The following is a 57,671-nucleotide window of genomic DNA, read 5'->3' as shown; positions in this document are numbered from 1 at the left end:
TTGTCCTCTGAACGTTCAGGCCAAGTCCTTTGAGAACATCAATTGTCCCTTCGAAGCTACTCACAACCGATTCGTCGGAGAGGGGGCCCGGTTCCAGGACGGGGGCGACAACCGTTTTGGCGCCTGCCGAGCCGGCGGAATCAGCGTGGCCGACTTGGTTCCCGGCAGCAAGATTGCGAAAAACGATTGAGATTTCCTCGGCTCTTGGTGCCAAGATGCCAACAGCGTCCAGGGAAGGAGCCAGAGGCATAACTTGGTCCGTGGACAGAATCCCGTTTGTTGGTTTGAAGCCGGACACCCCACACGCTGCGGCGGGGAGCCGAACCGATCCACCTGTGTCTGTTCCGAGCGAGAAGTGCACAAGTCTTTGTGCAACGGCTATGGCTGATCCGCTGGACGAACCACCCGAGACACGCGATGGATCCCATGGGTTTCGTCCGGCGCCAAGGTAGTCATTCCGTCCCATAGGACTCATGGCCAGTTCGGACATGTGGAGCCGCCCCATGTCTATGGCACCCATAGAATCCAGTGCGCTAATAATCGGCGAAGTGGTGGCCGCCAGCCGCCCCTCCCGTATCCCGCTACCACATTCCATCAATTTGTCTTGCCGGGCGAAACAGTCTTTTCTGGCATACAAAGCACCGGCGAGCATTGAAGAGTCGCCTCGTTCCAGTGGCGCAGAACACGCCGCGGCCGCCTCTAGCGCGGCGTCAGCCTCGACCTCAACGAACCCACTGTTATTTATCGTCCCTGCCCGGTCGATGACCTCGCGCACAATGTCCCAGGTTTCCCGGTTACCTTCTGCCCCATCGAAGACGAAATTCCTTCTGCTGTTCACCCTAGACTCCCGTTTTCTCTGGAGCGGGCAGGGGGTATAGATGGGTGAGGTCTCCTATGGCCAGATCTTGCTCTGGAATGTCCAAATCCAACAGGCTGCGACAGGCTTCAGGGACGCCGGTGACGATGGCTCCTGATTCGTCGGTGGACAGCGGTACGTCGTGGATCAGTGCTGTGTATCCGCTGAGGATAGCTGCGCTGTTCAGTGCTGCATCATTCATCTACTTGATTCTCATTCCGACCAGGTGCTCAACCAATTTCACAAGCTTGTATCAGTGCGGGGCCACGCCGATCAATCCGTTCCTGGTTACCAGCTCCGCTAGCTCTTCTTCGCTCATGCCGTCTGTTCCCTCCGGACGCTCTGGAAGGACCATGTAACGCATCTCCGAGCTGGCGTCCCATACGGTGATCTCTGTCGGCTCGGGGATTTCGAAGCCGAATTCGCGAAGCACCCCACGTGGATTTCTAACGGCTTCGGCCCGATACCACGGGTTTTTATACCAAGATGGGGACGGACCCAAGAGCCACAACGGGTAACAAGAGCACAACGTACAGACGATCATGTTGTGCTTTCCAGGCGAATTGGAAACCACCTTAAGGTGCTGCTCCTCAGTAACTTCCCCGTCCGACGGGTCGACAAGTTTCAGTTCGCGGATAGCATTCGGTGCATCGGCAACGAGCCGTTCGCGGAAAGCCGGGTCTATCCATGCCCTAGCAACAATCCGGGCGCCGTTGTTTGGATTAGCCTGCTTGAGATATGAAGCGAGGAAGTCATCGACTTCCCCTGGCGCCAGGAGGCCGTTTTCCTCCAGCAACGATTCAAACCAGCGAATTTTTGCCGCGTTAAATCCATTTCTGTCATCGTGGTGACCGCTTCTGTCATCGTGGTGACCGCTCATTTTTTATCCTCTTCCGAAAGAGATGACTCCCATATGTTGACTGTTATGGCGTGGGAACCGTCACCAAACAGGTCCTGAGCTTCAAACTGGACGCAGTAGACGGGTTCGGGTGTGCAGGGGATGCCTTGCGCGACGAGATCAGCGAGGTTGAACGAGCCATCGTAAGATTTGATAACCCCTGTCGCTCCTCTGACGTAAGCGGGTACTCGGGTGTGATGATAGGGGTCCTTGCGAGCCACCTGAACCCTGGTACCCGGACTGAACTTGTGCTCAGTCATCGAAGGTCTCGGGAATCTCAACGGAAATGTTGCTCTTCCGAAGCACAAGAGGCGGGATTGCGGCCAACCATCTCTCGTAGTACCCCAATTTGAGATACTCGGCGGGAGGAAGTGTTTCGATTGCATCGCGGAATTCATCGAGCGCGTAGACGCCCTTCTTAGCCATGAGCCTGTGCACTGCAAACATGTGGGCTTGCCAGTCGTATTCAAAAGGTGGGTCTTCTTTGGCAAGGTTCGCCTGCGGCTCAAACCCGTGCACGCTTCCTAAATCATGAATCCTAGGCACTTTTTCGCCCTCCTAATATTTGTGCTGCAACAACTAACCAGTCTCCTCTGGAGGGGACCTGGCGGATAGTCTGCGATGCCCCCCTGCGGATAGGTGACTTGGGTCAATTCTTTGCCGCAGACGTCCCGAGTTCAATGGTGTTTCGTCTAATCGTGCTCTTGGTGCGCCCCATTGATAAGAAGCGTCCTTCAAGGGTGTGCTGCTTGTGGATCAAAGCTGAGGCACCTATCCGTTTGGCAAATTCATGGACGAGCGGGCCCTGATATCGACGGTGTCCTGTCAACCGTTCCCTTGATCTATCCCTTGCTGATGTCGCTGCCCTTCGTCTCCGGAAGCATGAACCACAAAACTATTGAAGCAACGACGGAGACTGCTCCAAGGTAGTAAGCGGGTGCAACGGCATTTCCCGTTGCTGCCACAAGACTCGCTGCAACCAGCGGCCCCGGTCCCGCCAGGAGGGCTAGGGCAAAATTGTGGCCCAGGGCTGCCCCAGTCGAGCGAATCGACGCGGGGAATACTTCTACAAGCAGTACTACGTTCATGACGCCAGTCATGCAGACCAGCACCCCCAAAACGATGAGTCCCAGCAGCACCACAGGGAATGCGCCGGTGTTCAGTGCCATGAAGATGGGGATGCTCAGAAGAGAGAGCCCGATGGCCCCGGTTAGCACGACGGGTCGCCGGCCGATGCGGTCGCTTAGCGCGCCGATCAGTGGATTGGCGGCTACGTAAACGAAAAGGGCGATGCCGCAGGCCAGGAGTGCGTCGACTCGGGGCATGCCCACTACGCCCGACAGATGGTTGTTCGCGTAGGTGATGAAGTAGTAGAGGCTGACGCCGAATACTGCAGAAAACGTCAGAGCAAGAATGAACGACTTTGCCTTGACCTTCGCGGGAACGTGATGGATTTCGTTGTTCTCCCGCCTGCGAACCAGCTCCTCATAGACAGGGGTGTCGTCCAGCTTCTGACGTATAAACACCGCGACGACCGCCATCACGAGGGAGGCCACGAATGGCAGACGCCACCCCCAAGCCGCCACGTCTCCGGCCGGCATGACCGCGTTAATAACGGTTGCCAGTATGGTGCCCACGAGGAAGGCCAAACCTGCCGTCGCTGTAACCAAGCTGGCATGCAGGCCGCGTTTTTTAGCCGGAGCGCTCTCACCGAGGTAGGTGGCGGCCGCCGACCACTCACCGCCAACCATCATTCCCTGCATGCATCGCAGAATAACGATGATGATCGGCGCTGCAATCCCAATGGAGGCATAGGAAGGCGTCAAGCCAATGAGGGCTGTCGTTACTCCCATGCCCAGAACAGTAATAACAAGAATGGTTTTACGCCCATGCCTGTCGCCCAGGGGCCCAAGGATCAGAGCACCGAGGGGGCGTGAAATGAAGCCGACTGCAAAGACAGCGAATGATGACAACATCTCGGTGGCAGGGTCCCCCGTTGGGAAAAATTGGGCCCCGATTACGGCTACGAAGTACCCGTAGACTGCGAAGTCAAACCACTCCATGAAGTTGCCGATACCGACGGCCATCTGGCGCTTCCGAATGTCGGCCCGCAACAGCGGGTGAACCGACGGGGCGATAATTTCCGCCTCTACCTTTGTGCTGTCATGCATGACTGCCGCTCCTTTTGCCAAGCTGTTGAAATTTCTGAGTGGGGCTCGCCCGAGCCACAGAACACAGACCACCGTCTATGCCCATCCTGAACCCTTGGTGCATGAACAAAGCAGATCATGCATGATTCCAATCATGATGGATACTTCCTAGTGTGTCAACCATCACAAGGACCTTGGCGGGCGGAGGCTTCCGCCGGCCCGCAAAGGTCTGGCGGCGACGCGGGCGGGGGGCTGGTACTCGTCAGGGTCGCGCGCGCTCCAACACTCAAGGAGGCTGAGGCGGCTCCTGATCCACGACGCTCATGAACGTTCCTGCTGCACGTCTCGTCGGCCAGCGCCAGAGGCTTTCATGCATGACCATTGCTAATCAGGCATTATCTAGTAGAATTAGGTCAGCAAGGCGGCCGACAAGGCCGCGTCTCGAAACCGCGACCTAGTGCAATGGGGCCGGTGTCATCGGAGGTTGGACAAATGACTACAGACCTGCCCCTTGAGGGGATAACTATCGTGTCGTGCGAGCAGGCGGTGGCGGCACCGTTCGCCACGCGTCAGCTCGCGGATCTCGGTGCACGGGTGATCAAGGTTGAGCGCCCCGGAACCGGAGATTTTGCGCGCGGTTACGACGAGACGGTGAAGGGGCTTTCCAGCCATTTTGTGTGGATTAATCGGTCGAAGGAAAGTTTGACTTTGGACCTGAAGCAGCCGGAGGCCCTGGAGGTGATGCACCGGCTGCTGGCCGAGGCCGACGTTTTTATACAGAACTTCGCCCCCGGTGCAGCCGATAGGTTGGGACTTGGTGCCGAGGACCTGCGCGCGCGTTATCCGAGGCTTATTACGTGCTCGATCAGTGGCTACGGCACTAGCGGACCCTATCGGGATGCCAAGGCCTACGACCTGCTCATTCAGTCTGAGACCGGGCTGGTTTCAGTGACCGGCACGCCGGACCATCCTGCCAAGACTGGCATCCCGACAGCTGATATAGCGGCTGGTATGTATGCGTTCTCCGCTATCCTTTCGGCTTTGTACAACAGGGAACACTCAGGTGAAGCTACAAGTCTGGAAATCAGCCTTTTCGACTCACTTATAGAGTGGATGGGCTACCCCCTTTACTACACCGAATATGGGGGAACAGCGCCGGCGCGCGCGGGGACCAGTCACGCAGCTATCGCGCCTTATGGGACGTTCACAGCCGCAGATGGTGTTGACATCGTGCTTTCAATTCAGAGCCAACATGAATGGCTCTCGTTCTGCCGGGTCGTCTTGGGTAATGAAAGCATCGCCCGGGATCCGCGCTTCGATACCGGCAGTAAAAGAGTGAGTAACCGGGCAGAGCTCAACGAGCTAATCAATTCGGTGTTCTCCGTAAATGAGGGTGCCGAGATGCAAAAGCGTTTGACTGCGGGGAATATCGCTAATGCGCGGCAAAGGGACGTTGCGGATGTTCTTAACCATCCCCAGTTGGTGGCACGCAACCGATGGGAGAAAGTAGATACACCGGCGGGACCTGTTCGGGCAGTGCTTCCTGCGATCACAACCGTGGGCAAGACTCCGCGCATGGACCCGGTGCCGGACCTCGGGGAGCACTCCCGCAGCATACTTCAACAGCTCGGGTACAGCGTCGAGGCCATTGATGCGATGAACCGTGACGGCATTTTCTAAACGCAGCATACTCAGACAATGATGACGGATGTGAACGCGAAATGATGGAACCAACGGGCTTTAAGTATGTGGACCAGCTCCCATTGGGACCGCGCGAAACCAGAATGCGCCTTCTCACCAGTGAGGGGGTCCGGGTCAGGGGAACCGGTGAAAACGCCGTGCTGGAGGTCGACCCATCGGCGATGAAAACACTGGCGTACGAAGCCTTCCGCGATGTCTCCCACTTCCTGCGGCCCGAGCATCTCGCCCAGCTGCGACGGATTCTTGATGACCCTGAAGCGTCCCCTAACGACCGGTACGTTGCCCTGGATCTGCTGAAGAATGCCAACGTCGCTGCCGGGGGCGTGTTGCCAATGTGCCAGGACACCGGAACAGCGATAGTGTCCGCCAAACGAGGCCACCGCGTTATGACCGACGGTGACGATGCAAAGCACCTGTCTCGGGGGATATACGACGTTTTCCAGGACCTGAACCTGCGCTATTCCCAGATGTCGCCGGTATCCATGTGGGAAGAACGTAATACCCAAACCAACCTGCCGGCGCAGATTGACATCTCCTTGGGCAAAGGGCTGGAATACGAGTTTCTTTTCATGGCTAAGGGCGGGGGCAGCGCCAATAAGTCTTTCCTGTTCCAGGAAACCAAAGCAGTACTCGATGAAGCTAGAATGCTCGGATTCCTCAAGGACAAAATAGAGAGTCTCGGAACGGCAGCCTGCCCGCCTTATCACCTAGCCATTGTTATCGGTGGAACTTCGGCAGAATTTGCTCTTAAGACGGCAAAACTAGCCTCAGCCCATTATTTAGATACCCTGCCGAACCAAGGTGGCGGCTTGGGTGACGGATACCGCGACCTGGATTTCGAACAGAAGGTCTTCGACCTCACCACCAAAATCGGCTTCGGCGCTCAGTTTGGCGGCAAATATTTCTGCCATGACGTGCGCGTCATCCGTCTTCCCAGACATGGAGGCTCGCTGCCGATTGCCCTGGCAGTTTCGTGCTCCGCCGACCGGCAAGTGTTGGGCAGGATTACCCCCGACGGGGTATTCCTCGAAGAATTGGAACGGGACCCGGCACGATTCATTCCCAGCACGGGGCTGGAAAACATAACCGAATCGGGATCCTCTATAAGTATTGATCTGGATGCACCCATGGATCAGATCCGCCAGCAGTTAAGCCTGCATCAAGTGAGTACCCGCGTTTCGCTCACCGGCACCATGATCGTGGCCCGCGACATCGCACATGCCGAAATCCGCGCAAAGCTGGAGCGGGGCGAGGACCTCCCGCAGTACATGCGGGACCACCCAGTCTATTACGCCGGGCCGGCAAAAACCCCGGAAGGGTTGCCCTCCGGGTCATTTGGCCCCACTACAGCCGGTCGAATGGACGGATATGTCGAGCAATTCCAGGCACTCGGCGGATCCCTGGTCATGCTGGCCAAAGGCAACCGTTCTCCATCGGTAACGGCATCATGCCAGCGGCACGGCGGTTTCTACCTCGGATCAATAGGCGGACCGGCCGCTCTTCTGGCACAGGACTGCATCCGGTCAGTGGAAGTCATTGACTACCCGGAGCTGGGCATGGAAGCGGTGTACAAGATTCGAGTCGAGAACTTTCCTGCCTTTATCGTCATCGACGACAAAGGCAACGACTTCTTCAAAAAAGACGAAAAGACCCTCGTCACCTTGGGACCCACCCACCGGGCAGCTGAGTCATGAAAACCCGCGTGGACTGCTCCCACAGGAGTAGATCACGGGCAGTACTTCGGCAAGGACCGGCGGGATGAACTCCCGTCGGCCGGTTTTCGACCGAACCCGCGCGGCGAACTCGAAACCGCGCCAAGGAACTGAAACGGAGAGGCGCCACTTGCGCACCTGGCCCACCACGACCGTCATCGAATTTCCAGGAGACTTTGCACCATGGATGAAACCACATCATCGCCTTCCAAATCCCTCCTCTCCCGTACAGGATCAGACGACCGCAGCCGTGAGGGACTTCCTGAGAAGCTACCGACCGATGCCGCGGAAATCGTCACCCGGGCCGTTACAGCACTCTTCGTTCCGGGCGATCGTCCTGAACGGTTTGCAAAGGCTGCAGCGGCCGTTCCCGGGATGGTGATCATCGACTTGGAGGACGCGGTAGCCCCGGAGGCAAAGGCAGAGGCGCTCCGAGCAACGCTTGCGGCATTGTCTCCGGGAGGTGCCAGCGCCCTCCGTGCTTTAGTGCGGGTAAATGCTTCCGGAAGCCACTACTATGACGCCGAAACCGCTGCACTCTTGCAGGCCGCCCGTATTCCTGGCCATAGACTGCTTGGCCTGATGGTGCCCAAAGCGGAGGACCCGGACGCCCTTAGGAATCTTGCAAGCCGTCTGGCACAGACCGGATCACTCGCTCTCGTACCCCTTATTGAGTCAGCGGCGGGGATGGTCGCCGCTTTGGAAATTGCCCGAGTGCCTGGAGTGGCACGGTTAGCTTTCGGGGCGATCGACTACGCGCTGGACATTGATGCCGACAACGATGACCGGTTCCTGGACCACGCGAGGTCGCATCTGGTGGTTGCCTCGCGTGCCGCAGGCATCCCTGCTCCGTTGGATTCACCGTCTACGGACATCCAGGACATGTCACGCGTGGAAACGGCAGCCAAAGCGGCCAACAGCTTCGGGTTCGGCGGCAAGCTGTGCATCCATCCAGCGCAGCTGGATCCGGTAAGAAAAGCTTTTGCCCCCAGTCAGGCTGACATTGATTGGGCCGATTCCGTGATTGGTGCTCAGGGGTCGGCAGCGCAGGTCGACGGGCAGATGGTTGACGTGCCGGTCATTGAACGGGCAAAGCGGATCCTCGCGCGGGCGCGCATCTAGCGCCGGCTCGACCACATGAAATTCCCCGGGACATCGATCTCTTGTGCTCGGCTAATCGTTGTTGATATCGAACGGGTCTGGGACCTCTGTGCCCGTGAAGCGCCGAGTCAACTCGGCAAAGCTGCGGCGGATATGCGCCTCGAGGGCACTAGCGGCCTCATCTGCGTCTCCGGCCTTGACGGCATCGAGAATGGCACGGTGCTCAGTTTCAGAAGTTTCGGACGCCTCTGGGGAGTTGAGCAACAGATCCCAAGGAAAGGCCTGCCAGAGAGCGTCGATTTCATCGACCAGCGACGGAACACTGCAGCGCTCATAGAAAAAGAAGTGAAATTCCTTGTTGAGTTTCCGCACTTGATCCGACTGGCCCCGCCTGGTTGCTTCATTCAGGGCCTCAAGCAGTTGCTCGGCCTGCCGCAGGTCGTGCGGTGAAAGACGGATGGCCGCCCGGCGCATCGCATAGCTTTCAGTGAGCCGGCGGACGATGTAAGTGGCCTTGATTTTCTCAAAATCAATGCCAGCCACCCGCACGCCACGATGGGGCTCGGACACGACAAGGTTCTCCGACTCAAGAGCCCGCAGCGCCTCACGAACCGGAGTAATGCTGCTGTCGAAACGCCGGGCAAGCTCGTCCTGGGGAAGTCGGGTGCCACGGGGCAATTCACCGGAAAGTATAAGAGCCCGCAACTCTCTAATGATTTGTTCTCGTTTCGTGGGAGACGTCGCGGCCATCTTAGACGCAGCCTTCCTCATATATCTTGCAAACGAATACCTGAACGATCCCAACTATATATGAATGGAGGCAGCTAGTGGGGTGGAATACGGCCCCAAGAGAGTGAATCCCTGCACCACGGCACTACGCGATTTTTAGGATGATTCCACAACGTTGAAGCCAGGTGGGCGTCTGCCCAAGTGGGCGGCGGTAGCTTCATGGCCGTCTCACCCTGCGGGTTGAACTTCGCCCTGAACGGTACGGGCGCCAGGTCGAAGAGGGAGATCAGCTACGACCTGGACTAATCGTTGTCGATATTGAAGGGGTCCGGAGCCTCTTCACCGGTATAGCGCCGGGTCAGTTCGGCGAAGCTACGGCCGATGTGAGCCTGCATGGCGTTCGCCGCTGCATCCGCATCGCCGGCACGGACAGCATCCAGGATCGCGCGGTGTTCGGCGTCCGAGGTTTCGGAGCCGGCCGGGGACGCGAGCAGGAAATCCCAGGGAAAGGCCTGCCAGAGGGTGTCAATTTCCTGAGCCAGCGACGGGATGCCACACCGAGTGTAAAAGGAGAAGTGGAACTCTCGGTTGAGCCTGCGAATTTCGGCAGGCTCGCCATGCTGGACCGCCTCGTTTAGCGAGGCGAGCAAGTGCTCGGCCTGGCGCAGATCATGGGGGGATAGGCGAATTGCCGCCCTGCGCATTGCGTAGCCTTCGATCAGGCGACGCACGAGATAGATCGCTTTGACGCGTTCGAAATCAATGCCAGCCACCCGCACGCCTCGGTGCGGCTCAGAGACCACCAGGTTCTCCGATTCCAAAGCCCGAAGAGCCTCCCGGACGGGAGTGATGCTGCTGTGGAACCGGCGCGCGAGTTCATCTTGGGGCAGGCGGGCTCCACGGGCCAGCTCACCAGAGAGAATGAGAGAACGCAGGCCGCTAATGATCTGGTCGCGCTTGGTGGGTGAGATAACGGGCATTCGTATCGACCTCTCAAAGTCCTTTCCTACCGCGCTTATTTCTAAAGAGCGGAATAATATATGGAACTGCGCTGCTGGGTAGTAGCTTCGGACGAGCCCCGGATAAAGGCACCGCCTTTATCCGGCGCAGGTTCTGTGGCGCAGGACCTGCTCCCGCGCCACTAGTGACTTGCTAGAAAGTAGCGTCTACGGGAGCCTTACTAGTTTCCACCGGAACGATCAGTAGCATGGCAACCATTGCGGCCAGGGCTGCGACAACGAGTGTCACGGGGCCCCATAGCCCGAACATGCCAAAGAGAGCGGCGATTGCGACGGGCGTGGCGATCGAAACCGCTCGTCCGGCAACAGAAGAGATGCTCGTGCCCCGCAGCCGGACGGTCGTGGGAAAGAGTTCGGGAATGTATGCATAGAGGACGACTGCCGTCATCGTGTAGACGAAGCAGACCAGGAGGAAACCTAAGAGCGGAATGGCCCAATCACTTGAGGCTTGCGTATAAGCGAGGCCAGCCAAACTTGCCAGACCGGCGAAGATAAAGAGAGTAGTCCGGCGCTTAAGCCGGTCCGTGACGAAGTAACCCATTACGGCCCCAGCGGGGGCGCCCAAGGACATCAGGGTGCTGAATCCAAGCGACGAAGCGACACTGTGACCTTTCTCAACTAGGAACGTGGGGATCCATGACACGAACCCGTAAAGGCAGATATAGATCGCGATGGCGCAAACGCAGGCCAAGAGAACACGTCGGAGCAGCTTGCCGCTGAACAGATCACGGTACGTTTCAGCCGCCGGTAACTGCTGGTCTCCGTCTGCGACTGGAACCACGACGGGAGGGGAAAGTGGTCCATGCTTCGCCTCGACCTCGGCTTCCATGCGGCGCAAGATGACGTCCGCCTCAGCGTAGCGGCCGTTGGCAGCCAGCCAGCGGGGGGACTCCGGCAAAGAGCGTCGGAGAAGCCAAACGGCGATCCCTCCGACTCCGGCAATCAGGAACATGGCATGCCAACCAAAAGTGGGAATTACGATGAGCCCAACACCCGTTGCAACAAACAGTCCCGAGTTGATCATTAGTCCGAGCAGAGTCATCCATTTGCCACGGACATTGGGTGGCAGGAACTCGGAGAGCATTCCGCCAGCAATCACGAGTTCGGCTCCTAGCCCGACACCCATGACGAAGCGGCACGCGATCAGTATGTCCATCGTTGGAACAAACGCCGCAACCACCGAGGCGACAGCGAAGAGCAACAGATTCCAGGAGTAGGCCCTCTTCCGCCCGAACTTGTCGCCAGTCCATCCAGCGATTCCCGCGCCGATCATCATTCCTGTGAAAGTCATGGACATGAAGACGGCGATTTCGGGAACGGACGCGAAGCCCTCTGCGCGCATTGCCGCAGTTACTCCACCAGCAAGGTAAATATCGAACGCATCCAGGATTGCCCCTGCGCCGATGAAAAGGAGGATTCGGCGGTGGACGCCGGATACGGGGAGTCGGTCAAGGCGGGCGCCGACGTCGTTCGTTAGCAAGGTCTGGTTCACAATGTCTCTCCGTTGAGATGGGTCTGACTTCAAAAGATGCTGCCGAACTGACAGTTCGCCACGAGAAAAAGGTCGGCGAATGGGGGAACCATGTGGCAGCGAGCACTAGGACCTAATCACCGTACATGATACGAATGCCTGATGCGATAAAATCATGCATACTTATCTCAGTCTATGCATGTGCTTGGAGCAGCTGCACGCACTGGGTGGTAGAGCGGAAGTCCTGCGAAACCCTCACCGAGCGGCACCCTTTGGCTAATCGTGCATTGGTTCGCTGATCCCTTTCGTCACTACGCCGACATCGTGTGTGGCCGGGTATCGACCACGTCCTCAGGTGGAAAAGGGCCATGGAGCGGGATATGTCGCCTCATCCGTGAAGGCCCGGTGTGATCATCGCACGGGCATGTGCCGGGCATGACATGGGGAGAAAGCGCGGATCTTTACTGAGTTGGCTGAGCTCACAGGACGGATGCAGGACTATGCGCTGTGAGCATGCATAGGCGGCACGTGCTCGAGGCTGTGGGCGTTCGGCTTGTCTGCCACGTCCGGCTGTATGCTACGTACGTTTGGGGCGCCCACCCGACAGTGATGGACATACCCGAACCGGCCCGGCTTTACGAGGCAGTTCCAAAAGCTCGCCGAAGGCTAAACGGCGGCATGGCCTATCCGGCCATCCTCTGCGGCGGCGACGCGCGCGTCAAAGTGGGCGGCCAGCAGCTCACCTGAATGGACGATGTGCTGCTGCATTGCGGCCCGAGTGGCCTCCGGGTCATGCGCTTGGATGCCCTTGAGCAGTTCGGCGTGGTCGTCCATGGTGGCCCGTGGCCAGCCGGGGATGGAGGAGTAGAACTCCCGGGGGACGTACCGGGTGACCAATCCCAGGACCCACACGGTTTTCCGGGAATCGGCCATCAGGTTGATCTCGCGGTGGAAGGCGTGGTTCTTCTCTTCGAGCCGATCGTGGTCGTTCCGGGCGGCGGCTGCGATCAGCTCGTGGTGGAGCGCCTCAAGTTCGGCTACATCCTTTTCCGTGGCTTTCGCGGCTGCTCGGGCGGCAAGTTCGCCCGCTATGAGGGCCTGGACCTGGAATAGATCACGGATGTCCTGCCCGGTCAGCGGTGCTACCACGAAGCCGTGCCGTGGCACGAGTTCCAGGAAGCCTTCCACCCGCAAGGCCTGCAGCGCCTCACGTGCCGGGGTGGTGGAGATGCCCAGGTCTTCGCCGATGGTCTCCGGGCGGACCAAGGTTCCCGGCCGAAGTTCACCGGACATGATGAGGCCCCGGATGTGGGCGGTCGCCTTCTCACTCAATTGCGGGCGGGCGCTGCTGCGGGGGCTGCGGCTGGTCATGGTGTACGGACTCTTTCTCATCAATTCCCCCACTTAACATACGGCATCAGCCACGGAAGGCCTGGGGTCCAGACCGCCCTGGCTGATGCGCAGCCAAGGATCTTCAGTTGGTGTTGTGAAGCATTGGGGAACAGCCGCAGATATCCGATGTGGTCGTAGTGGCCGTGCGTAACGACGACATCTTGGACCGCGGATGGGTCTATGCCAAGTGGGGCGAGGCATCGGCGGGATGCAGCAGCAGGGTCCGGCCACGTTTGCGGCCTGCTTCCTCACCAAACCCCGTGTCCACGACAATGGTTCCCTCCGGGCCTTCCACGGCCCAGAAGTAGTAGTCCACTGTGGCTGGTCCATGATCTTCCCCGTACAGCCGGTAATTGAGGTAGACATCGCTGCGCTCCGTGGTCCGGGTGCCAACGCGAACTGCGACAACCCGGTAGCCAGTGTCGTCCTCAGGAGGCACCACTACCGCCCTCGTGAACCGCAACCGTCGGCTCAATTCCGTCAGCGCCAATCACTTCACGCCACGCATCGAAACCAGCCTGGAAAGCCACAACGCCGGCCTCCGGCAGGGAGATTTCGATGGCCTCCAAAATCTCCGTCGGCGTGACGCCGAGGTCCAGGGCGACGCGGATGTGGCTCTGGATGTGGCCCTTGGCTGCCCGCATCACGGTGAGGCTGACGATGAAGATAAGCTCCTTCGTCTTCCGGTCCAGTGTGCGCTGGTCCAAATAGGCAGCCGACACGACGTGGTTTGCCGCCTGTAGCATGGGGAAATCGTGCTTGGCCATGACCTTGTGGTAATCGAGGACGTAGCCGCGCTTGCGGGCCATTTCGTCGATGTAGTCCTGGGCCTCGGCGGTCTTTTCACTGAGTGAATCGGTGGTCATGCTGGGTCCTTTCAGTCCTGTTGCCGGTGAGCCGGCACGCAGCGGAGTTCCGTTAAGTTTTCGTAGTAGCGGGAAATTCGGTGTGGTCCGGGCGTGTGTTTTTCAGCAGTACCTGGCCTTCTCCGCCGCTTCTTGTGGGCAGTTCAATCGGTGAACCGGACGGTTGCATTGCCGAGATGGAATGTTGACGGTGAGGAGCAAGAACTTCTCCAGGCGACAATACACACGGGGACTTGCACGTCCTGAAGGACATCGATTTGAAGTCTGCCTAGGGGACGTGGTCGTCCCCTTAATGCCATCGGGTATGGTCGATTCAACGCTTTGCAGGCCTCACTCCTTTGTACTCGGCCGGCCCCGTGTGCGGCGTATAGGCTAGGTCGTTTGTGCTTGGTTCATGATCTCGTCGAGGACCGGCACGATAAATGTGCGGAACAGTGGGTAGTTCTCTGCCATGGGAAAGTGGCCTATACCGGGCATTCGTCCTCCCCGGGCGCCGGGAATCTTGGCGATGGCTTGCTCGGTCTCCTCTGGTGTGCAGGCATGGTCGTATTCACCGGTAAGGAGGTAGACAGGGCAACGTGCTGTATCGATAGTGGATGCGGTGTCCCGGAGGTCGAAGTCCTGGGCGTAAAAGTAGGTATCTCCTCTATAGATTCCGGGGCCGCCCTGGCTGTAGATCCACCAGACCTCCCGGCGGGACTCCTCCGGGCTGTGGGGCGACATCAGGCTATAGGTCCACGTCGGTACGACCTGCTGGGCGTTGAGGCCAGGCCGAAGGGGCCAGTCGTGGAACCGTCCTTCGACCTTCATGGCCCCGGACAATCCCAGAACTGCCCGCCACCGATCCGGGCTCCGGCGCGCCAATTCAATGACAAGTGAGCCGGCCATTGAACAGCCGACCACAATAGGTGTCTCCAGTTCAAGGGCCGCGCAGAAGTCTTCCACGAGGGATGCATAGGCGTCTGTGGTCAAGAGATACTCAGCCTTCCACCAGTCGGCCGGCGGAAGGGACTTGCCGTGCCATGGGAGATCAAAGGCGACAACCCGGAAGCGGGAAGTCAGGCTCTCATCTGCCATCATGTGACGGAACTGTCGGGAGTCGGCTCCGGCTGTGTGCAAAGCAAGAATCACCGGGCCGCTGCCGGCCTCTTCGTAATAGACCCTGTAGTTCACGTCCTTGGAAGTGAACCTGACATAGCGACCGGTGACCGGTTCAATGTACACATTAGACTGTGGCATTTGCTTTACCGATCTCGACGAGGCGCGTAATCACGCGTAGGTGGCGGAGGAGACCGTCGTAGCCGGTGACGACGGTCAGCCCTTCCTGTGACTTGAGGAGGGCCAAAAGGTCGTGGCGGCGCGGAGCGGCGTTCGCATCGGCGAGTTCAGCCCAAGCGGCAGGGCTTCCTTGGAGGTGGATGAAGTCCTCTTGTGAATCGGCGGCCGGGTCTCCGGAGGAGAGCAGCCCGGCTCTGTACACAAAGTTTGCCTTATCTCCCTCGGTGGATTCCAGCCGCAAGGTGAATCGGGACATGCGTCCGATATGGGAGTTTTCAGTGTCTGCGTTGACCGCAGAGACCCAGTGAGAGCCCCATGCGTCGGTAATGCTCAATTATTTGCGTCCTTTCGTGGCGATGACCCTGTAGGTCTTGGTCCGTCTAGTTGGCGTGTTAGTTTAAGTGGAGAGCGCGGTTAAGGGTTTCGGCGCCCATTTGGCCAGGATAGGCAGGGCTACAAAGACGAGGTACGAGTGCGGCAGCGATGATGGTGCCGGGTCCTGCGATGGGGTTAGATGTGGTTGCAGCCGAAAAGGGTGGGACGAAACTGCCAGTGGCTGGCCGCCTTCAACGTACGAACCTTCGCTCCCAGGGCACCTTTTAGCGGCGTCCTCGACCCCGGCCGGTCCCGCGCTCAGTTAGGGCTGCGGGCTTGGCATCCGGTGCCACGGCGTCTTCCACATCAATGATCACAACACCGGCACCCGCAGCGGCTACCTTGGCGACCCGTTCGGAGCGGTGGCCGGGAACGAACAATGCCGTGACTGCCCCGGCGACGGTTTCAAGGGCTGTGCTGGCCTGCGCAAGCCCCTGAGGTTCGGCCGTCACTGAAAGTCTGCGATTGAGGGGAGGGTGGTCTCGTCCGGTCGGGCGGATCCGCTGCCGGGGAGATGGCCTTGCCGGTACACCATGAAGGTGCGGCGATAGCTGACCACGATTTTGTTGTCCTGGTTGAAGCCCTCGGTGGCGACGGTGACCAGGCCGAGGTTGGGGCGGGACTTCGATGCCCTGGTGGAGAGGACCTTGGATCGGGAGTAGATGGTGTCGCCTTCATAAACGGGGCTCGGCATCCGGACTTCGTCCCAGCCCATGTTCGCGAACACGTTCATGGACAGGTCAATGGTGGACTGGCCGGTCACCAATGCGAGGGTAAAAGCAGAGTTGACCAACGGAAGGCCGAACTCCGTGGCCTTGGCAAAATTGCGGTCCACATGGGTCTTTGCCACATTTTGGGTCATGAGGGTGAAGGACTGGTTGTCAGACTCCGTGACCGTCTTGCCGAACGGGTGGTAGTAGATATCCCCTGGCGAGAAGTCTTCAAATAGGCGGCCAGACCAACCGGCCACAACTCGGCTTTCCCTGGCGGGCACCTGCATTGATTCTTCTGTCATCGCTGTTTCCTAATTGGCTGGGTTCCCGGACGGCGTTTTACGCCACGGAAACGTAATATATTGATGCTTGCTAGCCAGTTTGGCAGGGGAGAGGCAACAAATCAAGGTTTCGCGGACCACTCAGGCTGCGGCGGAATCCCTTGCTAAGTTCCAATATATTGCCGTATCGTCACTCCAGAGGTGACGGAATTTCATCTTCAAAGATCGAAGGAGCACAGATGCACACCCTGAGTACAGGACTGGAGCAGCTGCGCGAGCAGACCCGCATTCTATGTGCCCGCTTCCCGGACGAGTACTGGCGCGAGACAGACCGCAACCGCCGCTACCCTCAGGAGTTCGTGGATACGCTCACTGAGGCGGGCCTCCTGTCGGCTCTGATTCCCCCGGAGTACGGGGGGCTGGGCCTGGGGCTGACCGAAGCCAGCGTCATCATGGAGGAAATCAACAAGTCCGGCGGCCACTCCGCTGCGTGCCACGCGCAGATGTATACGATGGGCGCCCTGCTCCGCCACGGCAACGCCGCCCAGAAACAGGAGTACCTGCCGCAGATCGCCGCCGGATCACTGCGGCTGCAGGCTTTCTCCATCACCGAGGACAAGGCGGGCTCGGACACCACCAGCATCGAGACCGCAGCGGTGCGGGACGGCGACAACTTCTTGATCACCGGCCACAAGAGCTGGACGAGCCGCATAGACGAATCAGACCTTCTCCTTGTCTTGGCGCGCACCTCTGAGAAGCCCGACGGCAAGGGGACCGACAAGACCCAGGGTTTGACTCTGTTCCTGGTGGACCTGCGCGAGGTTCGTACGGAACAGCCGGACACCCTCCAGGTGGTCAAGGTCCGGACGATGTTCAACTACGCCACGAACCAAATCTTCTACAAGGGCATGCGCGTTCCGGCGTCGGCCGTGATCGGCGAGGTGGGCAAGGGCTTTCGGTACGTTATTGACGGCTGGAATGCCGAACGCATCCTGCTGGCCTCCGAAGCGATTGGTGATGGCTACTGGTTCACGCAGCGGAGCGTGGAGTACGCCAACAGCCGCGAAGTGTTTGGCCGGAAGATTGGCCGTAACCAGGGAGTGCAATTTCCCATTACCGACGCTTATATGAAGGTCCGGGCCGCGGACATGATGCGCTACGAGGCCGCAAGGCTTTTTGACGCCGGCGAACCCTGCGGCGCCGAAGCCAACATGGCAAAGCACCTCGCCTCCGAGGCTAGCTGGGCCGCCGCCAATGCCTGCCTCGACACCCACGGCGGCTACGGCTTCGTGGACGAGTACGACGTCGAACGTAAGTTCCGCGAAACCCGCATGTTCCAAGTGGCCCCGGTCAACAACAACATGATCAAGAGTTTCGTGGCCACCAAGGTCCTGGGGCTCCCGCGTTCCTACTAATCTGGTGGCCCGCGCAGTGCCAGACGCCGGGTATAGCCAGCACACTGGCAAGCCATACTGCACCTTGGGGAATGCCAGAAACCTGGCACCATCGAACCTGCCGATTCTGTTCCTGATCACTTCTGAACACTGAAGCCCATTGCTCAACTGGAGAATACATAATGAGTGAAATCACTTTCTCTCGGCTGCTGGCACGCCACGTTCTGGCCAAGCAAGACATGTCGCCAGAGCTGTCGACCTGGATGCGGCTGTTGCTGCTGGACTACTATGCTGTGACAGCCGGGGGCGTAACCCGGGAGTCAGCCGCCGCTGCCCGCGCCGCAGTTCGGATTTCGCCCGAACGCAGCGCCTCTTTCCCTGCGGCTCTGCACGGCGCCGATGGCTTCGTCACCCTCGAAGACGCCGCCCTGGTCAACGGAATCACGGCTCATGGTCTGGAGCTGGACGACACGTTCGAGGAGTCCTCCCTCCACCCGGCGGTAGTCCTCTTCCCCACTGCCCTGGCCGCAGCCGATGCGGAGGGATTCAGCGTCAACAAGGTACTCTCGGCCACTGCGGCCGGGTACGACGTAATGTGCTCGGTAGGAGTGTTGCTGGGAGCTGCTGAGGCCTACGGCCGCGGATTTCACCCCACCGGAGTAGCCGGGGCCCTTGGAGCGGCGGCCACGGCCGCGGCCTTGTTCAACTTAGACGAAGACCAGACAGTCCAGGCATTAGGGCTGGCGGCCAACATGGCCGCTGGCTCTCTGGAATTCCTCTCCGACGGGGCATGGACCAAACGATTGAACGCCGGACACGCCGCCGCGACGGGACTGCGCGCCGCAAAGCTGGCTTTCGCCGGATTTACCGCCCCGGAAACAGCAATGGAGGGCCGGGACGGATTTTTGCGCCAGTACGGCGAGGGGCTGGTCGAAGGCAGAACCCTGCGCCTAGAGTTCGGACAGGGCGCTTGGGAAACCTCCATCAAGTTCTACCCCTGCTGCCGCTACATGCACGGAAACATCGACTTACTCCGGGATATCCACGACGAAAACCCGGGCATTGCCCTAAAGGATATCGAGTCCATCAACGTAGCCGTCATCCAAGCCGGAGCCGCGCTGGTCTCGGAACCGGCGGAGCGGAAACTGTTGATCGGCACCCCGGTCGACGCGCAGTTCAATATGCCCTTCGGAGCCGCAGTGGCCTTGGCCACGGGACGGGCTACAGTGGAGCAATTCGACAACGCACCCGCCCTCGCAATCGAGCTGCGCGACTGGATGGAAAAAGTCACCTGCTACACCAGTGAACGGCTGGAGACCGCCTATCCCACCAGCTGGCAGGCCGAAGTCAATGTCCGCATGGTGGACGGAACCGTTATCAAAAAATCGGAAGACGCCTTCCGTGGCGCCCCTGAGGACCGACCCACCTGGGCGGATATCACCGCTAAGGCGGAGGGCCTGCTAGGTGCTCCAGCTGCAGCAGCGCTGGCAACTTCCGTCGGAAACCTCCAGGATTCGCTGCCTTTGAGTGGCCAGATCGCCGTGCCGCTCTCCATCGATTAGCCGCCCTACCCAGGCCCCCGACCACCCGCACGCCTTCGCGTGTCAGGCCTTGGCCTTGGCCCAGTGCGCGCAGATCATCGAAATTGCGAGCGAACCGGTTCATGCTGTGCACCACCATGGTGTCCCCCGCCCCGGCCGAACTGCAGCAGTTCCGTGAGCTGAGGTCTGGCGGTGTTCCGGCCGGAGGCCCTATCGGTAAAGACCAGGCCATGACTTGGCCTTCGAGCTGCCGTTTCTCATTCTGATCCAGCCTGCTCACGCGCACGTATCCGAGCGCTGTCCGGTCACCGGCGCCTCCAACCCTCGTCCTGTCAGATTGAGTTCTAGCTCGCCTAGTAGAAAGTTAAGGCTTGCCGCCCGCTGCTAGTCAGGTTGGGGTGTGCCTCACCTTGATAGGCCCTTAGCATCCTAAAGCTGCAGGGAAGGGAGTGGCGATGGTCATGGCTGGCTTCACGATTCCCGGCGAATAGTACGAATTTGCCATCCGTCCTCGCGGCGGTATGTTCGTTCACCTCTCCCATAGGAGAGCTTGAGCCGGATAATGCTTTGATCCGAAGTCAGGTCTTCGATTACTCTACGGGCAACCACTAGCCCGTGGTCGAGCACCTCAATCTCATCACCGGGTTTGAGCCCGCTCCAATCGAAGATTTCGAAAGACATTGGCGTCATGGAGCCTTCCATGATTCCTTCGGCAGGGGTGTGTTACCCAAGGAGGGTCTCAAGAAGTATTCGAAGATGACGGCAGTCGAGAGCCGGTGACTACCACGTTTTCCTAACAAAAGCAAAGCCAGATCGCGGGCAACAGCTTTCTGAGCCTCTGTACGACTTACGTGGCCATCGCCCTTAGAATTCCATCCATACCTCGCGGCCCGGGGAACCTCCTCACCGTTCCTAATGGACGACAGAGGGTCGTAAAAGACAACGTCCACGCTTTGCCGGCCCACGGTCAAGCCAGGAGGTAGAGGCACCCGATCAGGGTGGGTGTTTGATTCGACAAGGTGTGGGAAGACACTTGGATACATCACGCCCAGGACAACCACAACGCTTTCCGACTGGAAGTGCTGCGTCGATCCGATGCTGGGGAGGGGGGAGCGCTTGTCTTCGTCAGCGCACTGGCGTCCCTTGATAGGCGGCTTCACTGTACTCCTCTCCCTACTCGCTGGATGGAAACTCGTCGCCCTTCTATCTCGCCTCATGACGGTGGTTACGCATAAGGGTTCCGATTCGTCAGGGTGGGGTGCACTTGATTGGACCGGGAGGCGTGGGAGGATCACGACCGAGTCGCGCTGGCGGCCTGGCACCGGCATCACGCCGGTACGACGTGTCGCTGCTGAATGCAGCGACAGGCACAGACTCCCAGCGCGGTGGCGAGTATAGGCAGGGTGCATCCAAGCCCAGGAGGACGCACGCGGTGCAGTTGTTGGCGCGGAGAGGACCAAGGGCGGGCCCAACCAGGTAGCCATATGAGGAGAGGCACACAGATTAGCCTGTGTGCCTCTCCTCATGGTTCTGCCGACGATTAGTTGAGATCGAAGACTGCGACACGGTCGCTTCTGTAGCTGTTGACCCATAGTTCATCGCCGACGTCTATCGCACCCGTAGTCATGCCGAATTGACCATATTCGTTGCCTTCGATTAAGGTCTCGAACACCGATGTGGCCGGGTTGTATCTGTCCACTCTCACTCCGGTTTCGGGGCAGTTGACTCTGGTCGATGTGAAGCACTCCAACGCTTCCTCTACATTCGCGGTAGTGCCACCAATGAAAAAGGTCTGACCGTCTGCAGCCCACGTCAGGTTGTCTGGGGTGTAATTCAGACCAGTGGTTTTGACAGCTCCTGACACCAAGTCGATTGTCACTAACTGCTTGCCGGACCATGCGGCCATGTATGCCGTAGCACCGTCGGGGGAGACGATCACACCGTTTTGTCCAGATACATTGTCGAGTCCGGGCAGGATGGACCACTGCCCGTCGGTGTTCCATTCCAGCAATTGGCCTTGCGGAAGGCCGTCGGTAGCTTTCCGCAGGTTGTCAGGATCACGCGGGTCCCAGAGGCTGGTCACGAGCAGGCCCCCGGTTGGTAGCACCGCGACGTCATCGGGCCAGGCGCCTTCGGGTGGGATCAAGCATCCGGTCCATGTCAGTTTCGGAGTGTCGGCGGACATATCGACGTCGAAGATTTCCACGACATCGCGGCCGCCGTGGTTGACTGCGTACAGCGTCGATGTCCGCCCGTCGATGTCGATGCTGCCCATTCCGTGTGGGTTGAACACGGTCCAATCGGGCGCAGTGGAGCATGCGCCGTAGGCGGGGTCGGGGGCAATAGCAATCTCCTGCGGTTCTATGGAGCGGACCGACCGATCCGTATCGAACAGAAAAAAGCGCCCTGGGGTGCCGGTGGCCGCAAGGTCGCTTCCGATCAATTTACCGTCGGACAGACGTACGAAGTCCTCGACATTGTCTACCCCACAGATGAACTCCGCTCCATTGCTGGGGGCGCATTCACTGGCCTGCGAGCTCTCCGTACTCACGGGTGATGTGGTCTCCGCCGCAGGTGACGTTGCTCCCTCGGACGGTGCTGAGCACGACACCACGAGCAGGGAGATGAGTGCCCACGTCCCCCAGGTCGCGGAACGGCGTAGTGCTCGCGTTGAGCGTAATTCGGTGTTGTTAGCCACTGGCTCTCCAGTATCAGGGTTCGTGTCGGACAAAAGGGGAGGATGTTGCACACACTCTTGGTTGGGCGTACCGAGCCGGAGGAGCTTCCCAAAGTTTTGCGATGGGTCTCCGTCGTCAGCGGTAAAGTGGCCCTTCCTTTCGCGCGTAGCGGCACTTGGGTGGGCGACGTGATTCGGAAGGGCCGTCCCAAGCAGGCGCCCGCGGTTAGGGTCAAGCGGGTGGTCACCTGACGTACGGGGTTGCTCCAGGAGTGAGTTAGGTGAGTTTGACGACGGATTTGATCATGTCGGCTGGCTTGTTTCGTGCGGTTTCGAGGCAGCCTGCGATGGAGTCCCAGCCTTGGTAGCGGTGGGTGATCAGGGGGGAGACGTCGAGCCGTCCGGTTGCTAGGAGGGAGGCGAGTTTTTCGGTGCGGTAGCGGCCACCGACCATTGCCCCGCCGACGATGTGTTTATCGCCCATGCCGAAGCCCCAGCCGTCAGAGGGAACCTTGACGACGTCGGCACCGGCAAGTGCGATGACGCTTCCGAGTTTTCCGCCGGGTTTGAGGGCTCGGACGGCGGCGGCGAATGTGTCGCCGTCGCCTCCGCAGACGCAGACCCGGTCTACGCCGCGGCCGCCGGTGAGGTCCATGACCTGCTCGTCGATGGGTCCTTGTTTGTAGTCGATGAGGTCGGTTGCGCCGTACTGTTTTGCGACGTCAAGGGTGGCTGGACGGTTACCGACGGCGATGACACGGGAGGCACCGCGGAGGTAGGCGGCTGCGGTGGCCATCAGGCCCACGGGTCCTGAGCCTACGACGAGGACGGTGTCACCGAACTGGACGTCGGCGTACTCGACGGCCTGGAAGCCGGGCGGGATCATGTCGGAGAGCATGGTGGCTTCCTCGTAGGAGACCCCTTCGGGGACCCGGGCGAGGTTGCCGTCGGCATCGTTGCAGAGGAAGAACTCTGAGAGGACGCCGTCGGAGGTGTTGGAGTACTTCCAGCCGTTGAGCATGCCGCCGGAGTGTGAGGAGTGTCCGGCCTGCGCCTCGAGCGAGCTCCATTCCGGTGTTACTGCCGAAACCACGACGACGTCGCCAACGGAGAAGTCATTGACGAGGTTGCCGACCTCGACGACTTCGGCGACGGCTTCATGGCCGAGGATCATATCGGTGCGTTCGCCCAGAGCGCCCTTCCAGACAGTTTTGACGTCTGTGGTGCAGGGGGCGACGACAAGGGGTTTGAGTAGGGCGTCGCGTGGGCCCGGGGTCGGTTTTGGCTTGTCAATCCAGCCAACTTCTCCGATTCGGAGCATCGCGTAGCCGCGCATCGGTTCAGACATGGGTTTTCCGTTCTTGATAGCTCCGGCTGGAGTGCGCACGCGAGGGCTGGTGGGTGCTATTTGGTGCCGGAGGTGGCTTGAGGGAGGTGATTGCCGGTTGTTAAGAGATGACGGGAAATGCGGCGAGGGCCTGCTTGAGGTGGATCATGTCCCAGGGCAGGTGTTCACAGACGCCCAGGCCGACGACCTCGCAATGGCTTGCCACATCGTTCATGACACGGACGACTTGGGCGAGCGTCATCTTCCCGGCCGGGTACATCTCGAGCCAGTCGATTTCGGGATCGGGTTCTGCAAACAGCACGGAGCGGAACGACGCCGGGTCGAGCACATCGACGTCCAGGTGAATGGCGATCTGCTCGATACCTTCTTCTTCGATCCAGGCCAGGATCGCGGCACTGTCGACCGCCAGCGCCTCCGGACTTGCGACGCGAATACCGAGCCGTTTGATGACCTCGTTCTCCTGCTCGGTCAGCCCTACTTCGCGCAAGCCACCGTACATCACCCGGTTGGGCTGCACTTTTTGGGGTACTTCAGTGGCGAACTCCGCGTCGCCTTCGCCCATCAGGTTCCCCAGGACCATCGTGTGGGCGTTTGCCCATTCCTCGGGAGTCTTAATATCGGGGTGAGCATCAATCCAGAGGACGCCTAGCTTGCCGTTGTACCGCTCGTTCAGGTATGAGAACGGAGCCTGTTCGACGAGGCAGTCGCCCCCGAAGACAACAACCTTGTCCGGTTGCGCTTCGGCCAGCAAAGCCCGCGCCTGGCGCAGCTGCTTCAGCAGACCGCTTCGGTGAGCGATGCCTTCTTCCGGGGTGTCATCCGCGTCGAAGGGTTCAACGTCCACGCGAAGAACTTCTTGCCCGTTCTCCGGCGCCAGGAACGCAAGCAGCTCCGCGCCGAGGGGGTAGTTCGCATTGTTTCCACCCTGCCACTGCGGCATCAGCAAGCGAACGGTTTTTGTATCGGATGTGGTCATGGGAAGTCCTTTCAGCCTGAGCCGGCACTCTAGGAGTAAAGCTGCGGCTGGTGAATGTTTAGTGGTCGCTAGTCTTTCGCGGGAAGATGTTTGAAGCGTTTCTGCCCGGTCTCCGATGCATTACACGCGGCCGGGGCCGGGCCCTGTGGCGTCTCTACGGATGCAGGAAGCTGTCCGGCGGGTAGTCCAGCCGAACAGTTTCCAGGCGCTCGGGCAGCCGTGGTGGTCAGGGCCGGCCGGAGGGGCTGTCAGCTGATGCTGACTTTTCCGTTTCCAGCAGTTCATCCGCGAAGTTTTCGGTTTTCCAATGGGCCGCGTCAAGACCTGCGATTTCAACCTGCTCGGGTACTCGGAGCCCTCCGAAGCGTTCAAAAATCAGGCAAATAATAAGGCAGGGGATAGCAGCGAGAAGGGCTACCGCTCCCACTCCCGCAGCCTGACCAAGCGGTGTCACTTCGGCACTGTGAAGTGCATAGGCGCCCTCAAGTCCTGGGTAGCCCCCGGTTTTGGTCCCCCATGCGATGAAGCCGGTAGCGATGGCACCGACGACGCCGGGTCCGAGTCCCAAGGGAATGACTTTTTGGTCATCGATTCCCAGGCGGACGAGGGCCAGTGATACGAGGTAAGCGACGAATGGGCCGAACACCGAGAGGATCAGGACTTCGAGCGGTGTACCGATGTCGAGCAGGGTTCCGCTCATGACGACGCCGGCAATGGGCCCCACGAATCCAAATCCTGCTTCCTTTTTCCAATGTGCAAGTAGGGCGCCGGAAAGACCTCCGCCAACGAAAGCGGTGACAACGTTCATGATGATGATTCCCCAGCCCGTTTCGGCGAAGGAGATTCCGTAGACACCCGTTCCCGGGATAATCCACGTGGCACTGAGCGCTACGAAGGGAAGCGCAAACATGATCAGCAGTACGCCGATACCAATGAGGCTTGAATTGTGCTTCTTGGGGCGGATTTTGGTGCTGTGGGGTGCGAACGCACCCAGCCTGGGGCCGAGCCGCCATGACATGACGAGGACCCATACTGCCGAGAAGATGTACAGGGGGTAGATGCCTTCGAAGTCGTGAATTCCAAGCTGCGTCAGGGGTCCCACTGGCCCCCAGGTGAGGTAGGAGGCGAGCGGGGAGAGGGCGAGTCCGATGACTGCAGCCATGACATAGAGGACCCGCGGACGTACCCGCTCCAGCACTCCGCCATGGATCAGTGCAAGGGTGGCCATCGAAAAGGTGGCAAAGAAGACGACGAAAACCTGCTGAGCGTCGGCGCCCGGCAGTACCTCCGAACCGATGTTGATGGACGGGGTTGACTGGAACTGGCCTCCGATCCACCAGTCACTGATTGCCTGCCCTAGCGCGTTGGGTACTCCGAAGGCTTGGTAAAAGGACCATTGCCAAAAGGAGTATCCGACCAAAATGGTGCCGAGGCCGGCGATCATCGCCCCGATGACCTTTACGACCCACGTATCCAGCACGTTCCGTTTACGGACGTTTCCGGAATCGATAAAGCCGAGGGCGAGGACGATAAGGATGACTGACAGCGCCCCAATGCTGTAGACCAGGCTTCCAAACAAATTATCGATACTAACTTGACTGACGTCTAAGGGCACTGATTTCTCCAATCCAGCCCAGGCTGGCGTTTGCCGGAGCAAAGCGCCTGCACATGAATGTTTAGTGGCGGCTAATATTTCGCGGCCGAATGTGTGCTGCGTGTCTGCCAGGTTTAAGTTGCGTCACCTGGCCTGGCGGGGACCGCGGCGGCGGGCGCTGACCCGTCCCCTGCTTGGCAGGGGCCCACCGGCGCGTACCCATGAAGCTTTCGTTTTTTCCGCACTCCCGGGTTCTTCTTCACGACCCCATCGGCGTTTAGCGCCCGGCATTTTCTGCGGCGCTTCTCCGGGTAGTCCCAAAGGATCCAGACTTATCTGTAGAGATCTGGCTCCTGACTGGCTGATGACGGCGCCCCCTCGTCGTTGGAGTCGAAGCCGTTGATGCCGGACACCTGCAAACTGTGATGGTGCTCACTTCGCTGCCGGTGAGGCAACTTTATTCTTGGGGTTTTCTGATGCACAGCCGCACAGCGCAGGGCAGTATCCACTTACAGCAAAACTTTTATCGCAGCAACGATTGCGAGGTCTGGCGTCAAACAGCGTCCTCCTTGTGGGGACCGAGGACAGCTTCCAGGAGCAGCCTGGCGTCAGAAACGCGAGTGCTGGTAGGGCATGCGGCCTTAGCCGCCCTTCGCCGGTCGGATACAGACTTCCTCAAGAAGGGTCCGGAGCTGTGAGCTAGGCTCATCGGGATGAGCGCGAACTTGACCCAGTCAGAAACCGCCGGATCGGCAGATCGCCGGCGTCGTGGTTCCTACGCAGGAACAGACGAAAAACGGTTGGCGATCCTTGATGCTGCGCTCAACGTGTTTGCCCGCGACGGCTATCGCGGGGGCTCGTTGAAGGTTGTCGCCCGGGAAGCAGGCATGAGTGATGCCGGGCTGCTGCATCATTTCGGGTGCAAAAGCGCTCTGCTCGCTGCAGTCCTGGAGCTCCGTGACATGCGCGCCGAAGCCGTTTACACTCCGATGCACGTAGAGGACCCTTACGTGATCCTGCTCGGGCTGGTTGAACTCGCCCGCTACAACGTTTCCGCGCCTGGCCTCGTGCGACTGCACGTCACCCTCTCGGCGGAAGCCACATCTCCGCAACACCCGCGCACGAGTACTTTGTCCAGCGGTACGAGTGTTACCTCGACGGGCTCACCCGGGCTTTCTCCGGTTGCGCCGAGCGCGGAACACTGCGCCCCGGGACCACCCCGGTCCAGGCGGCCCAGGCTACCGTCGCGGCCCAGTACGGACCGCAGTTGTTATGGCTTCTGCACGGCGACACCATCGACTTGCCCGGCGGAATCGAGGCGCATCTCCGCCGCCTCGTCGTTTTCCCTCAGGCGGACTAGCGAAGGCTACCCGGACCCGGGTGCCGATCCGCGGCCATAATCGGTAAGTTTCCTATCCGCCAGCAGATCGAATCAACCTTGGAGCTTGCGCAATGGATGCCGTTATGCACCATACTCCGGATGCCCCGTTGATTAGAAACCGGTTGGGAAACCTGCCGGTGCGTGGAGGTAGCTGGCGAGTGCGTCAAACAGGGCCTCAGCGCGCGGCGTTTCCAGATGGTATCTCCGTGACGCAGGGTCTTCTGGTCCGGAAAACCCCGGCACCCCAACCGTAGTAACGACCCCCGCGCTCTTGAGCTTGTTCAGACACTGTGTTGCCAGCCCACGATTCAGGCCGGTGTTATCCGCTATGTCCAATCGCGTGGCTGGGCCGCTTACGCGCAAATATCGAATGATCTGTAGTTGGGCGGTAGTGCCATAGACGGAGGCCGCCATAGTCAGCTCTTGGGACCACGCGGGGTCAGAGTTGCCGGGCTTTCTCGCAGCTGAACTCATGGGGGCACCTTTCTACGTTGAATCGTCGAGCCGTCGCTCTGCACTTACCGTCCTGCTAAGCGGTGAGTATCAGACAGGGGATGAGCTACAGCGTAATTGGTTCTGAGGCTGGGACGTGACTAACCTTCAACCGCTTCGCGTAGCACATTGCTAACGACCAGCATGCGGGCGATGGTGGGCTCGAGCGCGGCAAGGATTTGTTGGGATGACTCATCCGCCACCGCTTCAATTTCCAGCGGCCATTTGAGGGCCGCATCGCGTGCCCGCGCCATCACAACCTGCTCTGCTCCCGGCGTTCAATTTCTGCAGCAGCGTCCACGTCCCGGATGACGTTATGGAACGTGGGCAGTAGTGGAAGTTCCCCGGGGAGGTGGCGGAAGAGGCTGGGCACCATGGTGCCAGTGGGGTCAACGATCATTGAAGCCCGTAGAACCAAAGCACGTGCCGCCGGGCTCATCGACTGTAGATCTGGCATCGGTGGCAATGGCTTGGCTGGTGGCTCCGGTTGGCCTCCGAGTCGGGGATAAGACCCTTGTCAGCGCGGCCCAGGCATCCGCTACGAAGCAGCCCGACGAGCACAACGTTGCAGGAGTTACCCCCGTTCGTGCGCATCCAAAACACTACGAAGAGTGTCCCGTTCATCGTGCGGGACTGTGATCTTAGGACTCACTCGGCCATTGGAGAGTGAAGCCCCCAGCACGTGCTTCCGAAGAGTTTCAGCGCCAACCAGATTCAGCCAGGTGCGACGCGTTTCCAACATAGTTCCAGCCGGTTCGGCGTCTGCCCCAGCACCCGATAGACGAGATTAGCACCTGGCATCCCCGTCGACTCCGCTATGGATCGCTGTAGCTCCTCCGACGTTCCTGACCCTGTGGTCAACGTGAGACCGTCGTGGGGAGGAAATGGGGCCGTTGGGCTTCGAATGCCTCAATGTCGGCGCCTGCCAGTTCTGTCAGGTCGATGTCGTCGAGTCCTTCCAGAAGCCGCCATTTCACGTAGTTGTCGATGTCAAAGGTGTACTCTCGTCCGGGACAGGTGATGGTCTGTTCGGCGAGGTTGACGGTTATCTGGAGTCCTGGTTCAGCGTCGATGGCGTTCCAGATTTCCTCTACCTCGTCCTGGCTTACTTTGGCGGCTACCAGGCCGGCTTTGCCGCAGTTGCCGCGGAAGATGTCGGCGAACTTTGGTGAGATGACAACTTTGAAACCGTGGTCCATGAGTGCCCACACGGCGTGTTCCCGCGAAGAACCGGTGCCGAAATCTGCTCCTGCGACCAGTACTGATGCACCCGTGAATTCTGGCCTGTCGAGTGGAAACTGGTCATCTCCGCGCAGGTCAGCGAACAGTGCGTCCTGGAACCCTGTTCGGCCGATCCGCTTCAGGAATTTGGACGGGATGATTTGGTCAGTGTCGACGTTGGTGTGTTTCAGCGGCATGGCCACACCGGTATGAACAGTGAATTTCTGCATGTTAGTGTCCTGTTCCAGTTTTCACGACATCAGCTGGCGTTGAGATGGTTCCCCTGATGGCGGTCGCGGCGGCTACGGGAGGCGAGACCAAGTGGGTCATGCTGCCTCGCCCCTGGCGTCCTTCAAAGTTCCGGTTTGACGTTGAGACACAGCGTTTGCCGGCGGGAACCTGGTCAGGGTTCATTCCCAGGCACATCGAGCAGCCGGCGAACCGCCATTCTGCGCCGGCATCGAGGAAGATCCGGTCGAGGCCTTCTTTTTCCGCCTGGGCCTTTACTTGCATTGACCCGGGGACGACCAGCATCTGCAGGCCATCTTTGATCCGTTGACCTTCAAGGACAGTCGCTGCGGCCCTCAGGTCCTCGATGCGTCCGTTAGTGCAGGAGCCAAGGAAGACCATGTCGACAGGGATATCCCTCATGGCTGTTCCCGCTGCCAGCCCCATGTAGGCCAGCGACTTTTTGGCCGCGGACCGGTCGCGTTCTTCGGAAAATTCGTCTGGGTCGGGGACATGGCCCGAGATGGGCACGGCCTGTCCGGGGTTTGTTCCCCAAGTTACGAACGGCAGGATTTGGGCGGCGTCCAGTGTCACCTCGGCGTCATACACTGCGTCCAGGTCACTTGCAAGCGAGAGCCAGTACTGGGTCGCTGACGCCCATTCTGCCTCGTCGGGTGCGTGCGGTTTACCCCTGAGGTATTCAATGGTCTTGTTATCGGGCGCTATCAGCCCGGCGCGTGCACCCGCTTCTACGGACATATTGCATACCGTCATCCGGGCCTCCATAGACATCTCCTGGATGGCCTCTCCGCGGTATTCGAGGACGTAGCCTTGGCCCCCGCCTGTGCCTATTTGCGCGATCAGAGCCAAGATGACGTCCTTGGATGTCACCCCCGCAGCCAGCTTGCCTTCGATGTTCACAGCCATGGTTTTGAACGGTTGCAGCGGAAGTGTCTGAGTGGCCAGGACATGCTCCGCTTCGCTGGTGCCGATTCCAAAGGCCAAGGCGCCAAACGCCCCGTGAGTGGAAGTATGCGAGTCACCGCAGACGATTGTCATCCCGGGATGGGTAAGCCCAAGCTGGGGGCCGACGACATGGACGATCCCTTGGTCCTTGCTGCCCATGTTGAAGAGGTTGATGCCGAAAGCGGCGCAGTTTTCGCGCAGCGTCTGGATCTGGAGCCGTGACGTGAGGTCCACGATCGGCTTATCAATCCCGATGGTGGGGACGTTGTGGTCTTCCATGGCCAACGTCAGGTCTGGCCGGCGAACGGATCGGCCGGCCAGCCGCAGGCCCTCAAAAGCCTGGGGGCTTGTCACCTCGTTAACGAGGTGGAGATCGATGTACAGAAGATCAGGTTTGCCGTCCTCGTGGCGGACGATGTGGGAATTCCACACTTTTTCGGCAAGGGTGTAGCCCATGAATGGGTCTCGATTCACTAGTTCCGGTCGAAAGTCGTTAGAAGGGCGGTTTCAGGCGTGGCGTTGCAGGGTTTCGCTGGGTAGTTCGCCGAACATTTGCCTGTAGCGCGCAGCGAACCTGCTCGGATGGTAGAACCCCCAGCGGTTTGCCACATCCGTGATTTTCAGGTCCGGGTTCTTGTTGGAGATCAGTTCCGCACGTACCCGCTCCATCCGGACCCGGCGCAGATGTTCCATGGGGGAGGTTCCAAGGGACTGTTGAAAGGAAGCATGCAGCGTGCGGATACTCATCATCCCTACCCGGGCCAACTCGGCCGGAGTAATCGGTTCGTCGGCGTTCGCTTCAATGAAGTCAACCACTGGTTTGAGCCGCCCCAGATTAACGGTGGGAGGCGGGGTGAGGAGAACCTCGCTGTAGTTGTTCGGGACAGCCAGGAGAAGGTTGCTCATGACAAACGACTCAAGCTGCTCAAGGGCGAGCGGGTTCTCCGTGATGCCCCCGGGCCGGTTCAATTCCACGGCCATGAACTGCGCCGAAGCATAAAGACTGGCGCCCCGCCCTGTCGACAGATCGAAACCGAAATCGAACCCGATCGGGTGATCCACGGATTGACCCATCAGATCAGCAGCAAAATTTTCCAACATTTCCCTCGAAAACCGGAGGATTATCTGCTCCGCGTCAGGGCCCCACTTCACCTCGGTGCCAATGTGCGGCAGCAACACCAATCCGCTCTGACCACCAGCAGTAAAGGCACGTTTACCGTCCGCACGGAATCCCTCGGTGCCTCCGGCGGTCGTCAGGTTCACATGGTAGAACTCTTCCGGCGGCGGCATCCGCAACTTCGTTTCGGCCTGATACGTCAAGTAGCCGAGCGTCAGGTCCCGGCCGCCCCAGGCGTTCAACATCATGTTCAGCTGGCCGTCACCGGACGTGGTCATATCATTGGGAAGGTAAGTCCCGGTGACAGCGTCCCTGGCGGCGTCGATGTCGCTGGTGTGCACCACCGGATGGGCGTCCAGGGGTTTGGGGGCTACCAGAGGGTTGGGGCTTTGGTTCATCATGGGCTCCATTAGCCTGTGACCTGAATATCAGATGTGAATGTCAGTGCTGGGAGCCGGCCCGGCGGTTCCCCCTTGTGTGCGGGCCGGCCCCCCGTCCTACGTCAGTGTCGAAGCCCGGCTTGCTTCAGGAGCGGCATGACGTTGTCGTTGAAGTAATCGAGCTCTTCGTTGTAGTCGATCATTCCCATGATGATGCCGTTCATTCCCGTGTTCTGGACAGCTGCGAGCTGTTCGGTCACCTGTTCAGGGGTACCTACGAAGGGGTAGCCTGCCCACCCGGCGATGAAGCGTTCCTTGAACTTCTCGATCTGAGCCTGGAAGGACTGGCTCTGCATGCCCATCAGGTTGGTGACGTTGTCGGCGGCATCCCAGTCACCCTTGTCGATGACGTTCTGGAAGGCTGCTTTGGCTTCCTTTTCGGTGTCACGGACCACGACGAGACCGTACGTCATCACATCGATGTTTCGGTTGTACTCATCGCGTGCCAGGCTCCGGATTTGCTGGTTGTAGTTGGTCATGGACTCCAGAGTGTCCAGGGACGCGAAGTTCACGTCAACGTTCTTCGCCGAGAAAGCCATGCCGGCCTTCGAGTTGCCGGCGTTGATCAGAGCCGGGTACGGCGCCTGGTGGGGTTTGGGGTAGGACTCCACGTTGGTGGCGGTGTAGTTCTTGCCGTTGAAATCGAAAAGGCCGGGTTCGCTCCAGGCCTTTTGGACGAAGTCGACCCATTCCTGTCCCTCAAGGTACTTGTCGTCGTGGTCGCCCTGTTGACGTCCGAACATTTCCATTTCGGGCGCGAACCAGCCCATTACCAGGTTGATGCCGAAGCGGCCGCCGGAGATCCTGTCGATGGTCGCTGCCATCTTGGCGGCCATGACGGGGTGGACGGTCGGAAGGTGGCTGGTGGAAAAGATGCCGATGTTCTCGGTGGCTTCCGCGAGTCCGGCAGCCCAGGTGTAGGTTTCGAAGCAGTTGCCGTTGAAGTTTGTGGTGCCGCCGAAGCCGCGCCAGCGTGCGATCGGAACGAGCGCTTCGAAACCGATGCGGTCGGCTTTCTGGGCGATCTTTTTGGTGTGTTCCCAGCTGACTTCGTAGGTGGTTTCAGCGTGGGACATGATCAGACCGTGTGAGCAGTTCGTTCCGAACAGCCCCAGCTTGAGCTTCTGGTCGTTGAAGATCGGGTTGGTTTTGCGGCGGTCTTCCACCGGCTTGGTTTCAGAGTCCGGGCGGGGCGCGGTGGGGTAAAGACCCTGTTCGTTCTTTTCCCGGGGTGCGTTGATGGTTGTGGTCATGATTGGTGTCCTTTGGATCTAGCCCAGTTTGAAGGGATCGCGGGTACCGCCGGTCAGTTCAACCCAGACGGATTTGGTTTCGGTGTAGTCGTTGATGGCTTCGATGCCGTTTTCGCGGCCGATTCCTGAGGATCCGAAGCCGCCGAATGGAACCTGGGGCCCGAGGACCCGGTAGGCGTTGATCCAGACAGTGCCTGCCTTGATGGCACCGGCGACCCTGTGGGCCCTGTGGACATCCTTGGTCCAGACGGCCCCGGCCAGGCCGTATTCGGTGTCATTGGCCAGCTCGATGGCTTCGGTCTCATCGGTGAAGGTGTAGACGGACAGGACCGGGCCGAAGATTTCTTCCTTGACGACGGTCGAATTTCTGTTGACACCGGTGATGACGGTCGGGCGGATGAAGAAGCCGCCAAGATCATCCGGGGTGTAGCCACCGCAGGCGATCACGCCGTTTTCGTCGCGGGCCTTCTGGATGTAGTCCATGACTTTTTGGTACTGGGGCCCGTTGGCCACCGGCCCCATCTGGGTCTCTGCGGACGTCGGGTCACCGAGCTTGATGTTGTTGGCCTTTTCAACCACGAGATCCACGAGTTTGTCGTGGATTGATTCGTGAACGATGAGCCGGGATCCTGCCATGCAGGTCTGCCCGGTGGCGGCGAACACTCCGGCGAGCAGCCCGTTCGCGGCTGCTTCAAGGTCGGCGTCCTCGAACACGACCTGCGGGCTCTTGCCACCGAGTTCGAGTGTCACTTTATTGATGTTCTTGCCGGCGGCCTGTGCGACGAGGGCTCCGGTGGCCGTTGATCCGGTGAACGCAACCTTGTCCACGCCCGGGTGAGCCGCCAGGGCTTGGCCCAGTTCACGACTCTCACCCGTGACGACGTTGAAGACGCCTGGCGGGAAGCCGGCCTGATCGAGAAGTTCGGCCAGGAAGGCTGTAGAGGCGGGTGCGTGTTCGCTGGGCTTGACCACAAAGGTGCAGCCAGCCGCGAGGGCCGGGGCGAGCTTGAAGGTCAGCAGCAGCAGCGGGGAATTCCAAGGAGTGATGGCTCCGACGACGCCCACGGGCTCACGCTTGGTGTAGACCAGAAAGTTGGGCTTGTCCGTGGGGATCTGGCGTCCCTCGATTTTGTCGGCCAGACCGGCGTAGTAGTAGTACCACTGCGGCAGGGCCCGGGTCTGGCCAATCATCTCGTGGAAGAGCTTTCCCGAGTCGTTGACTTCCAGGGTAGCCAACCGCTCCGCGTTCTCAGCGATCAGGTCCCCAAGCCTGCGCAACAGGGCGCTGCGGCCGGTGCCGCTCATCTCGCCCCACGGCCCGGTGAGCGCTGCCCTGGCGCTGGCGACGGCGGTATCAATATCCGCCACGGTTCCCTCGGCCACGTCCGCCCACACCTCGCCCGTGTATGGACTGGAGGTGGCGAACGACTGCCCCGACGATCCGGGGACGAACTTTCCACCGATGTAGAGGGAGAACTTCTCCCTTATCAACGTCGTTGTCGACATTTCATTGCCTTCCTGTCAGCTGAACACCACCGTCCTGTGATGAAGCTCTGAAAAGACCGTACGGACTGAGAGGTGCATCACACTAGCCGTTCAGTGCAGGCAGACAGCCGCTTTTCGCAAAGTATTCATCGCCGCCAAAAGCGTGCAGAAATCGGCTGTCCGGGCGCGCTTGGCGGCTGTCCTGTGCATCTTCCGGCTCATAGCGTTGTGCTCCATCACGACAGTCAGTGATGGACATCACCCTTCGGGGTACGGGAGGAAAATCAAATGGGAACACCGCCGATCCGGCGCGAAGAAGCGCCGGGACCGCAGGGGGGCGGTCCGCTTGAGGGCATCCGGGTCCTAGAACTTGGATCTTTGGTCGCCGGCCCCTTCGCCGGCCGGCTGCTGGCGGATATGGGAGCTGAAGTCATCAAGATCGAGACATCAGACCGCCCCGATCCATTGCGGACCTGGGGCCAGGGTGAAATTGATGGCCATCGGTTGTTCTGGACGGTGCACGCACGGAATAAGAAATGCGTGACGCTTAACCTCCGCACCCCACGTGGGATCAGCATCTTCAAGGACATGGTCGCGCAAAGCGACGCTGTCATCGAGAACTTCCGCCCCGGCACGCTGGAGAACTGGGGGATCGGCCCCGATGTCCTCCATCAGGAGAACCCCCGGCTGGTCATTGCCCGGATCTCCGGGTACGGCCAGGACGGCCCCGACGCACTCAAGCCAGGCTACGCCTCCGTCGCAGAGGGCGTCAGCGGCTTCCGGGCCGTCAACGGCTACCCAGGGCAGCTTCCGCCGCGCATTGCTTTGTCCCTGGGTGACTCCTTCGCAGGCATGTTCGCCGTCCACGGGATCCTCGCAGCCCTCATCCGTTCACGCACCACCGGCGAAGGAGACGTTATTGACGTTGCCCTCACAGAGTCGTGCCTTGCCCTCATGGAATCAACCATTCCGGACTTCGACGGAGCCGGAGTTGTGCGTAAACCTTCCGGTACCCGTCTGGACGGCATCGCACCGTCAAACGTCTACATGAGCCGGGACGGGCTCCCGGTCATCATCGCCGCAAACCAGGACACCGTCTTTGCACGGCTGTGCGGCGTCATGGACAGACCCGAACTCGCTCAGGACGAGAAATACGCCGACCACGTGGCCCGCGGACGCCATCAGGATGAGCTCGACGACATCGTCGCAACGTGGGCTTCGAGACAGACCGCCTCGGACATAGTCCGCACGCTGGACGAAGCCGGAGTGGTCTGCGGCCCGGTTAACACCGTGGCTGAAGTCGTGAATGATCCGCAACTTATCCACAGGGAAATGTTCGTCGATCACGACGACCTCCGCGTCGGTCGAAAAATCAAAGGCCCGGGCATCGTCCCGAAATTCTCCAGCGCAAAAGGCTCCGTCCGTTGGGCGGGCCGTCCGGAACCCGGCTTTGACAACGACGACGTCTATCGCGGACTTCTCGGCCTGGACGACCAGGACATCAAAGAACTCACAGATAGCGAGGTCATCTGATTATGGAAGAACAAGGTTCGCCCCTCACGTTGGAATCCATAGCGTCTGCCGTAGGACACAGCCTGCCGCATGCGGTCGACATCCGTGAAGTTGGGCCCCGCGACGGGTTGCAGCTCGAGCGCGCGCTGACACTTGACCACAAGATCCGGATGATCGACGGCCTCGTGCAGGCCGGAGTGCGACGGGTCGAGGTGACCAGCTTCGTTTCACCGACAGCGGTCCCGGCTCTGGCAGACGCCGCTGATCTCGTCCAGGAGCTGTACCGCTGGCCTGACGTTGACTTCTGCGCTCTCGTGGCCGGCATCGGTGGCGCAAAACGCGCCCTTGCTGCTGGAATCACGCACTTGGAGTACGTGGTCTCTGCATCAGAGAGCCACGCCAAGGCCAATGCGGGAAAAACCCTAGCGCAGTCTGTCGAAGCCGGCAAAGAGATCATCAACATGGTCCACGAAGCCGGCGGCATTTGCGAAGTCATTGTCGCTATATCCTTCGACTGCCCCTTTGAGGGCCCAACGCCGGTAGGCGCAGTCTCCGACATCGTCCAAGCCTTGGTGGCCGCCGGAGCCGACCGAATCTGTTTGGGCGACACCATCGGCACCGCCACTCCTGACCGCGTCATCAGCCTCGTTCAGGCTGTCCGCGCGCAGGCACCCGGCCATTCGATCGGGCTGCACCTGCACAACACCCGGGACACCGCTATGGCAAACGTCCTCGCCGGCCTCCTCATCGGCGTGACGGACTTCGACGCATCCATCGGAGGTCTGGGCGGGTGCCCATTCGCCCCGGGAGCCAGCGGCAACCTGGCCACCGAAGACCTCACCAATTTCCTGGAAGACATGGGAATCCACACCGGCCTGAACATAGCCGCACTGAAAAAAATCAGCTCCGAAGTAGCCGAATTCGTGGGCCACGAATTGTCAGCCGCGCTGACCCGCTGCGAACCACGAATTGGCTTTACCTACACAACAGATCCCTATCTCGTCCCAACCCAACACTGAAGGAAGACCATCATGGAAAATCACTCTGAAGTCACCCCGGAGAGGATGCGGGAAATCCTCGGGCATTTCTGCACAGGACTGACCATCATCACCGCAACTACTGAACAGGGGCCCGTCGGGTTCACCTGCCAGTCATTCTCGTCACTGTCACTGGAACCGCCGCTCATCGCATTCAACCCTGCGCGCTCCTCCTCAACCTGGCCCGTCATCAGGGGCACCGGACGGTTCTGCGTGAACATTCTCCCCGAAGAGCACCGCGACCTGTCCGGCAAGTTTGCCCGATCAGGAACCGACAAGTTCGCTGGTGTAAGCCACGCCGCGTCCCCTTTGGGTAACCCAATTCTGGATAGCGCCCTCGCCTGGATCGACTGCGAACTCCACCAGGAGTACGACGGTGGCGATCACACCATCGTCATCGGCAAGGTCAAGGCCATGGACGCCCGTGGCGGCGCTGAACCCCTGCTGTTCTTCAAAGGAAGCTACGTCGGGATCGGTGCTTGAGAATCCTGGGCGTGGACGCCAGTCCACACAGCCCGGGCAAGACTCACCGGATGATATCCGAAATACTGGCCGGCGCAGCTGACGCCGGGGCGGAAACCGAACTGGTCCGCCACGACGACGAAGCAGTCCTCGGACAGATAGCTGCCGCAGACGGTGTGGTTTTCGGCAGCCCAACATACCGGGCAAGTCCCACGGCGGCGATGAGGCTGCTTCTGGAGCGGATCGACCGCAGTACCGCCGAGGACGAGGGGCCCCTTCACGGCACGCCTGCGATGGTGGCCATGACGGGAGCCTCCGCCGCGCACTTCCTCGGTACCAGGGAGCTCAGTAATACGCTTAGCGGCTTCTTCGGGACCCAGATTCTTTCCCCCGACGTCTATTTGGACTCCACAGCCTTCAACCCTGGCGGGGCCATTCAAACCGACATCGCGCTGCGCCTCAGGCTACACGGGGCGGCCCTGGTGGAACTGGCAGCGGCTGTACAGACATCCCAAAGTCTTCAAAACATCCGGCCCTGGATATAGGACCACCGGAATCAGTCTCTGCCAAATGGCGCAGCTACTCACCAACACCAGGGTGCCCGGGAATGGCCAGTCCAATGGCGCAAAGCCGCCCGGGGATCATCACCCTGCCCTCAACAAGGAATACACAATGAAAGCACTCGTCACTATAGGGATCAGCGTCGGCATACTTGCCGGACTATGGACGCAGTTCAGCACCCCTTTCGGCCTGATCACATGGGTTGGCTTCGTGGGTTGGGCCTGCTACTTCGCGGCGGGCGGAAAGCGGGACGGACTGCTCAAAGCCATCCCCGCTACTCTTTCCGGCGCCTTGTGGGGGAGCGTAATCGTGTGGACGGCGGGCGCGGTTGCCCTGCCAGTCGCCCTGCCCATCGCTGTTAGCCTCGCCGCTTTCGCGATGTGCGTGCAGGCTAGGTGGCGGGTACTGTCCTTCATCCCCGGCACGTTCGCCGGGTGCGCGGCGTTTTTCGGAACCTCATTCGACCTCTCTGCCACGTGTTTGGCCCTGGCCCTTGGCGCCGGCTTGGGATGGCTCTCCGAATACGCCGCCAACCTTACTACCGGCTTCAGTTCCAAGCGTGAGGCCCCCATCCATCAAGGGCAGCCCGTCAAGTGACGACGAAGAAAATGCCGGTCGGAGGAGCAGCCCTACATCATGCCTCCGCCGGCAGGAATGCATATCTTGCGGCGGAAAAATCAGGGCATAACTTGACGAAGGAGCAGTGAGTGTCATGACGGAAGACATTTTGTGGTTTTCGGAGATAGGCCTACAAGATCTTGGGCGGGTGGGGGGCAAGAATGCCTCGCTGGGGGAGATGGTGCAGAACCTCGCCTCAGCAGGAGTGAAGGTGCCGGATGGCTTTGCCACTACTGCTGATGCGTACCGCCGGTTCCTGGCTCACTCGAAACTTGAGCAGACGATCGAGGAGCTCTTGATAGGTCTCGATGTGGAGAACGTTGCCGATCTGGCTATCAGAGGCCGGGAGATTCGAGCCCTGGTAAGGAACGCGCCGTTGCCACCGGAACTTGAAGCCGCGATCAGCTCCTCATACGACATCCTGGTCGGAAAGCACGGTGGTCCGGGCCCGATTTCCTGGGCTGTTCGCTCCAGCGCGACAGCGGAAGACCTGCCGGATGCCTCCTTTGCCGGTCAGCAGGAGACGTTTCTTAACGTCACCGGTATCGGCAACATCATCCAGGCCAGTAAGGATGTTTTCGCCTCCCTCTACAACGACCGGGCGATCGCTTACCGTGTGCACCACAGCTTCATGCACGGCGACGTCGCCATCTCCGCGGGTATTCAACGTATGGTGCGCTCCGACGTGGGTGCATCAGGTGTCATGTTCACAATGGACACCGAAACGGGTTTCGATGAGGCGGTACTCATCACCTCCTCCTATGGATTGGGAGAGGCGATAGTCCAAGGTGCCGTCAACCCCGACGAGTTCTACGTCTACAAGCCCTCGCTGCGAGCCGGGCGTCCCTCAATTCTAAAACGAGGACTGGGGGAGAAGGCCCTGCAGATGGTGTACTCCGCTGATGCTAACGCTGGGCACACAATCGAACTCGTCGAAGTTGAGCCGGCGCTGAGGGACCGGTTCAGCATCACCGACGGTGAAGTCGAGCAACTCGCCGCGCATGCCCTCGCCATTGAGGCCCACTACGGCCGTCCGATGGACATCGAATGGGGTAAAGACGGGTCGGACGGCCAACTGTACATCCTGCAGGCCCGCCCTGAAACGGTCGAGTCCCGCAAATCGGCACACCAGCTGCGCCGCTACCGCCTGAAAGAGACCGGGACGGTTCTGTGTGAAGGACGGGCAATCGGACAGCGGATCGGAGCCGGCCCGGTACGTGTCCTCACCTCGCTCGACCAGATGGCCGACTTCAACACCGGCGACGTTCTCGTCGCTGACATGACCGACCCTGACTGGGAACCCATCATGAAACGTGCGGCCGCCATCGTCACAAACCGTGGCGGACGGACATGCCATGCCGCCATCATCGCCCGAGAGCTGGGAATTCCGGCCGTAGTTGGAACGGGAGAGGCTACAAACGTTCTCCTGGACGGCATGGACGTCAGCGTGTCCTGCGCTGAAGGGGATGCTGGATTCGCCTACGAAGGGATCCTGGAGTTCGCCATCGAGGAAACCGAACTATCGCACATGCCCGAGGTCCCCGTGCGGGTCATGATGAATATTGGAACCCCGGAACAGGCCTTCAGTTTCGCGGCCCTGCCTAACCATGGTGTAGGCCTGGCCCGGCTGGAGTTCATCATCAACCGCCAGATTGGTATCCATCCCAAGGCCCTGCTGCAACTCGATGAACAGTCCGCGGGCGTCGCGGCCGAAATCCGTGCACGCATCAGCGCCTATGACAGTCCCCGGGACTTTTACGTCAAACGTCTAGCCGAAGGCATCGCGACCCTGGCAGCCGCTTTCGCCCCGGAACCGGTCATTGTTCGGCTATCGGACTTCAAGTCCAACGAGTATGCCAACCTGATCGGCGGAGCCGCATATGAGCCACACGAAGAAAATCCCATGATCGGATTCCGTGGCGCCGCACGGTATCTGGCACCTTCATTTCGGGAAAGCTTTGACATGGAATGTGAGGCGCTTGCATTCGTACGAAACCAGATGGGCTTGACGAACATCAAGCTCATGGTGCCCTTCGTCCGCACCCTAGACGAAGCACACGGGGTAATCGAGCTCCTCGCCGAAAACGGGCTGCGCCGTGGAGACAACGGCCTGGAGATCATCATGATGTGCGAACTCCCCGCCAACGCGCTGCTCGCCAACGAATTCCTTGACTACTTCGATGGCTTCTCCATTGGATCCAACGACATGACCCAACTCGCCCTCGGCTTGGACAGGGACTCCGCCATCGTTTCAGAGGGCTTCGACGAAAGAAACCCAGCCGTCAAGAAACTGCTCACCATGGCGATTCAGACCTGCAAGGCTCGCGGCAAATACGTCGGCATCTGCGGACAAGGGCCCAGCGACCACGACGACTTTGCTGAATGGCTCGTTCATCAGGGCATCGATTCGCTCTCCCTCAACCCTGATACCGTCGTGGACACTTGGCACCGCCTTGGCGTCCCGGCGGCGGCTATTGTGTGACAAATTACTGGGCTTGATGTGGCGGAAGCGGCAGGGCGCGAAGGGACGATGTGACGACTATCCATTTCCAAACCAGGCAGGCCTGCAATCGTGAGTTCTGGACTCCCGCCGGGCTGGCAGAGGGCTACTCCTTGGGAGAATTCGTGACCGAATGGTGCCAAGCGCCGATCGGACTGCCCGTGGTCTTGTCCGGACCAGGACTACCCGCCTTCGGCGGATACATTGATGCCAATATGGAAGATGGCTCCGCCTTATGGATCAGAGATGAAACCTGGTCCAGACGCCTCATTCACCGCACTGACGGCTACGCAGTCCGCGCAGTCAACCACTGGCACACCATGCAAAGCCCGAAGGTATAAAAGACGGGCACTGGAGTTGTTGGGCCTACTAGGTCCGACCATCCAGTAGAACCGTCATCCCTCCAAAGCGTCGGCCGGATTCCCAACATGCCTTCGCAACAGCAACCCGAAAGTCGGGGGTTGGGAATCCGGCCGCGACCCACTGCAGGTTGGCCGCATAGGGGCACCGCGACAAATTCCGGATGCTTCGGGCGGGTTCGCCCCTGGCAAGGACGGCTGAGTGGCGACCGCCGCAGCTCTGCTACGGTCGCAAACGGCAGAACCAAGCACTCACCAGGCCCCTTCCACGGCATCAGCAGCCCTGGTTACCTAGCTGTCCAACTGGGACGCCCCTTCATCCTCCATTCGTGAGCCAATGCAAACCCGGCAGGGCTTCCCCTTCCCGACAGGAAGAGGGTCTCAAAGTTTGCCCTAACTGGATACCCGGCTGCGTCGAGCGGCTGTGTGCATAAAGACCATCGGAATAGCGTTGCATTACCAGCATCGAAGTGACTGGAGTCACAACACCAGTCGCCTCGACTCACCCAAATCGGCACCCACGAAACGGCGTTCGCTTCAGAGAGGAAGCCATCATGACTATCGCCCATCACCCGTTTTTAGGCGGGCTTGGTGTCCGCCACCACGCCGCCCGCACACCCAAAATTCAACACTTGGACTGGGGCCATGCTACAAAACTTGAACCAAGTTCCCCCGAACGACAGGGAAGTCTCACTTCATATCCATGGGAAGGCCTCTACTTGGAAATTGAAGAAACTACAGTATCGGCCGGCGCTGCAGCTCCCCAGCACAATGCCCCGCTCGAACTTTTCCTGACCAGCCTGATGTACGGCGAATAGGATCAGTCGATTCGCCAGCGTCCTGGGCACAGACTTGGGACTGAGAGGTTCACCGTGGACAGCTGTCGTCTGCTCCAAGGGAAACCGCATCCTGGCGGGGCCGCTTAAACAGTGACTTCTCCCACTCGGTGATCGGCCGAGCACTAGACGCACAGCGCTCAAGAAGGACCCACAACTCGGAACCAGCATGATCATAAGGAGCGAAGATGTCCAACCACACCTACAGCATTTCCGAAATCGTCGGCACATCAAAAGACGGTGTTGATGCCGCAGTTCGCAACGGAATTGCCGAAGCTTCCAAGTCCCTCCGCAACCTGGACTGGTTCGAGGTCAAGGAAATCCGCGGACACCTTGAGAACGGGCAAGTCAGCGACTGGCAGGTGACCATCAAGCTCGGCTTCCGGTTGGAGCGTTGATCCGCCACCGGAGGTCAGGAGACCGCCGACAGTGGTGCTTTCTCGCACTCATCCAACTTGATCAACCGAAACCCTCCCGGGCAGGCTCCGTGAGCGCATCTTGTGTGAGCTGTGAGCCTACTAGGAGCTGGCCTCGTTTCGGGGAGGGAAGGCGTCGCCAAACTCCTGGAAGGAGGCCTTGGAAAAAGGGCGGTTTCAGGCGTGGCGTTGCAGGGTTTCGCTGGGTAGTTCGCCGAACATTTGCCTGTAGCGCGCAGCGAACCTGCTCGGATGGTAGAACCCCCAGCGGTTTGCCACATCCGTGATTTTCAGGTCCGGGTTCTTGTTGGAGATCAGTTCCGCACGTACCCGCTCCATCCGGACCCGGCGCAGATGTTCCATGGGGGAGGTTCCAAGGGACTGTTGAAAGGAAGCATGCAGCGTGCGGATACTCATCATCCCTACCCGGGCCAACTCGGCCGGAGTAATCGGTTCGTCGGCGTTCGCTTCAATGAAGTCAACCACTGGTTTGAGCCGCCCCAGATTAACGGTGGGAGGCGGGGTGAGGAGAACCTCGCTGTAGTTGTTCGGGACAGCCAGGAGAAGGTTGCTCATGACAAACGACTCAAGCTGCTCAAGGGCGAGCGGGTTCTCCGTGATGCCCCCGGGCCGGTTCAATTCCACGGCCATGAACTGCGCCGAAGCATAAAGACTGGCGCCCCGCCCTGTCGACAGATCGAAACCGAAATCGAACCCGATCGGGTGATCCACGGATTGACCCATCAGATCAGCAGCAAAATTTTCCAACATTTCCCTCGAAAACCGGAGGATTATCTGCTCCGCGTCAGGGCCCCACTTCACCTCGGTGCCAATGTGCGGCAGCAACACCAATCCGCTCTGACCACCAGCAGTAAAGGCACGTTTACCGTCCGCACGGAATCCCTCGGTGCCTCCGGCGGTCGTCAGGTTCACATGGTAGAACTCTTCCGGCGGCGGCATCCGCAACTTCGTTTCGGCCTGATACGTCAAGTAGCCGAGCGTCAGGTCCCGGCCGCCCCAGGCGTTCAACATCATGTTCAGCTGGCCGTCACCGGACGTGGTCATATCATTGGGAAGGTAAGTCCCGGTGACAGCGTCCCTGGCGGCGTCGATGTCGCTGGTGTGCACCACCGGATGGGCGTCCAGGGGTTTGGGGGCTACCAGAGGGTTGGGGCTTTGGTTCATCATGGGCTCCATTAGCCTGTATTTGGAGTTTTATTTGAGGTGGCAGCGCGTTAAAGGCCGGGCCTTTTGAGCTCTGGTGACTGGTCAGCCGACGTGGAGGCGTGTTGGGCAGCCGTTGGTGGGCCCGAAGGGTGCGAGAGTTGCATCTAGGACGCTTCTATTTGCGGCAGAAACGCCGGGCGTTGGACTTCGTATGAGGTGATGGCAGTGTCTGCCTGCAGAGTAAGGTCGATATCATCGAGTCCTTCAGCAAGGCGCCATTTGACGTAGCTGTCGATCTCGAATGCGTATTCCTTCTCCCCACATTGGATGCTCTGACTGGCTAGGGTAACTGTCATCTGCATCCCGGGATTTTCATCTAATGCATCCCAAATGTCTTCTACTTCTGCTCGGCCGAGCCGGGCCGCCAGTAAGCCGGCTTTTCCGCAATTTCCGCGGAAAATGTCGGCAAATCTGGGCGAGATGACCACCTTGAACCCGTGGTCCATCAGTGCCCAGACGGCATGTTCTCTGGACGATCCTGTGCCGAAGTCAGCTCCTGCCACCAAAATCGACGCTCCCGAAAATTGAGGGTCGTCCAAGGGAAACCCATCCTCATGGCGCAAGTCCGCGAAAAGGGCATCTTCGAATCCTGTGCGCGTGACACGCTTGAGGTACTTTGACGGAATGATTTGATCAGTGTCAACGTTCGTTTGCTTTAGGGGCATAGCAACCCCCGTGTGCTCTGTAAACTTCCGCACTTAAGTTTCCTTACTTGATCAGGTGAAGGTCTGCGGGAGTGGATATATAACCCCTCACAGCGGTGGCAGCAGCTACCGGGGGGGAGACGAGGTGCGTCATGCTGCCACGTCCTTGACGACCTTCAAAGTTTCGATTTGATGTTGAAACGCAACGTTTTCCGGCGGGGACCTGGTCGGGATTCATCCCCAGGCACATGGAACAACCTGCGAAACGCCACTCCGCCCCGGCTTCGACGAAAATGCGGTCCAGTCCTTCCTCCTCTGCCTGGGCCTTAACCTGCATCGAACCGGGAACGACAAGCATCTGTAGACCTTCTTTGATGCGCCGTCCGGACAGAACCGCTGCTGCCGCGCGCAGATCTTCGATGCGACCGTTGGTGCAGGAGCCTAGGAAGACCATGTCGACGGGGATATCCTTCATCGCCGTACCGGGGACCAACTGCATGTAGGCAAGTGACTTCTGGGCGGCTGATCGGTCGCGATCTTCTGTGAAATCTTCAGGATTCGGCACCTTGCCGTTGATGGCCACTGCTTGAGCTGGGTTTGTACCCCAGGTGACGAACGGAGTAATTTGCGATGCGTCAAGGGTTACTTCGGCGTCGTAGACGGCATCGAAATCGCTACCTAGCGAGAGCCAGTACTCAGCGGCTGCCTGCCATTCTTCATCCGCTGGGGCATGCGGTTTGCTCTTCAAATACTCGATGGTCTTGGCATCCGGGGCAATAAGTCCAGCGCGGGCTCCTGCTTCCACGGACATGTTGCATACTGTCATCCTGGCTTCCATGGACATGTTCCGGATGGAATCACCACGGTATTCCAGAACATATCCTTGGCCTCCACCAGTGCCAATTTGTGCGATCAGCGCCAGAATAACGTCTTTGGCAGTCACGCCGGACGCTAACGAGCCTTCAATGTTTACTGCCATGGTCTTGAAGGGCTGAAGGGGGAGCGTCTGTGTAGCCAGCACGTGCTCGGCTTCACTGGTTCCAATACCGAAGGCCAAGGCACCAAACGCACCGTGGGTGGAGGTATGGGAGTCACCGCAGACGATGGTCATGCCCGGTTGGGTCAGACCAAGCTGCGGACCAACCACATGGACGATCCCTTGATCCTTGCTACCCATGTTGAAGAGGTGGATTCCGTATGCGGCGCAGTTTTCTCTTAGGGTTTGAACCTGGAGCCGGGAAGTAAGGTCCTGGATGGGCTTGTCTATACCAATTGTGGGAACGTTGTGGTCCTCCATGGCAATAGTCAGATCGGGCCTGCGTACGCTGCGGCCGGCCAGGCGCAGCCCTTCAAAGGCCTGGGGACTTGTGACCTCATTCACCAGGTGGAGATCAATGTAGAGCAAGTCAGGTTTGCCGTCTTCGTGCCTGACGATATGAGAGTTCCACACTTTTTCGGCAAGGGTGTAGCCCATGACTAACTCGCAATCTAAGGATGCGGCAGAAGCCGGGAAGGTTAGGTAGGGAAGGACAGATGAGGAGATCTGCTCGCGAGAACGGCGTAGCATCGTCGAACTCACCATCGGAAGGTGATGCCTACCGTTCTGTATCTATTTCCAAGGTACAGACCGGCGGCCGAATAATCAAGGAATTTTCCTACATTATGAGTAGCGAATCATATTGCGAGTTATGGAGAGGGTTGCCCGATCGTGGCTAAGGTATGGGATGTTCCTGCCCGGGCAGCCATTCCGGAGTAAATGACCCTGCCCCCGCCGCACGAGACGCAAGATTGGTGGGCGCGGAGCGTCAGGGAGCCAACAACTGGTGCCGGCCAGAGATCAGGCAGCTGCCTCGCTTGGGTAGCGGCCACCAATCAACCTGGTCATGGACTCGGCGGTGTTCAAGAGCATGTCCAGCCAACTTTCGCAAACCGGTCGTGGCATGCGTAGGGTGGGGCCGCTTATCGTCAATGCACCCACGAGTGCGGTGGAGGCGTCAAAAACGGGTGCCGCGAGTCCCGATGCGCCATCTTCCCGCTCCCCGATCGTTATGGCGAACCCGTCGGAGCGGGTTCGCCGAACAGCGGACTCAAGATCTTCCGAACTAGTGATAGTGGATTCCGTGAGGGGTTGAAGGTCAGCCTTTAACGTCGCTTGCAGGAGGTCTTCGTTCCAAGCCAGCAGGACCCGCCCTGCCGAACCCGCATGGATGGGCAGGATCTTACCGACGTGCATCTCCCTTCGGAGTGCATGGTTCGTTTCTGCCAGCGCCACGCACACGCGGTGTCCCTGTTCTGCTTTGAAAAATGAAACAGTCTCACCAGTGCTGTCACGCAAGTCCTTCAACAAGGGACGGACAAGATCCAGGACCTCGAGCCCACGGGTTGCCGGCGCAGCCCAATACGCCATCTTCATACCGATCCGGTAGGCGTCATCTTCTTTGTCAAGGAACCCCTTGTCCACAAGATTCATGACAAGCCGCTGGACGGTAGAAGTGGGCATGCCCGTGGCTTCACGAATGTCAGCCAACTTCAGCACAGGGCGACCGAGTGAGAAAGAATCCAGTATTGCGCTGATCTTTCCCAAGACGAGAAGCGGGCTGTTGCTGGCGGTACCTGAGGAATCGGATGGCATACCTGTCACGCTAGAGCCTGCGTTCGTGACAGTCCAGTGGGACGTTTCCAATTGCCTAGGAATCCCTCAGTCGATCAATCATTTAAGGACACGGCCTTTCACCTAACCCCTAAGCTGCTTTCGAACGGTTCTGTTGTTCGTGCTCAGCCAAAAATTCTCAGACAGCGACACCAGCACGGAAAAGTTGTCAGGGGCCCAGTGCGGTTGTGTAAGGCAAAGAACCTCTTCCGTGTTGGTGTTTCCCCTAACACCTGGGGCGAGGGGGACTCGCCGAACTCGGTTCATGACCGGTACGGCATAATCCTCCCCTCAGATGAGGAGGATTATGCCGTCCGGATGTTGCATGATCAGTCAGTGAGCTCCAGAGGTCACCAGGCTCAGGCCAGGGGTTCCTTGTGCCTGTCCTTCATTGTCCAGATGGACAAGAGGGAGACTATACCGGCTGCACCGAGGTACATGGCGAGATAAACCTCAGGTGAGCCTTCGAGGGAACTTAAGTATGTGGCAACCATTGGTGCCGTCCCTCCCAGAGCGGCGACGCAGAGGTTGTAGGAGACGGACACTGCGCTGTTTCTCACCGAAGTGCGGAACAGCTCCGCCAGTGCCGTCATCAACGGCGCTGCCACCAGTGCCAGGACCAGGACGAATCCGACCTGGCCTACGACCATCAAGGGGAAGGAGCCTGTCTCGATCAGTTTTAGCAACGGATACGGCAATGCGATGAAGCCGACGTAAGAGCAGATCATCAGGGATTTGCGTCCAATTTTATCGGACAGATGGCCGAGGAATGGAAGGATCACGGCGAAAACGCTTAGGCCGATGACGCTGGACCCGAACGAGGCAGAGTAGGACGACTCGACGACCACTCGGATGTAGGAGGGAAGAAAGGTGAATATGAAGTAGAAGCCAATGGTGAAGCAGACGATGATGCCGATTGCGCGGATGACAGCTCCGCCGTTCTCGCGCAGAACGACTGTGAGCGGCTTCTTCACGATTCCTTCCGTCTCAACGAGGTTCTCAAATTTCGGGGTGTTGGGCATTGAGCGCCGCAGGTAGAAGCCGAAGATTGCCAGAAGCACGCTTGCGACGAATGGAACGCGCCATCCCCAACTGTTCAGTGCTTCTTCGCTCAGCGTCACCGACAGAGCAGTGAAGACCAGCGATGCGAGCAGCAATCCGACTGCCGCGCTCTGCTGTGTCCAGCTGCCGTAGAAGCCGCGGCGGTGCGGGGGGGCGAACTCGACCAGGAATGACGCCGCGCTTCCGATCTCCCCTCCGACAGCGAATCCTTGCAAAAGACGGGCCATAACCAGCAGGACCGGCGCCCAGAAGCCGATCATCTCGTAGGTGGGCAGGAGTCCCATGAAGACAGTCGCGCCAGCCATCATAATGACGCAGAGGGACAAGACCTTCGTGCTGCCGATACGATCGCCGAGCACTCCCATCACCAGGCCACCGAGCGGCCGGGCGATGAAGCCGACGGCAAAGACGGCGAAGGTCGACATCAGGGATGTCAGCACGTCGTCGGATGGGAAGAAGTGCCGTGAGATAACGGGAGCGGCATAGGCGTATATCGCGAAGTCAAACCATTCCATCACATGGCCGATAGCACCTGCGACGATGTATTTTGGGCTTCGTTTTTGACTCTTGTGGGGCTCAGTTTCAACTGAATTTTTCATGACAGTACCTTTGATTCAGGTCGTTCGGCAGGTGAAGATGGGGGCGTGTGTGTTACCCGATCTGTTGCCGAGCGCTCTCTGGATTGATGTGACTCCTCATCGAGTCATTTGCGACTTCTCCGATTCCGTCGAAGTCGATCGGTCCGAGGACTGATGAGCTTTTCGCCGGCCCGTCGGTAATGCTGACCGGTTCGTGGGCAGTACCATTCACGGACAGAGAGAAGATGTCGAACCTGTTGTAATGACCAGTGATGTCGTGCATCTGCTTGGCGGCTATGCACTTGTTCAGATCGATGTCGCCGTAGACAATCCCCTCGTCGTCGACGAGTGGCTCGACGATCGGACGCCCGTCCGGGCCGAAAATACCCGAGAGTGCACTGTGCTCACGCCGGAAGTTGTGCCGGACCTCCTCATTGTCACCTGCGACCATGTCAATGATCTCCTCGCTAATCGTGGAGCAGGACACGACCGAGAACACCTTTCCCTCGAAGCAGTGAGCGGCGGTCCGCATAGATATGGCATCGGCCATGTCGTAATCAGCCGGAACAACGGGGGACGCGACGTATGACGCCACGTGGACCATCTCGCCCTGAGCCAGCAGCGTGAAGCGCGCCAGCGTATTCGTATTCTCACCGCAGGCCAGGGCTCCGAGACGGCCAATCTCCGTGTTGTGCACCCTGAGGGATGCGCCGTCGCCGTTTCCGTACACGAGCTTCTCCGCCCACGTGGGAACCAGCTTTCGGTGTACCCCCAGTACCGATCCGTCGGAGCCGATGGTGACCATGCTGTTGTAAATGGTCCCGAAATTTATCGCCGACTTCTCGTTGACGCCAATGACCACAATTGTCGATGTTCGCGCAGCGGCAACGCGGATAGCATCGATGTGAGGGCCTGGAATCTCGACTGCTGCTTCCTTGTAGAACCTCTCGAACCACTTGCCGCCTTCGACCGGATTCATCGTCCATGCCCAGTACGGGTACCCCGCCACGAAGACCTCCGGAAACACAATGAGTTTGGCACCATTGCTCGAAGCCTCGTAGATCAGGTCCACTGCCTTCTCTATCGTCCTATCCCTGTCGAGGAAGACCGGCGCAGCCTGAACCGCTGCCGCTCTGAAAGCGGGGAAATCGTCCATCATTACCCTCATTGTTGTGTTTTTTGATTGACCAGGCTGATCCAATAGGGATCACCGTGCCTGGAGGGGACGCTTGGAGCTCAGCGTTTCATACCCTGATCCGCTTGACCCATAAAGTGAGTTTCAATTCAATATGTGGGTTCAGCATAGAGGTTCCATAGTGACCTGCGCAACATCCGGCGTCAACCTTTGAGAAGAGGTGCGAGAACCGCGGATGCACGCCTTGCCCGAAAAGCCCTGAAGGGAGCGTCGCCAAGGTCCCCGAGGGCGGGATGAGATTGGGCATATGAGGGACGAAGGGCACGCAGTCACGGCAACCAGGCCAAGGCGTACGGAGAGGGGCGGCCTCGCTAAGAATGCTATTTACACTCGTGCGGTGCTGGATGGCACCCACTTCGTAGACGGGCAAGTCTGGCGGTGACCCTGTGGGCACTGAGCTGGAGCTCGAAAGGCCCATAGGGAGGTTGGCCTCATGCGGCCGATCGCACCGACCCTAGCGCGCCCTGGCCGCAGTGCATGCACTGACAAAAATCATGTTCATGTTGATGGAAGAAGCATGTGCTTCCAACCACACTTCTGCTAAGATCATGCTCACAGTGTGAATTAGAACCTACGATGTGGTTTCGTTGCTAACCAGGAGAGCGGGTATGAAAGCCCGGGTTACTGTTCCATCGTCGACTTGCTCATCAACGCCGAAGGACAACTCGAAAATGCGCGAACCGGGGGCTGGTGCCTCCCATTTGGGAGCACCGGGAAAAGGAAACGGATAACTAAAGCTCGCCATGTTGTAAACCCTGAGCAGGACAGGGGAAGTAAGTCAAGAATCCCGCACCCGCACCGAGAACATCGTCGTGATAACCACTCCAACGCTCTAGGAATGCCATGAATTCAAAGAAAATCGCCCCTCTGGAGGGCATCCGGGTCCTTGAACTAGGGAACTATATTGCTGCCCCGACCGCCGGACGGCTGCTGGCCGATTTCGGCGCGGAGGTAATTAAGGTGGAACGCCCTGGCACGGGCGACGAGTTGCGGAACTGGCGCCTATACAAGGGCGACACGTCCATGCTGTACCGCACCATCAACCGGAACAAGAAGTCGGTGGTGCTGGATTTGCGGAGCGCTGCGGGGCGCAAGGCAGCGTTGGATCTGGCAGCGAAGTCGGACGTCCTGCTAGAGAACTTCCGGCCGGGGACTCTTGAGAAATGGGGGCTAGGGCCCGAGGTGCTCAACGATGCCAACCCGGAACTAATCATCACGCGTGTTTCCGCCTTCGGCCAGACCGGGCCGCTGTCCGAACGCCCCGGTTTCGCTGCAGTAGCCGAGGCCTACGGCGGTTTCCGCAACCTGGTGGGGGATCCCGATCGCCCCCCGGTGCGTGTGGGCGTCTCAATTGGCGACTCGATTGCTGGCCTGTACGCCGGATTCGGCTCCATGATGGCCCTTTTCCAGCGCGAATCACGACGGCGGAGCGAGGGGCCCGCTGTTGCCTTGCCGGAGCGAGTTATTGACGTCGCCTTGCACGAGGCAATGTTCTCGATGATGGAATCCCTCGTGCCAGACTACGAGGCCTACGGCGTGAGCCGCGAACGAACCGGCGGTCGGTTGGAAGGCATTGCCCCGTCCAACGCCTACGTGTGCGCCGACGGCGCCAGCATCGTGGTGGCCGGCAACGGCGATGGCATCTTTCGGCGATACATGGAAACGATTGGCCGTCCGGACTTGGGTACTGATCCCGGACTGCAGTCCAACGCCCTCCGGTGGGCGCGGCGTGAAGAACTGGACGCGGCCATCGGTGAATGGGCCGCCAGGCTCACAGCAAAAAGCGCCCTTGCCGCGCTGGACGCTGCCGGCGTGCCGGCCGGCCCCATCTACACTGCGGCGGATATTGTCGCCGATGACCAGTACGCGGCGCGGAACATGATCCAGAAATTCGATGTCTCTACCGGTGACGAAGTGCTTTCCAATGTCGGGTTCCCCGGCATCGTGCCGGTGATCGGCGGGCAGTCATTGCCCGTCCGGAACCTAGGTCCGGATCTGGGCGAACATACGGACGAAGTCCTCGGCGGACTCCTGGGCATGGACACGGAAGAGATTATTGCGGCGTCCAGCCGCGAGGAGGTAGTGCAGGCATGAGTTTCACCTTGGTCCCCCGAGCGGAATTGCGGGACGTCACGCTCCGCGACGGACTGCAACTCACCGGCAAGATGCTCTCCACCGAGCGGAAGGTCGAGACAATCCGGGAACTTCTGCGCCTAGGCGTACCATCCATCGAACTGGGCTCCATGGCCCGGGCGGACCTCGTGCCGACAATGGCCAACACACTTGAAGTGGTACAGGCCCTGACTCCGGAAGAGCTACAAAAATGCTGGATCTGGGTCGCGACCCCGGGCCACGTGGCCAAGGCCGCGGCAGCTGGCGCGCGGAACTTCCAGTACTGTCTCTCGGCGTCGGACTCCCATAACCAGGCGAACCTTGGCCGCAGTACAGAGACCAGCCTGGCCACTTTGCCGGAAGCTGTGGAGCATACCCGCGCCGTCGACGGTCAGATCCAGCTGTGCATCGCCACCTCTTTCACCTGCCCGTTCGAAGGGATAGTAGACGAGGAACGGGTCCTCGCCATTGCCAATGATCCGCGGGCGGAGGGTACCTGTGACGTCGTTATTTGCGACACGCTGGGCCAAGCGGTCCCGGCGCAGGTAGCCAGTCTGATCGCCCGGGTTCGCGAAGAGACTCCGGCCCGACGGATCGTCTACCACGGCCATGACACTTGGGGGCTCGGCGTGGCCAACACCCTGGCCGCCGTCACTGCCGGCGCCACTCTAGTAGACGGAGCCTTGGGCGGACTGGGCGGTTGCCCCTTCGCCCCGGGCGCCAGTGGCAACACGGCCACCGAGGACATCCTTTTCGCCACACGGCCCGAATGGCTCACTCCGGCTAGTTTCGGCGGACTGGTGGCCCTATCCGAAAAACTGCTGGCTGAGCTAGGCGAGCCCAACCGCTCCAAGTCGGCTCAGGGCGCCCGCTCCAATGCCGCAGCCTTCCCGTGGGTTATTGCCCCGAACCCTTAACAAGTTCAACCTGCCGTCGCATGGACCATCCAGCCCGCGAATCAGTCATCCTAACGTCTGGACCTTCCGCTAGCAGGAGCCAATAGAGATTTCAGGAAAGTGAAAAATTACATTGGCTTCACCCTCAAGGAGAAGATGGGACCGACGCGTGCTAAATCTCAGCGGGGCCGCACATACGTCTGGTGAATCGGATAGATCGGGACAGCCACATGGGCCTGGTGCGGTATTAGTTGATCAAATCAGTCGCAGGACGCGCGGCTAATTGCAAGGAGTGTTGATCATGAGTTTACCCGTGACTGAACCCACACCTGCTGTGCTCGAACCCTCTGGGCTGGATCAGGAGCAGCCTACGGAAACGGAAGCGCCGGAGATGCTGGAAATCAGCGTCAATAGCGCCTCCGAGGTTGACACGGCATTGGAGGAAGCCATCGAACATGTCAAGGTCGCGGCCAACAACCACCGCACAGGAATACTCGTGACTCGAATTCGCCCTGGCGGGTATATCGTCCAAGCCCACTCAGCGGTACCCCACGGACTTGTGCGCCAAAGAAACGACCCTGAAGGGAACTGACGATGGGAAACCACTTCCTGGTCACCGCAGCCATTCCGGAACCGGGGCTGCAATTCCTGTCCGATGCCGGGCAAGTTACCGTCCTGCCCGAGCCGCCGAGCTACGGAACATTGGCTACCCTCTGCGCTTCAGGGGATTTCGACGTTGTCCTCACCCAGTTGCGAGACGTCATCGACGCGCCGCTCCTCGCCGACGCGCGGGTGAAGGGCTTCTCGAACTACGCCGTCGGCTACAACAACATCGACATTGACGCCGCCACCCGACACGGCATCCTGGTGGGCAACACACCTGGTGTCCTCACTGATGCGACAGCGGACATCGCCATGCTGCTCATTCTCGGGACCGCGCGGCGCGTAGTGGAAGCTGACCGGCTGGTCCGTGACGGCAACTTTCTTGGCTGGGAACCGAAACTCCTGCTGGGCCGGGACGTTTCCGGCGCCGTGCTTGGCCTGGCCGGATTCGGAAGGATCGCCCGTGCCACCGCCCGCCGTGCACTGGGGTTTGGGATGGAGGTCATCTTCTCACCGCGGCCGCCCGACGACCGTCCTCTCAGCGATGAAGAACTAGGGGAGTTCGTCGGCAAGGTCCGCCAGGTTCCTTGGGCTGAACTCGTGGAGCAGAACGACTTCCTGTCCCTCCACGTTCCGCTGAATGACCAGACCCGGCATCTGGTCGACGCGGATGTGCTGCAGCGGATGAAGCCAGGCGCGATACTCATCAACACCGCCCGCGGGCCGGTGGTGGATGAGACTGCCTTGGTGGAGGCCCTCCGCAACGGGGCTATTGCCGGCGCCGGGCTGGACGTGTTCGAGGATGAACCGCAACTCGCGCCCGGGCTGGCGGAGCTGCCCAACACGGTGCTGCTGCCACACGTCGGCAGTGCCACCGTCCGCGTCCGCAGCGAAATGGCAAGACTCAGCGCACTCAACGCCGTCGCCATAGCCGAGGGCCGCCTGCCGCTTCACCCGGTCAACGCCCCCGTCACGGCGTGACGATTCTCGTTGCCCCGGACAGCTTCCGGCGGACCTGCCCGGCGTCCAAGATCGCCGCTGCCATTGCTGCAATTGTTCTCGCTTGGGGATTCTGCGGTCTGAAGCCCGACCCAAGTGCCCTGGATGCAGCGACTTCGAAGTCTCTCTCTAGTCGTTGCCGCAGATGGGCATCCCGCGTAGGTACAGACATGAGATCCCGCCAGCGTGCTTCATGACGCGGAGGAGATTGGATGGCAAACCTGCATTGCTGAACCACGGACTGAATCATGGCTAAATCAGCCAGATCATCTGTCTCTTGGCCCTCCAGCGTCATGCAGGGTGCGTCAGCACGTTGTGCACGGAGCGGATTCAACAGTGCGAGAAACCCGGTCCGCCATGCGGACCTTTGAACGCTCATGATGGACCACAGGGCGGATGTTGCGCCAGCGTGGAAGACAAGTACTCGCTGAATCCCTGGCCACGGTCCGTATCTACCCCCGTACACCTAATTTAGAAGGACTGTGCCGTGGCAACGTCTACCAACCAAAACAGGACCGACGTAACTTCCTCCGCATTGATGTTGCAGGGCGGCAACCAATCGTGAGAGGCGCCACACTGCCGGCGCCGGTCCCGCCGCACGGGCACCCCGGACGGCGGGCCACAGCTCTGGCGATGTTCAGCACAGTGGTGGTTGTCCTACCAGTCTTCCTTGCTGGCGGACTAGCCGTCCAGCTCGAGGATCAGCTGGGCGTCAGCCCCGCCATTCTGGGTGCCGCTGTCGCCGTATACTGGGCCGTCTCGGCACTGCTGTCTGCGGCCTGCGGCCGCAGCGCACAGAGGCTGGGCGCGCGGAACGGAATGCTGTTATCGGTCTCAATCGGGCTGATGGCCCTGCTGGGCTTAGCGTTGGGAACTCCGCACTGGGGGTGGCTCTTCCTGTGGCTGGCCCTGGCGGGGGTAGCCAACGCACTGTCTCATCCTGTGTCCAACGGGTTCATTATTGACCAAGTATCCATCCGGCGCCGTGCATTTGCTTTCGGCCTCAAACAAGCAGCCATTCCAGCTGCTACGCTCACCGCCGGCCTATCCGTCCCCCTGCTTGCCCTCACAGTCGGCTGGCCGTGGGCCTTTGCCGGGGCGGCGCTCTTCGCAGGTCTTCTGCTCTCCGCGTTGGCCACGGTGATGCCGCGGACGCCACGCGCCAACCAATCGCAACGGGGGTCAATGAAGGCAAGGACTCCTCTGCCACCGGTCCTCAGGTCCTTCCTGGTGGCCGCTGCGGCCGCCAGTGCACTGGGTTCAGCGGGGGGTAATGTACTTGGGGCCTTCACTGTTGCCACCGCGGTGGAAACAGGCTTCGATCCCGCTGCTGCCGGGCTGCTGCTCGGGCTCGGCAGTTGCGCCGGCTGCTTCATGCGACCACTAGTTGGCATAGCAGCGGACAAAGGCATCGGCGGATCCATGACCACCGTCGCCTTGATGCTCGCGGCAGGGGCTGCGGGGATGTTGGCCATGGCCTCCGGCCATAGGGCAGCCTTCGCCGTCGGCTGCGCCCTGGCCTTCGGGTGCGGCTGGGGATGGAACGGTCTAATGCATTACGTCGTTTCGCACCGAGCGCATCCCCACTCCGCCCAAGCCACCGGAATCGCCCAAAGCGGAACATATATCGGCGGTACGGTGGGCCCTTTTGTGTTCGGCTTCATCTTTACTGCCCTTGGCCCGACCGGCGGTTGGATCTGCGCGGCGACGATAGCCGTACTGGGGTCCGCGGCAGCGTTGATTGCACGACGACTCGAAAAACAGCTGGAAGCCTCCGGATTCTGACCAGAGGAATCCAAACCAGCATCGGTCTCATTCCCCTTGCTCATTACCAACCGAGAATTACCTTCCCTAGCGCTGTCGCAGCTTCAGCCCGGTTTTAGCCCTACAAAGAAGGTCAATCCGGGCTGCTGCATGATGGACGGCCACGCCGACCGCTCGGACCCGTGGATCCACGGCCGATGGAAGCGGACAGGCATGAAACAGCCCTTTTATGCGCACTTCCCCACCTATTTCGAACGCCGATAATGGACCTTTCGTCAACCTGAGTGAGGGGTCACCTTTTTGCCGGCGGGTACAAATGTGCCACAGCCTGTGGCACATTTGCCGGTAGATAGGGTTGAGGCATGGTCTCTTCAGAAATCGAACTGCCGGCGGACTATGCGGAGCTGCTGGAAGCTCTGAAGACCCGGATCGCCGCTGCGCGAATCCAAGCGCAGCGAACCGTCAACACCCTCGTTATCGAGCTTTACTGGTCATTGGGCAAGGACATTATCGCCCGCCAGGCGAGCCAGGGCTGGGGGACAGGAGTCGTCAGGCGGCTGGCCGCCGATCTCGCGGTTACCTTTCCCGATATGAAGGGTCTGTCGTACCGGAATCTGCAGTACATGACCGCGATGGTCCGGGCCTGGGACACGGCTGAAAATGTGCCACAGCTTGTGGCACATTTGCCCTGGGGTCACATCCGCACGATTTTGGACAAGGCAGCCACCGGCGAGGAACGAGACTGGTATGCGGCCGCGGCCGTTCAGTACGGCTGGTCCCGAAACGTACTGCTGAACATGATGATGAATCATTCAATGGAACGCACCGGTGCGGCGCCATCAAACTTCCCCCGCCAGCTCGCGGCTCCGGACTCCGAACTTGCCCAGCAAATGGCAAAAGACCCCTACAACTTCGACTTCCTCGGCCTGTCCGGTGAGATCGCCGAACGCGACCTGGAGAACGCGCTGACGAGTCGCATCACCGA

The 57,671-nt window shown here is 59.7% G+C and carries 55 protein-coding genes and 1 pseudogene (2 of these 56 cut by a window edge); 20 read left to right on the top strand and 36 right to left on the bottom strand.

The window, feature by feature from the left end; all coding sequences use genetic code 11:
• The 6 genes from AU175_RS21340 to AU175_RS10205 form a co-directional block, all read right to left on the bottom strand.
• A protein-coding gene (locus AU175_RS21340; RefSeq protein ID WP_197497072.1) for an amidase crosses the window boundary here: on the bottom strand, window positions 1-838 show its 5' portion. The gene continues 566 nt to the left of window position 1, outside the view; the window shows 838 of its 1,404 coding nt (coding positions 1-838); the start codon lies at window positions 836-838; its stop codon lies beyond the left edge, outside the window.
• 1 nt (window position 839) lies between these two features.
• On the bottom strand, window positions 840-1,058 hold the full coding sequence (locus AU175_RS10220) for a hypothetical protein (RefSeq protein ID WP_066288223.1): 219 nt from the start codon (window positions 1,056-1,058) through the stop codon (window positions 840-842).
• 51 nt (window positions 1,059-1,109) lie between these two features.
• Window positions 1,110-1,736, bottom strand: a complete 627-nt coding sequence (locus AU175_RS10215) for a nitrile hydratase subunit alpha (protein WP_066288221.1) — start codon at window positions 1,734-1,736, stop codon at window positions 1,110-1,112.
• Window positions 1,733-2,014 (bottom strand): SH3-like domain-containing protein, encoded by a 282-nt coding sequence (locus AU175_RS22770; protein WP_082979093.1) that lies wholly within the window; start codon window positions 2,012-2,014, stop codon window positions 1,733-1,735. Before AU175_RS22770 ends, AU175_RS10215 begins: the two co-directional genes overlap by 4 nt.
• A complete protein-coding gene (locus AU175_RS10210) occupies window positions 2,007-2,300 on the bottom strand; it encodes an SH3-like domain-containing protein (protein WP_066288219.1) in 294 nt (97 codons plus the stop codon). Before AU175_RS10210 ends, AU175_RS22770 begins: the two co-directional genes overlap by 8 nt.
• Window positions 2,301-2,596: 296 nt before the next feature.
• On the bottom strand, window positions 2,597-3,925 hold the full coding sequence (locus AU175_RS10205) for an MFS transporter (RefSeq protein ID WP_066288216.1): 1,329 nt from the start codon (window positions 3,923-3,925) through the stop codon (window positions 2,597-2,599).
• Between the two features lie 471 nt (window positions 3,926-4,396).
• On the opposite strand from AU175_RS10205, the gene AU175_RS10200 reads away from it, so the two are divergent.
• The 3 genes from AU175_RS10200 (at window position 4,397) to AU175_RS10185 (ending at window position 8,439) form a co-directional block, all read left to right on the top strand.
• Window positions 4,397-5,584, top strand: coding sequence for a CaiB/BaiF CoA transferase family protein (locus AU175_RS10200; protein WP_066288214.1), 1,188 nt, complete (start codon window positions 4,397-4,399; stop codon window positions 5,582-5,584).
• Between the two features lie 104 nt (window positions 5,585-5,688).
• Complete coding sequence (locus tag AU175_RS10195) at window positions 5,689-7,299, top strand: FumA C-terminus/TtdB family hydratase beta subunit (RefSeq protein ID WP_231938518.1); 1,611 nt, start codon at window positions 5,689-5,691, stop codon at window positions 7,297-7,299.
• Window positions 7,300-7,500: 201 nt separating this feature from the next.
• Window positions 7,501-8,439 (top strand): HpcH/HpaI aldolase/citrate lyase family protein, encoded by a 939-nt coding sequence (locus tag AU175_RS10185; protein WP_082979092.1) that lies wholly within the window; start codon window positions 7,501-7,503, stop codon window positions 8,437-8,439.
• Between the two features lie 51 nt (window positions 8,440-8,490).
• Here the strand turns inward: AU175_RS10185 and AU175_RS10180 are convergent, their stop codons facing one another.
• The 11 genes from AU175_RS10180 to AU175_RS10135 all read right to left on the bottom strand — a co-directional run bounded on the left by AU175_RS10180 (window position 8,491) and on the right by AU175_RS10135 (window position 16,563).
• Entirely contained in the window at window positions 8,491-9,168 is a 678-nt protein-coding gene (locus AU175_RS10180; RefSeq protein ID WP_197497071.1) for a GntR family transcriptional regulator, read from the bottom strand.
• Between the two features lie 281 nt (window positions 9,169-9,449).
• On the bottom strand, window positions 9,450-10,127 hold the full coding sequence (locus AU175_RS10175) for a GntR family transcriptional regulator (protein ID WP_066288206.1): 678 nt from the start codon (window positions 10,125-10,127) through the stop codon (window positions 9,450-9,452).
• Window positions 10,128-10,299: 172 nt separating this feature from the next.
• The gene (locus AU175_RS10170; RefSeq protein WP_231938517.1) at window positions 10,300-11,658 is read right to left on the bottom strand and encodes an MFS transporter; all 1,359 of its coding nucleotides are present in this window, start codon (window positions 11,656-11,658) and stop codon (window positions 10,300-10,302) included.
• 645 nt (window positions 11,659-12,303) lie between these two features.
• Complete coding sequence (locus tag AU175_RS10165) at window positions 12,304-13,008, bottom strand: GntR family transcriptional regulator (protein ID WP_082979089.1); 705 nt, start codon at window positions 13,006-13,008, stop codon at window positions 12,304-12,306.
• Between the two features lie 20 nt (window positions 13,009-13,028).
• Entirely contained in the window at window positions 13,029-13,211 is a 183-nt protein-coding gene (locus AU175_RS22765) for an MBL fold metallo-hydrolase (RefSeq protein WP_082979220.1), read from the bottom strand.
• Window positions 13,208-13,468, bottom strand: coding sequence for a hypothetical protein (locus AU175_RS10160; protein WP_156642267.1), 261 nt, complete (start codon window positions 13,466-13,468; stop codon window positions 13,208-13,210). The genes AU175_RS22765 and AU175_RS10160 overlap by 4 nt, the downstream gene beginning before the upstream one ends.
• A complete protein-coding gene (locus tag AU175_RS10155; RefSeq protein ID WP_066288198.1) occupies window positions 13,458-13,895 on the bottom strand; it encodes a carboxymuconolactone decarboxylase family protein in 438 nt (145 codons plus the stop codon). The genes AU175_RS10160 and AU175_RS10155 overlap by 11 nt, the downstream gene beginning before the upstream one ends.
• A 372-nt stretch (window positions 13,896-14,267) precedes the next feature.
• A complete protein-coding gene (locus tag AU175_RS10150) occupies window positions 14,268-15,134 on the bottom strand; it encodes an alpha/beta fold hydrolase (protein WP_066288197.1) in 867 nt (288 codons plus the stop codon).
• On the bottom strand, window positions 15,121-15,507 hold the full coding sequence (locus tag AU175_RS10145) for a hypothetical protein (RefSeq protein ID WP_156642265.1): 387 nt from the start codon (window positions 15,505-15,507) through the stop codon (window positions 15,121-15,123). Before AU175_RS10145 ends, AU175_RS10150 begins: the two co-directional genes overlap by 14 nt.
• A 265-nt stretch (window positions 15,508-15,772) precedes the next feature.
• Entirely contained in the window at window positions 15,773-16,000 is a 228-nt protein-coding gene (locus AU175_RS22610) for an aldolase/citrate lyase family protein (protein ID WP_066288194.1), read from the bottom strand.
• Window positions 15,997-16,563: a MaoC family dehydratase gene (locus AU175_RS10135; RefSeq protein ID WP_066288189.1), complete on the bottom strand. Its 567-nt coding sequence runs from the start codon at window positions 16,561-16,563 to the stop codon at window positions 15,997-15,999. The genes AU175_RS22610 and AU175_RS10135 overlap by 4 nt, the downstream gene beginning before the upstream one ends.
• A 218-nt stretch (window positions 16,564-16,781) precedes the next feature.
• On the opposite strand from AU175_RS10135, the gene AU175_RS10130 reads away from it, so the two are divergent.
• On the top strand, window positions 16,782-17,957 hold the full coding sequence (locus AU175_RS10130) for an acyl-CoA dehydrogenase family protein (RefSeq protein ID WP_066288186.1): 1,176 nt from the start codon (window positions 16,782-16,784) through the stop codon (window positions 17,955-17,957).
• Between the two features lie 161 nt (window positions 17,958-18,118).
• The gene (locus AU175_RS10125; RefSeq protein ID WP_066288183.1) at window positions 18,119-19,498 is read left to right on the top strand and encodes an MmgE/PrpD family protein; all 1,380 of its coding nucleotides are present in this window, start codon (window positions 18,119-18,121) and stop codon (window positions 19,496-19,498) included.
• A 22-nt stretch (window positions 19,499-19,520) separates the two neighbouring features.
• Here the strand turns inward: AU175_RS10125 and AU175_RS22360 are convergent.
• The 6 genes and pseudogenes from AU175_RS22360 to AU175_RS10100 all read right to left on the bottom strand — a co-directional run.
• Window positions 19,521-19,763, bottom strand: a pseudogene (locus AU175_RS22360) (recombinase family protein); the annotation flags it as partial.
• A gap of 185 nt (window positions 19,764-19,948) precedes the next feature.
• Window positions 19,949-20,179 (bottom strand): hypothetical protein, encoded by a 231-nt coding sequence (locus AU175_RS10120; protein WP_066288181.1) that lies wholly within the window; start codon window positions 20,177-20,179, stop codon window positions 19,949-19,951.
• Between the two features lie 838 nt (window positions 20,180-21,017).
• Window positions 21,018-22,028 carry a hypothetical protein gene (locus AU175_RS10115; RefSeq protein WP_066288179.1) on the bottom strand — a complete coding sequence of 337 codons (1,011 nt, stop codon included), beginning with the start codon at window positions 22,026-22,028 and terminating at the stop codon, window positions 21,018-21,020.
• 403 nt (window positions 22,029-22,431) lie between these two features.
• Window positions 22,432-23,502: a zinc-binding dehydrogenase gene (locus AU175_RS10110; protein ID WP_231938516.1), complete on the bottom strand. Its 1,071-nt coding sequence runs from the start codon at window positions 23,500-23,502 to the stop codon at window positions 22,432-22,434.
• Window positions 23,503-23,602: 100 nt separating this feature from the next.
• On the bottom strand, window positions 23,603-24,478 hold the full coding sequence (locus AU175_RS10105; RefSeq protein WP_066288176.1) for an arginase family protein: 876 nt from the start codon (window positions 24,476-24,478) through the stop codon (window positions 23,603-23,605).
• Between the two features lie 226 nt (window positions 24,479-24,704).
• Window positions 24,705-26,057, bottom strand: coding sequence for a hypothetical protein (locus AU175_RS10100; RefSeq protein ID WP_066288172.1), 1,353 nt, complete (start codon window positions 26,055-26,057; stop codon window positions 24,705-24,707).
• 728 nt (window positions 26,058-26,785) lie between these two features.
• On the opposite strand from AU175_RS10100, the gene AU175_RS22760 reads away from it, so the two are divergent.
• The gene (locus tag AU175_RS22760) at window positions 26,786-27,472 is read left to right on the top strand and encodes a helix-turn-helix domain-containing protein (RefSeq protein ID WP_082979087.1); all 687 of its coding nucleotides are present in this window, start codon (window positions 26,786-26,788) and stop codon (window positions 27,470-27,472) included.
• A 92-nt stretch (window positions 27,473-27,564) separates the two neighbouring features.
• Here the strand turns inward: AU175_RS22760 and AU175_RS22755 are convergent, their stop codons facing one another.
• The 7 genes from AU175_RS22755 to AU175_RS10070 form a co-directional block, all read right to left on the bottom strand.
• Complete coding sequence (locus tag AU175_RS22755; protein WP_442855313.1) at window positions 27,565-27,867, bottom strand: winged helix-turn-helix transcriptional regulator; 303 nt, start codon at window positions 27,865-27,867, stop codon at window positions 27,565-27,567.
• Between the two features lie 179 nt (window positions 27,868-28,046).
• A complete protein-coding gene (locus AU175_RS21720) occupies window positions 28,047-28,199 on the bottom strand; it encodes a hypothetical protein (protein WP_156642263.1) in 153 nt (50 codons plus the stop codon).
• Window positions 28,200-28,802: 603 nt separating this feature from the next.
• A complete protein-coding gene (gene leuD / locus AU175_RS10090) occupies window positions 28,803-29,396 on the bottom strand; it encodes a 3-isopropylmalate dehydratase small subunit (protein WP_066288168.1) in 594 nt (197 codons plus the stop codon).
• Between the two features lies 1 nt (window position 29,397).
• A complete protein-coding gene (leuC, locus tag AU175_RS10085; protein WP_066288166.1) occupies window positions 29,398-30,816 on the bottom strand; it encodes a 3-isopropylmalate dehydratase large subunit in 1,419 nt (472 codons plus the stop codon).
• A gap of 51 nt (window positions 30,817-30,867) precedes the next feature.
• The gene (locus AU175_RS10080) at window positions 30,868-31,875 is read right to left on the bottom strand and encodes an AraC family transcriptional regulator (protein WP_066290896.1); all 1,008 of its coding nucleotides are present in this window, start codon (window positions 31,873-31,875) and stop codon (window positions 30,868-30,870) included.
• Between the two features lie 104 nt (window positions 31,876-31,979).
• Window positions 31,980-33,170, bottom strand: a complete 1,191-nt coding sequence (locus AU175_RS10075; RefSeq protein WP_082979085.1) for an LLM class flavin-dependent oxidoreductase — start codon at window positions 33,168-33,170, stop codon at window positions 31,980-31,982.
• A gap of 18 nt (window positions 33,171-33,188) precedes the next feature.
• Window positions 33,189-34,676, bottom strand: coding sequence for an aldehyde dehydrogenase (locus tag AU175_RS10070; protein WP_066288163.1), 1,488 nt, complete (start codon window positions 34,674-34,676; stop codon window positions 33,189-33,191).
• Between the two features lie 267 nt (window positions 34,677-34,943).
• Between AU175_RS10070 and AU175_RS10065 the strand changes: the two genes are divergently transcribed.
• The 8 genes from AU175_RS10065 to AU175_RS10035 all read left to right on the top strand — a co-directional run bounded on the left by AU175_RS10065 (window position 34,944) and on the right by AU175_RS10035 (window position 42,938).
• Window positions 34,944-36,188, top strand: a complete 1,245-nt coding sequence (locus AU175_RS10065; RefSeq protein ID WP_066288160.1) for a CaiB/BaiF CoA transferase family protein — start codon at window positions 34,944-34,946, stop codon at window positions 36,186-36,188.
• A 2-nt stretch (window positions 36,189-36,190) separates the two neighbouring features.
• Entirely contained in the window at window positions 36,191-37,186 is a 996-nt protein-coding gene (locus tag AU175_RS10060; RefSeq protein WP_066288157.1) for a hydroxymethylglutaryl-CoA lyase, read from the top strand.
• Between the two features lie 12 nt (window positions 37,187-37,198).
• A complete protein-coding gene (locus AU175_RS10055; protein ID WP_066288155.1) occupies window positions 37,199-37,687 on the top strand; it encodes a flavin reductase family protein in 489 nt (162 codons plus the stop codon).
• A gap of 50 nt (window positions 37,688-37,737) precedes the next feature.
• Window positions 37,738-38,211 carry an NAD(P)H-dependent oxidoreductase gene (locus tag AU175_RS10050; RefSeq protein ID WP_066290898.1) on the top strand — a complete coding sequence of 158 codons (474 nt, stop codon included), beginning with the start codon at window positions 37,738-37,740 and terminating at the stop codon, window positions 38,209-38,211.
• Window positions 38,212-38,338: 127 nt separating this feature from the next.
• Window positions 38,339-38,824, top strand: coding sequence for a DUF1097 domain-containing protein (locus AU175_RS10045; protein ID WP_066288153.1), 486 nt, complete (start codon window positions 38,339-38,341; stop codon window positions 38,822-38,824).
• Window positions 38,825-38,939: 115 nt separating this feature from the next.
• Complete coding sequence (gene ppsA, locus AU175_RS10040) at window positions 38,940-41,327, top strand: phosphoenolpyruvate synthase (RefSeq protein ID WP_066288150.1); 2,388 nt, start codon at window positions 38,940-38,942, stop codon at window positions 41,325-41,327.
• 931 nt (window positions 41,328-42,258) lie between these two features.
• Window positions 42,259-42,522, top strand: a complete 264-nt coding sequence (locus tag AU175_RS21705; RefSeq protein WP_156642257.1) for a hypothetical protein — start codon at window positions 42,259-42,261, stop codon at window positions 42,520-42,522.
• Between the two features lie 206 nt (window positions 42,523-42,728).
• Entirely contained in the window at window positions 42,729-42,938 is a 210-nt protein-coding gene (locus AU175_RS10035) for a dodecin (protein ID WP_066288147.1), read from the top strand.
• A gap of 195 nt (window positions 42,939-43,133) precedes the next feature.
• Here AU175_RS10035 and AU175_RS10030 read toward each other — a convergent pair whose 3' ends face one another.
• The 6 genes from AU175_RS10030 to AU175_RS10005 form a co-directional block, all read right to left on the bottom strand.
• Window positions 43,134-44,141, bottom strand: a complete 1,008-nt coding sequence (locus AU175_RS10030; protein WP_066290896.1) for an AraC family transcriptional regulator — start codon at window positions 44,139-44,141, stop codon at window positions 43,134-43,136.
• A 146-nt stretch (window positions 44,142-44,287) separates the two neighbouring features.
• Window positions 44,288-44,881, bottom strand: a complete 594-nt coding sequence (gene leuD / locus AU175_RS10025; RefSeq protein ID WP_066288144.1) for a 3-isopropylmalate dehydratase small subunit — start codon at window positions 44,879-44,881, stop codon at window positions 44,288-44,290.
• 10 nt (window positions 44,882-44,891) lie between these two features.
• Window positions 44,892-46,301, bottom strand: a complete 1,410-nt coding sequence (gene leuC / locus AU175_RS10020; protein ID WP_066288141.1) for a 3-isopropylmalate dehydratase large subunit — start codon at window positions 46,299-46,301, stop codon at window positions 44,892-44,894.
• 363 nt (window positions 46,302-46,664) lie between these two features.
• Window positions 46,665-47,459: an IclR family transcriptional regulator gene (locus AU175_RS10015; RefSeq protein WP_066288138.1), complete on the bottom strand. Its 795-nt coding sequence runs from the start codon at window positions 47,457-47,459 to the stop codon at window positions 46,665-46,667.
• A gap of 377 nt (window positions 47,460-47,836) precedes the next feature.
• On the bottom strand, window positions 47,837-49,138 hold the full coding sequence (locus AU175_RS10010; RefSeq protein ID WP_066288135.1) for an MFS transporter: 1,302 nt from the start codon (window positions 49,136-49,138) through the stop codon (window positions 47,837-47,839).
• A gap of 52 nt (window positions 49,139-49,190) precedes the next feature.
• Window positions 49,191-50,276, bottom strand: coding sequence for a carbon-nitrogen hydrolase family protein (locus AU175_RS10005; RefSeq protein ID WP_197497066.1), 1,086 nt, complete (start codon window positions 50,274-50,276; stop codon window positions 49,191-49,193).
• An 879-nt stretch (window positions 50,277-51,155) separates the two neighbouring features.
• On the opposite strand from AU175_RS10005, the gene AU175_RS10000 reads away from it, so the two are divergent.
• From AU175_RS10000 to AU175_RS09975, 6 genes are all read left to right on the top strand, one after another.
• Window positions 51,156-52,406 carry a CaiB/BaiF CoA transferase family protein gene (locus AU175_RS10000; protein ID WP_066288132.1) on the top strand — a complete coding sequence of 417 codons (1,251 nt, stop codon included), beginning with the start codon at window positions 51,156-51,158 and terminating at the stop codon, window positions 52,404-52,406.
• Entirely contained in the window at window positions 52,403-53,341 is a 939-nt protein-coding gene (locus AU175_RS09995; protein ID WP_066288129.1) for a hydroxymethylglutaryl-CoA lyase, read from the top strand. The genes AU175_RS10000 and AU175_RS09995 overlap by 4 nt, the downstream gene beginning before the upstream one ends.
• 292 nt (window positions 53,342-53,633) lie before the next feature.
• Window positions 53,634-53,912 carry a hypothetical protein gene (locus AU175_RS09990; RefSeq protein ID WP_156642253.1) on the top strand — a complete coding sequence of 93 codons (279 nt, stop codon included), beginning with the start codon at window positions 53,634-53,636 and terminating at the stop codon, window positions 53,910-53,912.
• Between the two features lie 2 nt (window positions 53,913-53,914).
• Window positions 53,915-54,904: a 2-hydroxyacid dehydrogenase gene (locus tag AU175_RS09985; RefSeq protein ID WP_066288127.1), complete on the top strand. Its 990-nt coding sequence runs from the start codon at window positions 53,915-53,917 to the stop codon at window positions 54,902-54,904.
• Window positions 54,905-55,483: 579 nt separating this feature from the next.
• Window positions 55,484-56,707: an MFS transporter gene (locus tag AU175_RS09980; RefSeq protein ID WP_197497065.1), complete on the top strand. Its 1,224-nt coding sequence runs from the start codon at window positions 55,484-55,486 to the stop codon at window positions 56,705-56,707.
• Window positions 56,708-57,048: 341 nt separating this feature from the next.
• Window positions 57,049-57,671, top strand: partial view of a PDDEXK nuclease domain-containing protein gene (locus AU175_RS09975; protein WP_066288124.1) — the 5' portion only. The gene runs 421 nt beyond the window's last position; 623 of the gene's 1,044 nt are visible here — the first part of the coding sequence; its start codon is at window positions 57,049-57,051; its stop codon lies beyond the right edge, outside the window.

This window comes from Arthrobacter sp. B6 (assembly GCF_001663775.1).
Lineage (GTDB): Bacteria > Actinomycetota > Actinomycetes > Actinomycetales > Micrococcaceae > Arthrobacter.
The sequence above is the reverse complement of the archived record's forward strand: the minus strand, read 5'-3'. Positions and strand labels throughout refer to the sequence as shown.

Coding starts and splice junctions, on each gene's coding strand:
- AU175_RS10130 (WP_066288186.1), top strand. CDS start 16,782: ATGCACACCCTGAGTACAGGACTGGAGCAGCTGCGCGAGCAGACCCGC.
- AU175_RS22770 (WP_082979093.1), bottom strand. CDS start 2,014: ATGACTGAGCACAAGTTCAGTCCGGGTACCAGGGTTCAGGTGGCTCGC.
- AU175_RS10060 (WP_066288157.1), top strand. CDS start 36,191: ATGGAAGAACAAGGTTCGCCCCTCACGTTGGAATCCATAGCGTCTGCC.
- AU175_RS22760 (WP_082979087.1), top strand. CDS start 26,786: ATGAGCGCGAACTTGACCCAGTCAGAAACCGCCGGATCGGCAGATCGC.
- AU175_RS10220 (WP_066288223.1), bottom strand. CDS start 1,058: ATGAATGATGCAGCACTGAACAGCGCAGCTATCCTCAGCGGATACACA.
- AU175_RS10065 (WP_066288160.1), top strand. CDS start 34,944: ATGGGAACACCGCCGATCCGGCGCGAAGAAGCGCCGGGACCGCAGGGG.
- AU175_RS10010 (WP_066288135.1), bottom strand. CDS start 49,138: ATGAAAAATTCAGTTGAAACTGAGCCCCACAAGAGTCAAAAACGAAGC.
- AU175_RS10120 (WP_066288181.1), bottom strand. CDS start 20,179: ATGGAAGGCTCCATGACGCCAATGTCTTTCGAAATCTTCGATTGGAGC.
- leuC (WP_066288141.1), bottom strand. CDS start 46,301: ATGGGCTACACCCTTGCCGAAAAAGTGTGGAACTCTCATATCGTCAGG.
- AU175_RS09995 (WP_066288129.1), top strand. CDS start 52,403: ATGAGTTTCACCTTGGTCCCCCGAGCGGAATTGCGGGACGTCACGCTC.
- AU175_RS10075 (WP_082979085.1), bottom strand. CDS start 33,170: ATGACCACAACCATCAACGCACCCCGGGAAAAGAACGAACAGGGTCTT.
- AU175_RS10155 (WP_066288198.1), bottom strand. CDS start 13,895: ATGACCACCGATTCACTCAGTGAAAAGACCGCCGAGGCCCAGGACTAC.
- AU175_RS10215 (WP_066288221.1), bottom strand. CDS start 1,736: ATGAGCGGTCACCACGATGACAGAAGCGGTCACCACGATGACAGAAAT.
- AU175_RS10200 (WP_066288214.1), top strand. CDS start 4,397: ATGACTACAGACCTGCCCCTTGAGGGGATAACTATCGTGTCGTGCGAG.
- AU175_RS10150 (WP_066288197.1), bottom strand. CDS start 15,134: ATGCCACAGTCTAATGTGTACATTGAACCGGTCACCGGTCGCTATGTC.
- AU175_RS10110 (WP_231938516.1), bottom strand. CDS start 23,502: ATGTCTGAACCGATGCGCGGCTACGCGATGCTCCGAATCGGAGAAGTT.
- AU175_RS10080 (WP_066290896.1), bottom strand. CDS start 31,875: ATGAACCAAAGCCCCAACCCTCTGGTAGCCCCCAAACCCCTGGACGCC.
- AU175_RS10135 (WP_066288189.1), bottom strand. CDS start 16,563: ATGACAGAAGAATCAATGCAGGTGCCCGCCAGGGAAAGCCGAGTTGTG.
- AU175_RS10035 (WP_066288147.1), top strand. CDS start 42,729: ATGTCCAACCACACCTACAGCATTTCCGAAATCGTCGGCACATCAAAA.
- AU175_RS10180 (WP_197497071.1), bottom strand. CDS start 9,168: ATGGCCGCGACGTCTCCCACGAAACGAGAACAAATCATTAGAGAGTTG.
- ppsA (WP_066288150.1), top strand. CDS start 38,940: ATGACGGAAGACATTTTGTGGTTTTCGGAGATAGGCCTACAAGATCTT.
- AU175_RS10055 (WP_066288155.1), top strand. CDS start 37,199: ATGGAAAATCACTCTGAAGTCACCCCGGAGAGGATGCGGGAAATCCTC.
- AU175_RS10205 (WP_066288216.1), bottom strand. CDS start 3,925: ATGCATGACAGCACAAAGGTAGAGGCGGAAATTATCGCCCCGTCGGTT.
- AU175_RS22755 (WP_442855313.1), bottom strand. CDS start 27,867: ATGGCGGCCTCCGTCTATGGCACTACCGCCCAACTACAGATCATTCGA.
- AU175_RS10045 (WP_066288153.1), top strand. CDS start 38,339: ATGAAAGCACTCGTCACTATAGGGATCAGCGTCGGCATACTTGCCGGA.
- AU175_RS21720 (WP_156642263.1), bottom strand. CDS start 28,199: ATGGCGCGGGCACGCGATGCGGCCCTCAAATGGCCGCTGGAAATTGAA.
- AU175_RS10195 (WP_231938518.1), top strand. CDS start 5,689: ATGCGCCTTCTCACCAGTGAGGGGGTCCGGGTCAGGGGAACCGGTGAA.
- AU175_RS10070 (WP_066288163.1), bottom strand. CDS start 34,676: ATGTCGACAACGACGTTGATAAGGGAGAAGTTCTCCCTCTACATCGGT.
- AU175_RS10105 (WP_066288176.1), bottom strand. CDS start 24,478: ATGACCACATCCGATACAAAAACCGTTCGCTTGCTGATGCCGCAGTGG.
- AU175_RS10005 (WP_197497066.1), bottom strand. CDS start 50,276: ATGATGGACGATTTCCCCGCTTTCAGAGCGGCAGCGGTTCAGGCTGCG.
- AU175_RS10185 (WP_082979092.1), top strand. CDS start 7,501: ATGGATGAAACCACATCATCGCCTTCCAAATCCCTCCTCTCCCGTACA.
- AU175_RS10030 (WP_066290896.1), bottom strand. CDS start 44,141: ATGAACCAAAGCCCCAACCCTCTGGTAGCCCCCAAACCCCTGGACGCC.
- leuD (WP_066288168.1), bottom strand. CDS start 29,396: ATGCAGAAATTCACTGTTCATACCGGTGTGGCCATGCCGCTGAAACAC.
- AU175_RS10175 (WP_066288206.1), bottom strand. CDS start 10,127: ATGCCCGTTATCTCACCCACCAAGCGCGACCAGATCATTAGCGGCCTG.
- leuC (WP_066288166.1), bottom strand. CDS start 30,816: ATGGGCTACACCCTTGCCGAAAAAGTGTGGAATTCCCACATCGTCCGC.
- AU175_RS10000 (WP_066288132.1), top strand. CDS start 51,156: ATGAATTCAAAGAAAATCGCCCCTCTGGAGGGCATCCGGGTCCTTGAA.
- AU175_RS21705 (WP_156642257.1), top strand. CDS start 42,259: ATGACTATCGCCCATCACCCGTTTTTAGGCGGGCTTGGTGTCCGCCAC.
- AU175_RS10050 (WP_066290898.1), top strand. CDS start 37,738: ATGATATCCGAAATACTGGCCGGCGCAGCTGACGCCGGGGCGGAAACC.
- AU175_RS10125 (WP_066288183.1), top strand. CDS start 18,119: ATGAGTGAAATCACTTTCTCTCGGCTGCTGGCACGCCACGTTCTGGCC.
- AU175_RS10015 (WP_066288138.1), bottom strand. CDS start 47,459: ATGCCATCCGATTCCTCAGGTACCGCCAGCAACAGCCCGCTTCTCGTC.
- AU175_RS09985 (WP_066288127.1), top strand. CDS start 53,915: ATGGGAAACCACTTCCTGGTCACCGCAGCCATTCCGGAACCGGGGCTG.
- AU175_RS10165 (WP_082979089.1), bottom strand. CDS start 13,008: ATGACCAGCCGCAGCCCCCGCAGCAGCGCCCGCCCGCAATTGAGTGAG.